General features: G+C 70.6%; 50 protein-coding genes (2 of these 50 only partly in view). 33 read left to right on the forward strand and 17 right to left on the reverse strand.

Features of this window, described 5'->3' with window-relative positions:
• The 5 genes from ACZ7NC_RS07955 to ACZ7NC_RS07975 form a co-directional block, all read left to right on the forward strand.
• Positions 1-511: the final stretch of a sugar ABC transporter ATP-binding protein gene (locus tag ACZ7NC_RS07955; RefSeq protein WP_471485930.1), read on the forward strand. Its footprint begins 1,034 nt before the window's first position; the window shows 511 of its 1,545 coding nt (coding positions 1,035-1,545); its start codon lies beyond the left edge, outside the window; its stop codon occupies positions 509-511.
• Positions 501-2,453 carry an ABC transporter permease/substrate-binding protein gene (locus ACZ7NC_RS07960; RefSeq protein WP_471485931.1) on the forward strand — a complete coding sequence of 651 codons (1,953 nt, stop codon included), beginning with the start codon at positions 501-503 and terminating at the stop codon, positions 2,451-2,453. The genes ACZ7NC_RS07955 and ACZ7NC_RS07960 overlap by 11 nt, the downstream gene beginning before the upstream one ends.
• Before the next feature lie 134 nt (positions 2,454-2,587).
• A complete protein-coding gene (locus ACZ7NC_RS07965; protein ID WP_471485933.1) occupies positions 2,588-3,490 on the forward strand; it encodes a ribokinase in 903 nt (300 codons plus the stop codon).
• Positions 3,487-3,876 carry a D-ribose pyranase gene (gene rbsD, locus ACZ7NC_RS07970; RefSeq protein WP_471485934.1) on the forward strand — a complete coding sequence of 130 codons (390 nt, stop codon included), beginning with the start codon at positions 3,487-3,489 and terminating at the stop codon, positions 3,874-3,876. The genes ACZ7NC_RS07965 and rbsD overlap by 4 nt, the downstream gene beginning before the upstream one ends.
• 302 nt (positions 3,877-4,178) lie before the next feature.
• On the forward strand, positions 4,179-4,565 hold the full coding sequence (locus tag ACZ7NC_RS07975; RefSeq protein WP_471485935.1) for a DUF937 domain-containing protein: 387 nt from the start codon (positions 4,179-4,181) through the stop codon (positions 4,563-4,565).
• A gap of 104 nt (positions 4,566-4,669) precedes the next feature.
• On the opposite strand, the gene ACZ7NC_RS07980 is transcribed toward ACZ7NC_RS07975, so the two are convergent.
• The 3 genes from ACZ7NC_RS07980 to ACZ7NC_RS07990 are packed head-to-tail and all read right to left on the reverse strand — an operon-like array spanning position 4,670 to position 7,808.
• On the reverse strand, positions 4,670-5,506 hold the full coding sequence (locus tag ACZ7NC_RS07980) for a sugar phosphate isomerase/epimerase family protein (protein ID WP_471485937.1): 837 nt from the start codon (positions 5,504-5,506) through the stop codon (positions 4,670-4,672).
• Positions 5,503-6,654: a dihydrodipicolinate synthase family protein gene (locus ACZ7NC_RS07985; protein WP_471485938.1), complete on the reverse strand. Its 1,152-nt coding sequence runs from the start codon at positions 6,652-6,654 to the stop codon at positions 5,503-5,505. The genes ACZ7NC_RS07980 and ACZ7NC_RS07985 overlap by 4 nt, the downstream gene beginning before the upstream one ends.
• Entirely contained in the window at positions 6,651-7,808 is a 1,158-nt protein-coding gene (locus ACZ7NC_RS07990; protein ID WP_471485939.1) for a Gfo/Idh/MocA family protein, read from the reverse strand. The genes ACZ7NC_RS07985 and ACZ7NC_RS07990 overlap by 4 nt, the downstream gene beginning before the upstream one ends.
• A gap of 337 nt (positions 7,809-8,145) precedes the next feature.
• On the opposite strand from ACZ7NC_RS07990, the gene ACZ7NC_RS07995 reads away from it, so the two are divergent.
• The 4 genes from ACZ7NC_RS07995 (at position 8,146) to ACZ7NC_RS08010 (ending at position 12,206) form a co-directional block, all read left to right on the forward strand.
• Positions 8,146-9,192 (forward strand): LacI family DNA-binding transcriptional regulator, encoded by a 1,047-nt coding sequence (locus tag ACZ7NC_RS07995; protein WP_471485941.1) that lies wholly within the window; start codon positions 8,146-8,148, stop codon positions 9,190-9,192.
• Between the two features lie 154 nt (positions 9,193-9,346).
• On the forward strand, positions 9,347-10,468 hold the full coding sequence (locus tag ACZ7NC_RS08000) for a hypothetical protein (RefSeq protein WP_471485942.1): 1,122 nt from the start codon (positions 9,347-9,349) through the stop codon (positions 10,466-10,468).
• A gap of 133 nt (positions 10,469-10,601) precedes the next feature.
• Complete coding sequence (locus ACZ7NC_RS08005; RefSeq protein WP_471485943.1) at positions 10,602-11,198, forward strand: dihydrofolate reductase family protein; 597 nt, start codon at positions 10,602-10,604, stop codon at positions 11,196-11,198.
• 75 nt (positions 11,199-11,273) lie between these two features.
• Positions 11,274-12,206, forward strand: coding sequence for a bifunctional helix-turn-helix transcriptional regulator/GNAT family N-acetyltransferase (locus tag ACZ7NC_RS08010; protein ID WP_471485945.1), 933 nt, complete (start codon positions 11,274-11,276; stop codon positions 12,204-12,206).
• Between the two features lie 9 nt (positions 12,207-12,215).
• On the opposite strand, the gene ACZ7NC_RS08015 is transcribed toward ACZ7NC_RS08010, so the two are convergent.
• Together ACZ7NC_RS08015 and ACZ7NC_RS08020 are read right to left on the reverse strand one after the other, a co-directional pair.
• Positions 12,216-14,321 carry a caspase, EACC1-associated type gene (locus tag ACZ7NC_RS08015; RefSeq protein WP_471485947.1) on the reverse strand — a complete coding sequence of 702 codons (2,106 nt, stop codon included), beginning with the start codon at positions 14,319-14,321 and terminating at the stop codon, positions 12,216-12,218.
• Positions 14,318-14,716, reverse strand: coding sequence for an effector-associated constant component EACC1 (locus ACZ7NC_RS08020; protein ID WP_471485949.1), 399 nt, complete (start codon positions 14,714-14,716; stop codon positions 14,318-14,320). The genes ACZ7NC_RS08015 and ACZ7NC_RS08020 overlap by 4 nt, the downstream gene beginning before the upstream one ends.
• A 193-nt stretch (positions 14,717-14,909) precedes the next feature.
• Between ACZ7NC_RS08020 and ACZ7NC_RS08025 the strand changes: the two genes are divergently transcribed.
• On the forward strand, positions 14,910-15,710 hold the full coding sequence (locus ACZ7NC_RS08025; RefSeq protein ID WP_471485951.1) for a sugar phosphate isomerase/epimerase family protein: 801 nt from the start codon (positions 14,910-14,912) through the stop codon (positions 15,708-15,710).
• A 129-nt stretch (positions 15,711-15,839) separates the two neighbouring features.
• The gene (locus tag ACZ7NC_RS08030) at positions 15,840-17,078 is read left to right on the forward strand and encodes an MFS transporter (protein ID WP_471485952.1); all 1,239 of its coding nucleotides are present in this window, start codon (positions 15,840-15,842) and stop codon (positions 17,076-17,078) included.
• 31 nt (positions 17,079-17,109) lie between these two features.
• On the opposite strand, the gene ACZ7NC_RS08035 is transcribed toward ACZ7NC_RS08030, so the two are convergent.
• Positions 17,110-17,754 (reverse strand): RBBP9/YdeN family alpha/beta hydrolase, encoded by a 645-nt coding sequence (locus tag ACZ7NC_RS08035; protein WP_471485953.1) that lies wholly within the window; start codon positions 17,752-17,754, stop codon positions 17,110-17,112.
• A gap of 28 nt (positions 17,755-17,782) precedes the next feature.
• Positions 17,783-19,018 (reverse strand): 3-phosphoshikimate 1-carboxyvinyltransferase, encoded by a 1,236-nt coding sequence (aroA, locus tag ACZ7NC_RS08040; protein ID WP_471485955.1) that lies wholly within the window; start codon positions 19,016-19,018, stop codon positions 17,783-17,785.
• 436 nt (positions 19,019-19,454) lie between these two features.
• Between aroA and ACZ7NC_RS08045 the strand changes: the two genes are divergently transcribed.
• The 6 genes from ACZ7NC_RS08045 to ACZ7NC_RS08070 all read left to right on the forward strand — a co-directional run bounded on the left by ACZ7NC_RS08045 (position 19,455) and on the right by ACZ7NC_RS08070 (position 28,521).
• Complete coding sequence (locus ACZ7NC_RS08045) at positions 19,455-21,296, forward strand: glycoside hydrolase family 3 protein (RefSeq protein WP_471485957.1); 1,842 nt, start codon at positions 19,455-19,457, stop codon at positions 21,294-21,296.
• A 169-nt stretch (positions 21,297-21,465) separates the two neighbouring features.
• Complete coding sequence (locus ACZ7NC_RS08050) at positions 21,466-22,128, forward strand: hypothetical protein (protein WP_471485958.1); 663 nt, start codon at positions 21,466-21,468, stop codon at positions 22,126-22,128.
• 192 nt (positions 22,129-22,320) lie between these two features.
• Positions 22,321-23,115, forward strand: coding sequence for a serine hydrolase (locus ACZ7NC_RS08055; protein ID WP_471485960.1), 795 nt, complete (start codon positions 22,321-22,323; stop codon positions 23,113-23,115).
• A gap of 61 nt (positions 23,116-23,176) precedes the next feature.
• The gene (locus ACZ7NC_RS08060) at positions 23,177-24,208 is read left to right on the forward strand and encodes an esterase-like activity of phytase family protein (protein ID WP_471485962.1); all 1,032 of its coding nucleotides are present in this window, start codon (positions 23,177-23,179) and stop codon (positions 24,206-24,208) included.
• Between the two features lie 99 nt (positions 24,209-24,307).
• Entirely contained in the window at positions 24,308-28,036 is a 3,729-nt protein-coding gene (locus ACZ7NC_RS08065; protein ID WP_471485963.1) for an ABC transporter ATP-binding protein, read from the forward strand.
• A 92-nt stretch (positions 28,037-28,128) separates the two neighbouring features.
• Positions 28,129-28,521 (forward strand): hypothetical protein, encoded by a 393-nt coding sequence (locus ACZ7NC_RS08070; protein ID WP_471485964.1) that lies wholly within the window; start codon positions 28,129-28,131, stop codon positions 28,519-28,521.
• Between the two features lie 303 nt (positions 28,522-28,824).
• Here ACZ7NC_RS08070 and ACZ7NC_RS08075 read toward each other — a convergent pair whose 3' ends face one another.
• The gene (locus tag ACZ7NC_RS08075) at positions 28,825-28,992 is read right to left on the reverse strand and encodes a hypothetical protein (RefSeq protein ID WP_471485966.1); all 168 of its coding nucleotides are present in this window, start codon (positions 28,990-28,992) and stop codon (positions 28,825-28,827) included.
• Positions 28,993-29,122: 130 nt separating this feature from the next.
• Here ACZ7NC_RS08075 and ACZ7NC_RS08080 point away from each other — a divergent pair, with 130 nt between their 5' ends.
• Both ACZ7NC_RS08080 and ACZ7NC_RS08085 read left to right on the forward strand, forming a co-directional pair.
• Complete coding sequence (locus ACZ7NC_RS08080) at positions 29,123-29,920, forward strand: helix-turn-helix domain-containing protein (RefSeq protein ID WP_471485967.1); 798 nt, start codon at positions 29,123-29,125, stop codon at positions 29,918-29,920.
• The gene (locus ACZ7NC_RS08085) at positions 29,913-30,128 is read left to right on the forward strand and encodes a DUF397 domain-containing protein (RefSeq protein ID WP_471485968.1); all 216 of its coding nucleotides are present in this window, start codon (positions 29,913-29,915) and stop codon (positions 30,126-30,128) included. Before ACZ7NC_RS08080 ends, ACZ7NC_RS08085 begins: the two co-directional genes overlap by 8 nt.
• A gap of 95 nt (positions 30,129-30,223) precedes the next feature.
• Here ACZ7NC_RS08085 and ACZ7NC_RS08090 read toward each other — a convergent pair whose 3' ends face one another.
• On the reverse strand, positions 30,224-31,597 hold the full coding sequence (locus ACZ7NC_RS08090) for a serine hydrolase domain-containing protein (RefSeq protein WP_471485970.1): 1,374 nt from the start codon (positions 31,595-31,597) through the stop codon (positions 30,224-30,226).
• Positions 31,598-31,701: 104 nt separating this feature from the next.
• Between ACZ7NC_RS08090 and ACZ7NC_RS08095 the strand changes: the two genes are divergently transcribed.
• Entirely contained in the window at positions 31,702-32,397 is a 696-nt protein-coding gene (locus tag ACZ7NC_RS08095) for a TetR/AcrR family transcriptional regulator (RefSeq protein ID WP_471485972.1), read from the forward strand.
• 126 nt (positions 32,398-32,523) lie between these two features.
• Here ACZ7NC_RS08095 and ACZ7NC_RS08100 read toward each other — a convergent pair whose 3' ends face one another.
• Both ACZ7NC_RS08100 and ACZ7NC_RS08105 read right to left on the reverse strand, forming a co-directional pair.
• Entirely contained in the window at positions 32,524-33,108 is a 585-nt protein-coding gene (locus ACZ7NC_RS08100; protein WP_471485974.1) for a GNAT family N-acetyltransferase, read from the reverse strand.
• The gene (locus ACZ7NC_RS08105) at positions 33,096-33,365 is read right to left on the reverse strand and encodes a hypothetical protein (protein ID WP_471485975.1); all 270 of its coding nucleotides are present in this window, start codon (positions 33,363-33,365) and stop codon (positions 33,096-33,098) included. The genes ACZ7NC_RS08100 and ACZ7NC_RS08105 overlap by 13 nt, the downstream gene beginning before the upstream one ends.
• 247 nt (positions 33,366-33,612) lie before the next feature.
• Between ACZ7NC_RS08105 and ACZ7NC_RS08110 the strand changes: the two genes are divergently transcribed.
• Both ACZ7NC_RS08110 and ACZ7NC_RS08115 read left to right on the forward strand, forming a co-directional pair.
• Positions 33,613-34,422, forward strand: coding sequence for an endonuclease I family protein (locus ACZ7NC_RS08110; protein ID WP_471485977.1), 810 nt, complete (start codon positions 33,613-33,615; stop codon positions 34,420-34,422).
• Positions 34,423-34,551: 129 nt separating this feature from the next.
• Positions 34,552-34,806 carry a hypothetical protein gene (locus ACZ7NC_RS08115; RefSeq protein WP_471485979.1) on the forward strand — a complete coding sequence of 85 codons (255 nt, stop codon included), beginning with the start codon at positions 34,552-34,554 and terminating at the stop codon, positions 34,804-34,806.
• Here the strand turns inward: ACZ7NC_RS08115 and ACZ7NC_RS08120 are convergent.
• The 3 genes from ACZ7NC_RS08120 to ACZ7NC_RS08130 are packed head-to-tail and all read right to left on the reverse strand — an operon-like array spanning position 34,796 to position 38,967.
• A complete protein-coding gene (locus tag ACZ7NC_RS08120; RefSeq protein WP_471485981.1) occupies positions 34,796-36,484 on the reverse strand; it encodes a thiamine pyrophosphate-binding protein in 1,689 nt (562 codons plus the stop codon). The genes ACZ7NC_RS08115 and ACZ7NC_RS08120 overlap by 11 nt on opposite strands.
• Complete coding sequence (gene speB / locus ACZ7NC_RS08125) at positions 36,481-37,449, reverse strand: agmatinase (protein WP_471485982.1); 969 nt, start codon at positions 37,447-37,449, stop codon at positions 36,481-36,483. Before speB ends, ACZ7NC_RS08120 begins: the two co-directional genes overlap by 4 nt.
• Positions 37,450-37,506: 57 nt before the next feature.
• Positions 37,507-38,967 carry a sodium:solute symporter family protein gene (locus ACZ7NC_RS08130; RefSeq protein ID WP_471485984.1) on the reverse strand — a complete coding sequence of 487 codons (1,461 nt, stop codon included), beginning with the start codon at positions 38,965-38,967 and terminating at the stop codon, positions 37,507-37,509.
• A 190-nt stretch (positions 38,968-39,157) separates the two neighbouring features.
• Here ACZ7NC_RS08130 and ACZ7NC_RS08135 point away from each other — a divergent pair, with 190 nt between their 5' ends.
• From ACZ7NC_RS08135 to ACZ7NC_RS08145, 3 genes are all read left to right on the forward strand, one after another.
• Entirely contained in the window at positions 39,158-41,089 is a 1,932-nt protein-coding gene (locus tag ACZ7NC_RS08135; protein WP_471485986.1) for a PucR family transcriptional regulator ligand-binding domain-containing protein, read from the forward strand.
• Between the two features lie 74 nt (positions 41,090-41,163).
• A complete protein-coding gene (locus ACZ7NC_RS08140) occupies positions 41,164-41,955 on the forward strand; it encodes a phosphatase (protein WP_471485988.1) in 792 nt (263 codons plus the stop codon).
• A gap of 151 nt (positions 41,956-42,106) precedes the next feature.
• Positions 42,107-43,300, forward strand: a complete 1,194-nt coding sequence (locus ACZ7NC_RS08145; protein WP_471485989.1) for an acyltransferase family protein — start codon at positions 42,107-42,109, stop codon at positions 43,298-43,300.
• A 56-nt stretch (positions 43,301-43,356) separates the two neighbouring features.
• On the opposite strand, the gene ACZ7NC_RS08150 is transcribed toward ACZ7NC_RS08145, so the two are convergent.
• Together ACZ7NC_RS08150 and ACZ7NC_RS08155 are read right to left on the reverse strand one after the other, a co-directional pair.
• A complete protein-coding gene (locus tag ACZ7NC_RS08150; RefSeq protein ID WP_471485991.1) occupies positions 43,357-44,223 on the reverse strand; it encodes an acyl-CoA thioesterase in 867 nt (288 codons plus the stop codon).
• 50 nt (positions 44,224-44,273) lie between these two features.
• The gene (locus tag ACZ7NC_RS08155) at positions 44,274-45,431 is read right to left on the reverse strand and encodes an acyl-CoA dehydrogenase family protein (protein WP_471485993.1); all 1,158 of its coding nucleotides are present in this window, start codon (positions 45,429-45,431) and stop codon (positions 44,274-44,276) included.
• 190 nt (positions 45,432-45,621) lie between these two features.
• Here ACZ7NC_RS08155 and ACZ7NC_RS08160 point away from each other — a divergent pair, with 190 nt between their 5' ends.
• Positions 45,622-46,377 (forward strand): thermonuclease family protein, encoded by a 756-nt coding sequence (locus ACZ7NC_RS08160; RefSeq protein ID WP_471485995.1) that lies wholly within the window; start codon positions 45,622-45,624, stop codon positions 46,375-46,377.
• 78 nt (positions 46,378-46,455) lie between these two features.
• Here ACZ7NC_RS08160 and ACZ7NC_RS08165 read toward each other — a convergent pair whose 3' ends face one another.
• Positions 46,456-47,055 carry an SACE_7040 family transcriptional regulator gene (locus ACZ7NC_RS08165; protein ID WP_471485996.1) on the reverse strand — a complete coding sequence of 200 codons (600 nt, stop codon included), beginning with the start codon at positions 47,053-47,055 and terminating at the stop codon, positions 46,456-46,458.
• A gap of 95 nt (positions 47,056-47,150) precedes the next feature.
• Here ACZ7NC_RS08165 and ACZ7NC_RS08170 point away from each other — a divergent pair, with 95 nt between their 5' ends.
• The 7 genes from ACZ7NC_RS08170 to ACZ7NC_RS08200 all read left to right on the forward strand — a co-directional run.
• A complete protein-coding gene (locus ACZ7NC_RS08170; RefSeq protein ID WP_471485998.1) occupies positions 47,151-48,767 on the forward strand; it encodes a carboxyl transferase domain-containing protein in 1,617 nt (538 codons plus the stop codon).
• Positions 48,768-48,793: 26 nt separating this feature from the next.
• Positions 48,794-50,731, forward strand: a complete 1,938-nt coding sequence (locus ACZ7NC_RS08175; protein WP_471486000.1) for an acetyl/propionyl/methylcrotonyl-CoA carboxylase subunit alpha — start codon at positions 48,794-48,796, stop codon at positions 50,729-50,731.
• A complete protein-coding gene (locus ACZ7NC_RS08180) occupies positions 50,731-51,666 on the forward strand; it encodes a hydroxymethylglutaryl-CoA lyase (protein ID WP_471486002.1) in 936 nt (311 codons plus the stop codon). Before ACZ7NC_RS08175 ends, ACZ7NC_RS08180 begins: the two co-directional genes overlap by 1 nt.
• 6 nt (positions 51,667-51,672) lie before the next feature.
• The gene (locus ACZ7NC_RS08185; RefSeq protein ID WP_471486004.1) at positions 51,673-52,833 is read left to right on the forward strand and encodes an acyl-CoA dehydrogenase family protein; all 1,161 of its coding nucleotides are present in this window, start codon (positions 51,673-51,675) and stop codon (positions 52,831-52,833) included.
• 274 nt (positions 52,834-53,107) lie between these two features.
• Positions 53,108-55,099 (forward strand): glycosyltransferase family 2 protein, encoded by a 1,992-nt coding sequence (locus ACZ7NC_RS08190; protein WP_471486006.1) that lies wholly within the window; start codon positions 53,108-53,110, stop codon positions 55,097-55,099.
• Positions 55,100-55,276: 177 nt separating this feature from the next.
• On the forward strand, positions 55,277-56,323 hold the full coding sequence (locus ACZ7NC_RS08195; RefSeq protein ID WP_471486007.1) for an ABC transporter substrate-binding protein: 1,047 nt from the start codon (positions 55,277-55,279) through the stop codon (positions 56,321-56,323).
• Positions 56,324-56,447: 124 nt separating this feature from the next.
• Positions 56,448-56,791: the beginning of a siderophore-interacting protein gene (locus ACZ7NC_RS08200; RefSeq protein ID WP_471486009.1), read on the forward strand. Its footprint extends 469 nt past the window's final position; 344 of the gene's 813 nt are visible here — the first part of the coding sequence; it begins with the start codon at positions 56,448-56,450; the stop codon falls past the right edge of the window.

Genomic DNA, 56,791 nt, shown 5'->3' on the forward strand with positions numbered 1-56,791 from the left:
GGCCGCCTCGGTCGAGGAGAACCTCGGCCTGGTGACGCTGCGTTCGGCCACGCGCGCGGGGCTCGTCGACCTCAGGGGCCAGCGCGCGGCCGCCGCCCGGATCGCCGAGCAGCTGGGCGTGCGGATGGCCGGGCTGGGGCAGCAGGTGCGCACGCTCTCCGGCGGCAACCAGCAGAAGGTCGTCATCGGCAAGTGGCTGCTCGCGAACACCAAGGTGCTGATCCTCGACGAGCCGACGCGCGGCATCGACGTCGGCGCCAAGGTCGAGATCTACCAGCTCATCAATGAACTCACGGCCGCCGGCGCCGCCGTACTGATGATCTCCAGCGATCTGCCCGAGGTGCTCGGCATGAGCGACCGGGTGCTGGTGATGGCGCAGGGCCGGATCGCGGGCGAACTGTCCGCCGCCGAGGCCACCCAGGACTCCGTGATGGCCCTCGCCGTCAGCAATCCCAACACGACCGACGTCAGCAACCCCACGTCCGACAAGGAGGCCGCTCGTGGCCGCTGAAACGCTCAAGAGCACTACGGGCGCCGGTGGCGCCACGAGCGGCGTGCCTCGCCTGCTCCTCGACAACGGCGCGCTCACCGCGCTGATCGTCCTCGTCGTCGCCATGTCGGCGCTGTCGGGCGACTTCCTGACCACCGACAACCTGCTCAACGTCGGCGTCCAGGCGGCCGTGACCGCGATCCTCGCCTTCGGTGTCACCTTCGTGATCGTCTCGGCCGGCATCGACCTTTCGGTCGGCTCGGTGGCGGCCCTGTCGGCCACCGTCCTCGCCTGGAGCGCGACCTCGCACGGGGTGCCGGTCGGCATAGCGGTGCTGCTGGCCGTCGCGACCGGCATCGTGGCCGGTCTGGTCAACGGCTTCCTCATCTCGTACGGCAAACTCCCGCCGTTCATCGCGACGCTCGCGATGCTCTCGGTGGCCCGCGGTCTGTCGCTGGTGATCTCCGAGGGCTCCCCGATCCCCTTCCCCGGCTCCGTCTCGCACCTCGGTGACACGCTCGGCGGCTGGCTGCCGGTGCCGGTGCTCGTGATGGTCGTGATGGGCCTGATCGCCGCGTTCGTGCTCGGCCGGACCTACATCGGCCGCTCGATGTACGCGATCGGCGGCAACGAGGAGGCCGCTCGCCTGTCCGGGCTGCGGGTGAAGAAGCAGAAGCTCGCCATCTACGCCCTGTCCGGCGTGTTCGCCGCCGTCGCGGGCGTCGTGCTGGCCTCGCGGCTGTCCTCCGCGCAGCCCCAGGCCGCCGACGGTTACGAGCTGGACGCGATCGCCGCGGTCGTCATCGGCGGCGCCTCGCTCGCGGGCGGCACCGGCAAGGCGTCCGGCACGCTGATCGGCGCGCTGATCCTGGCGGTGCTGCGCAACGGCCTGAACCTGCTGAACGTGTCCGCCTTCTGGCAGCAGGTCGTCATCGGGGTCGTGATCGCGCTGGCGGTGCTGTTCGACACACTGCGCCGCAAGGCGGGGGCGACTCCCGTGGCAGCCGGCACCTCCCAGGGAGGCAGGGGCAGACAGGCGGGGACGTACGCGCTCGCGGCGGTCGTCACCGTGGCGATCGTGGGCGCGACCTCCTTCCTGCACAACGGCTCCTCCTCGTCGTCCACGCAGAAGATGGGGCTGTCCCTGTCCACCCTCAACAACCCCTTCTTCGTGCAGATCCGGGCGGGCGCCCAGGCCGAGGCGAAGCGGCTGGGCGTGGACCTGACGGTCACCGACGCCCAGAACGACGCCTCCCAGCAGGCCAACCAGCTGCAGAACTTCACCAGTTCGAACGTCGGCGCGATCATCGTCAACCCGGTGGACTCGGACGCGGCCGGCAACTCCGTGAAGGCCGCCGACAAGGCGAAGATCCCGGTCATCGCCGTCGACCGCGGGGTCAACAACGCGAAGACGGATGCCCTGGTCGCCTCCGACAACGTCGCCGGCGGTGAGCTCGCCGCCAAGTCGATCGCCGAGAAGCTGGGCGGCAAGGGCAAGATCGTGATCCTCCAGGGCCAGGCCGGCACCTCCGCCGCGCGCGAGCGCGCCCAGGGCTTCGCGAACGGCCTCAAGGCGTACCCGGGCATCCAGGTCGTCGCCCAGCAGCCCGCCGACTTCGACCGCACCAAGGGCCTCGACGTGATGTCGAACCTGCTCCAGGCCCACCCGGACGTCCAGGGTGTCATCGCCGCCAACGACGAGATGGCGCTCGGCGCGATCAAGGCGCTGGGCTCCAAGGCCGGCAAGTCGGTCTCGGTGGTCGGCTTCGACGGCACGCCGGACGGCCTGAAGGCGGTCGAGGGCGGCACGCTCTACGCGTCCGTCGCACAGCAGCCGACCCAGCTCGGCCGGATCGCCGTGGACAACGCGCTCAGGGCCCTTCAGGGCAAGAAGGTCGAGCAGACCGTGAAGGTGCCGGTGAAGGTGGTCACGAAGGAGAACGTGGCGGGCTTCAGCGGCTGATGTCCGCCGGTCCGCGGATGACATCCGGTTGACATCGGGGAACGGCGAACGGGCGGGCGGTCGTTGCAGGAGCATGGACCTGGTGACGGCCGCCCGCCGCACGTCACCGCGGGGACTATCAGGGGAGCAACCTCATGTACGACTACGACCTCCTGGTCGTAGGGTCGGCCAACGCCGACCTGGTGATCGGCGTCGAGTGTCGGCCGGGGGCCGGCGAGACCGTGCTCGGCTCCGATCTGGCCGTCCACCCGGGCGGCAAGGGCGCCAACCAGGCGGTCGCGGCCGCCCGGCTCGGGGCCCGGACGGCCCTGCTGGCCCGGGTCGGCGACGACGCGCACGGCCGGCTGCTGCTCGACTCGCAGCGGGAGTCCGGCGTGGACACCGTGGGCGTGCTGGTGGGCGACGCTCCGACCGGCGTCGCGCTGATCACGGTCGACCCGTCCGGGGACAACAGCATCGTCGTCTCGCCGGGCGCGAACGGCAGGCTCGCCCCGCAGGACGTACGGGCCGCCGCGAGCCTCTTCCAGGCGTCCCGGGTGGTGTCGGCCCAGCTGGAGATCCCGCTGGAGACGGTCGTGGAGGTGGTCCGCAGCCTGGCGGACGGCAGCCGTTTCGTGCTGAACCCCTCCCCGCCCCGCCCGCTGCCGGCCGAGGTGCTGGCGGCCTGCGACCCGCTGATCGTGAACGAGCACGAGGCGAAGGTGATCCTCGGCGACTCGGCGGTGGGCGAGACGCCTGAGGACTGGGCGCGGATCCTGCTGGCCAAGGGCCCCCGCTCGGTGGTCGTGACCCTGGGCGCGGACGGGGCGCTGGTGGCCTCGGCGGCGGGTGTGACCCGGGTGGCGTCGGTGAAGGTGGACGCGGTGGACACGACGGGCGCGGGCGACGCGTTCACGGCCGCGCTGGCCTGGCGGCTGGGGACGGGCGAGTCACTGACCGAGGCGGCGGCGTACGCGGCGCGGGTCGGGGCGGTGGCCGTGACCCGGGAGGGCGCGCAGGCGTCCTTCCCCACGGCCGCGGAGGTCGAGGAGGCGTGAAGAAGGCCGGCATCCTGAACCGCCACCTCTCCGGCGCCCTCGCCGAGCTGGGCCACGGCGACGGTGTCCTGGTCTGCGACGCGGGCATGCCGATACCCGACGGCCCCCGGGTCGTGGACCTGGCGTTCCGGGCCGGGGTGCCGTCGTTCGCCGAGGTACTGGACGGTCTGCTGGCCGAGCTGGTCGTGGAGGGCGCGACGGCGGCGAAGGAGACACGGGACGCCAATCCGGCGGCGGCCGCGCTGCTGGAGGGGGAGTTTCCGGGGCTGGAGCTGGTCCCGCACCAGCGGCTGAAGGAGCTGTCGGCCGGTGCGCGGCTGGTGGTACGGACCGGGGAGGCGCAACCGTACGCGAATGTTCTGCTGCGCTGCGGAGTCTTCTTCTGACGGCACCGGGCGACGAGTGACAGCGCCGGGGCGACGAGCTGAGGACCCCGGGACCGTGCCGAGCTGAAGGCCCGGGAACATTTCGAGGGGCCCGGTCCGTCGACCGAGCCCCTCGGATTTCCCCTCCCACAGAACCCCCGCGATCCCCCCAGATCCCCCTCCGAGAAGTCCTGATGCCAAGTACGACCCGCAAGGTGGGGGAAGGGTTGTACGGACTCCGAGGATTTCTGAGGATTTTTTCCGGCATATTCCCGACCCTCCTCGGGGTGCCGGTAATACCGGGCAGACGTAGCGTTTCAGACATGCAAGAGCTAGACGAAAACCCCCTCACATCCCTCCAGGACGACGTGCTCGACGAGCTCGGCGATGACCTGATCGGAGATATCGCGGGACTGCTGGGCACGGACGAGTCCGGTGCCCGGCAGATGATCTGTACGACGGTGTCGGCGCTGTCCGACGAGGCGGAGACCGTGGCGACCCCGCACGACGCCCCGCTCACCGGCGTGGCCACCGTGGGCGGCTTCGCGACCGGCGGCCTCATGGCCGGGCTGCTGGCCGAGGAGGCCGAACCGGTCGCAGGCTCGGTGTCCCGGAAGACGGGGCTGCCGGCGGCGGCGGTGTCCCGGACGGTCGAGATGGTGATTCCGGGGATGCTGGCGGTGCTCACGAAACGGGCGGCCGGGAAGTAGACCGCCGCCCCCCGACGCCGACGGCGACGGCGACGGCAACGGCAACGGCAACGGCAACGGCAACGGCACATGAGCCGTTGGCGACCCGCCAGGCGCCGCCTGCCCTAAGCCGTGTGCTCCACGAACCGCGCCGCCGTCTCCGCCAGCACCTCCCGCCCGTCCCGCGCCCACAGCCCGTCGTTGAACAGTTCGACCTCGATGGCGCCGTCGTAGCCCGCCGCCGCCACGTAGCCGAGCCACTCCCGCATGTCGACCGCCCCGTCCCCGAGCTGACCGCGCCCGGTGAGCACGCCTTCCGGCAAGGGGGTCGTCCAGTCGGCGAGTTGGAAGGTGTGGATACGGCCACCCGCGCCCGCCCGGGCGATCTGCGCCGGCGCCGTGTCGTCCCACCAGATGTGGTACGTGTCGACCGTGACGCCGACCTGCCGGGCCGGGAAGCATTCCGCGAGGTCGAGGGCCTGGGACAGGGTCGACACCACGCAGCGGTCGGCGGCGTACATCGGGTGCAGCGGCTCGATCGCCAGCTTCACACCGCGCTCCTCGGCGTAGGGGCCCAGCTCGCCCAGCGCGTCGGCGATCCGCTCCCGGGCGCCGTGCAGGTCCTTGGACCCGGCGGGCAGGCCGCCGGAGACCAGCACCAGGACATCCGTGCCCAGCGTGGCCGCCTCGTCGACGGCCCGGCGGTTGTCGTCCAGGGCCGCCGCGCGCTCGGCCGGGTCGATCGCCGTGAAGAAGCCGCCGCGGCACAGGGTGGTGACCGTCAGGCCCGCTTCGCGGACCAGCTTGGCCGTGGCCTCCAGGCCGTACGACTGGACGGGCTCGCGCCACAGCCCGACGTTGCCGATGCCCAACCGGCCGCATTCCTCGACCAGTTCGGGCATCGACAGCTGCTTGACGGTCATCTGGTTGATGGAGAAGCGGGAGAGATCGGCGGTGCTCACTGGGCCACTCCGTACAGGGAGAGCAGGTTCTTCATCCGTTCCTCCGCCAGCTTCGGGTCCGGGAACAGGCCCAGTCCGTCGGCGAGTTCGTAGGCGCGGGCGAAGTGCGGGAGGGAGCGGGCCGACTGCAGGCCGCCGACCATGGTGAAGTGCGTCTGGTGGCCGGCCAGCCAGGCCAGGAAGACCACGCCCGTCTTGTAGAAGCGGGTCGGGGCCTGGAAGAGGTGCCGGGACAGTTCGACCGTGGGGTCGAGCAGCTCCCGGAATCCGGCCTTGTTCCCCGTGTCCAGGACGCGCACCGCCTGCGCCGCCAGCGGGCCCAGCGGGTCGAAGATGCCGAGCAGGGCGTGGCTGAAGCCCTTCTCGTCGCCCGCGATCAGCTCGGGGTAGTTGAAGTCGTCGCCCGTGTAGCAGCGCACGCCCTGCGGGAGGCGCCGGCGGATGTCGATCTCCCGCCGGGCGTCCAGCAGCGACACCTTGATGCCGTCCACCTTGTCCGGGTGCGCGGCGATGACCGCCAGGAAGGTGTCCGTCGCCGTGTCCAGGTCGGACGAGCCCCAGTAGCCCTCCAGCGCCGGGTCGAACATCGGGCCCAGCCAGTGCAGGATCACCGGCTCGGCGGACTGGCGCAGCAGATGGCCGTAGACCTCCAGATAGTCCTCGGGGCCCTGCGCCACGGCGGCCAGCGCCCGCGAGGCCATCAGGATCGCCTGGGCCCCGCTCTCCTCGACGACGGCGAGCTGCTCCTCGTAGGCCGCGCGGACCTCCATCAGAGATCCGGCGGCGATCTGGTCGGTGCCGACGCCGCAGGCGATACGGCCGCCCACGCCTCGGGCCTCCGCCGCGGACCGCCGGATCAGCTCGGCCGCGCCCGCCCAGTCCAGGCCCATCCCGCGCTGGGCGGTGTCCATGGCCTCGGCGACGCCGAGCCCGTGGGACCACAGATGGCGGCGGAAGGCGAGGGTGGCGTCCCAGTCGACGGCGGCGGGCGAGTCGAGGCTCGTGTCGGCGTACGGGTCGGCGACGACATGCGCCGCCGAGAAGACCGTACGGGAGGTGAAGGGCGAGCCGGGGCTGACGGCGAGGGGCTCCTGGCGGGGCTCGTACGCCCTGAAGCCCCCCTGGAAGTCCGGGAGTCGGATCGTCACAGCTGGATCTCCGGTACGTCGAGACGGCGGCCCTCGGCCGACGACTTCAGGCCCAGCTCGGCGAGCTGGACGCCGCGGGCGCCGGCGAGCAGGTCCCAGTGGTAGGGGGCGTCGGCGTGGACGTGCTTGAGGAACAGCTCCCACTGGGCCTTGAAGCCGTTGTCGAAGTCGTCGTTGTCCGGGATCTCCTGCCACTGGTCGCGGAAGGAGTAGGTGGCCGGGATGTCCGGGTTCCACACCGGCTTCGGCGTCATGCCGCGGTGCTGGACGCGGCAGTTGCGCAGACCGGCGACGGCGGATCCCTCGGTGCCGTCCACCTGGAACTCGACGAGTTCGTCGCGGTTGACGCGCACGGCCCAGGACGAGTTGATCTGGGCGATCGCGCCGCCGTCGAGCTCGAAGATGCCGTAGGCGGCGTCGTCGGCGGTGGCGTCGTAGGGCTTGTCGTTCTCGTCCCAGCGCTGCGGGATATGGGTGGTGGCGATGGCCTGCACGGACTTCACGCGGCCGAAGAGCTCGTGCAGCACGTACTCCCAGTGCGGGAACATGTCGACGACGATGCCGCCGCCGTCCTCGGCGCGGTAGTTCCAGGACGGGCGCTGCGCGGTCTGCCAGTCGCCCTCGAAGACCCAGTAGCCGAACTCACCGCGGACGGACAGGATCCGTCCGAAGAAGCCGCCGTCGATGAGGCGCTTGAGCTTGAGCAGGCCCGGGAGGAACAGCTTGTCCTGGACCACGCCGTGCTTGATGCCGGCGTCGGCGGCGAGCCGCGCGAGCTCCAGGGCACCCTCCAGCCCGGTGGCCGTCGGCTTCTCGGTGTAGATGTGCTTGCCGGCGGCGATCGCCTTCCTGATCGCCTCCTCGCGGGCGGAGGTGACCTGGGCGTCGAAGTAGATCTCGACGGTCGGGTCGGCGAGGACCGCGTCCACGTCGGTCGAGATGTTCCCCGGGTCCAGGCCGTGCCGCTCGGCGAGCGCCTTGAGGGCGTACTCGCGGCGCCCGACCAGGATCGGCTCCGGCCACAGCACGGTGCCGTCGCCGAGGTCGAGGCCGCCCTGCTCACGGATGGCCAGGATGGAGCGCACCAGGTGCTGGCGGTAGCCCATGCGCCCGGTCACACCATTCATGGCGATACGCACCGTCTTGCGTGTCACGTCATTCCCTTCGTAGGTGTCGTACGCAGCGTTCGTGCGCGATTCGTACGCGGTTGTGCGCGCCGAGTACGCCCTACCCTGCTGAGCGTCACAGCAAGCGCTTTCTATCTGATGAGAAGCTAGCCTCTGAGCAGCGGTGGAGACAAGACCGTGACGGGGTTGAGTTGTTCGAGGGGACGAACAACCGGGGTTCTTGGCCTTAAGGTCTGCTCGACATACACGGAACCGTGACTGCGGATGGCCTGTCTACGAGGGGGCAGGTCCTGTCTGCGAACACGTGGTGAGCACACACGTACGACAGGTGGTACGACGAGATGCGCGACCGGAGGACGACGAGATGACGGTGACCCTGGCGGACGTGGCGGCCCGCGCCCAGGTCTCGCCCGCGACGGTGTCGCGCGTGCTGAACGGGAACTACCCCGTCGCCGCCTCCACCCGGGAGCGGGTGCTGCGCGCGGTGGACGAGCTGGACTACGTGCTGAACGGTCCCGCGAGCTCACTGGCCGCCGCTACCTCCGACCTGGTCGGCATCCTGGTCAATGACATCGCCGACCCGTTCTTCGGGATCATGGCGAGCGCGATCCAGTCGGAGATCGGGGGTCCGGGCGGCCGGGCGGGCGGTGAGCGTCTGGCCGTGGTCTGCAACACGGGGGGTTCGCCGGAGCGCGAGCTGACGTATCTGACCCTGCTCCAGCGGCAGCGGGCGGCCGCGGTCGTCCTGACCGGCGGCGCCGTGGAGAACGCGCCGCACGCGGCGGCCGTCGCGGCCAAGCTGCGCAAGCTGGGGGACGCCGGGACACGGGTGGTGCTGTGCGGGCGGCCGCCGGCTTCGGAGACCGGCGCCATCGCCCTGACCTTCGACAACCGCGGCGGCGGACGCGAGCTGACCGAGCACCTGATCGGGCTGGGGCATCGGCGGTTGGGGTACATCGCGGGGCCGGAGGAGCGCACGACGACCCGGCACCGGCTGGAGGGGCATCGGGCGGCGCTTCAGGCGCACGGCATCGAGGAGGACGCCCGCTGGACGGTGTACGGCCGCTATGACCGGCAGTCCGGCTACGAGGCGACGCTGGAACTGCTGCGCCGCGACCCGTCGTTGACGACGGTGGTGGCGGCGAACGACTCCGTCGCCCTGGGGGCGTGCGCGGCGCTGCGGGACTCCGGGTTGCGCATTCCCGAGGACGTGTCGGTCGCCGGGTTCGACGATCTGCCGTTCAGCGTCGACACGGTGCCTTCGCTTACGACGGTGAGGCTGCCGTTGGCGGAGGCGGGGGCGCGGGCCGGGCGGATCGCGATGGGGCGGGAGGAGCCGCCGCCCGGGGGGATCGCGACGATTCGGGGGGAGTTGATGGTTCGGGGGTCTTCCGGGGGGCCTCGGAAGTAGGCGCTGCCCCCTGTGTGTGAGGGCGCCGGACGGTTCGGCACCACGGTATGAACTCCTTTCTGAAGTGGGGGAGTTTCGGTGCCGGCGTCGGTGTCATGCGTCACACCCGGACAGAAAGCGCCCTCGGGTGTTCAGCAGGCGATAGCTTCGCGGCGTGTTCCGGCGCAAGAAGGCCGTTCAGAATCCGACGGTCGAGAAACACATGAAGGCGTTCTTCAGCGAGCTGACGGCGGAGGACCGCAGACACCCCCGGTCTGTCGGTGAGGCCTACGGTGCATACCTCTTCAACAGCCGCAAGCGGGAGCTGGTGGACGAGCACAAGCTCTCCTTGTCGCGTTTCCACATCGGTTTGGGCAGCGCCGACGGAGATCTCGACCGTCTCACCAAACGGGGGGTACTGGTCGCGGATTCCCTCCTGCTGGCGCACGGCCCGAGCTTTCCGCAGCACCTGGTCCGGACGCTGTCCCACGAGAGAGACGTCTTCAATCCGTTCGACAGCCCCACGCGCGACCCTGACTTGATGTACGAGGGGACCACGGTCACCACAAGGTCGGAGCGCCTTTCCATGCACTGCCCCGATCTGGAAGGACTGGGGCGCTGGATCGTCGATGCCGAACCGCTGCTGAAAGCCGGCCTCGCCTGGTATCTGCCGACCTATTCGACCACCAGCTCGGAGTACTCCACCGTGCCTTCGGACCGTGGCAGCTATGAGGAACGGCCCGTTCCGAGCGTGCTCGACTTCCTCGTCCGCAACGGAAGAGTCGTCGAGGAGTACGACACCCAGCCGGTGAAGAGCCAGGTGGTCCGGCCGGTGCTGAGGATCGATCTCCCGTTCGTCGACGGGGTGGGCCTTCAGGACTTCAGCCGGCTGACGGTCCAGGAATTCGCCTCTTACACAGGTTTCCGGAGCTTCATGCGGCAGACGTTCCTGGAACTGGACGACGCACTCGACGCCGTCCAGTCCGAACGGGAGATGACCAGGATCGGGCTGCGGATCGGGGACGAGATCCGCGGTGTGCACGCACAGGTGAGCGCGGCACGCAGGAAGCGCGCCGTGGCGGTGACCGGAGCGGGGGTGGGCACGGTGGGCGCCGTGCTGGTCGCCGTGTACGGTCCGGCCTTCCAGTCGGCGATGGCCATCCTGGGGGCCGCGGGTGCCGGTGGCGTCTGGGGAATCATCCAGGCGGCGGCCGAGAACGGCCGGCACATTCTTCGCCACGACAACTGGTACTACGTATGGGCCCTGGCGAAGGCGAGCGGCCGGTACGGCATCTGAGGCCGTCCTGCCGCGGGGACCGGACCGCGGAGCCGAAAAGAGTGGCACCACCGATGATTTCCGGGCCGCGCCCCGGTCTTCCTGCCGTAGCCATCCGGGCGAACCGCCCCACCGACCAACAGGAGTGACTCCCATGCGCATCACGATCACCGAGTTCATCAGCCTCGACGGCGTCGTCCAGGCCCCCGGCGGCCCCCAGGAGGACACCGACGGCGGCTTCGCGCACGGCGGCTGGTCGCATCCTTACTTCGACGCGGAGGTCCTCGGCGGTGTCTTCGATGCGGCGATGCAGAAGGCCGAGGCGCTGTTGTACGGGCGTCGTACGTATCTGACGATGGCCGCCGCCTGGCCCGAGCGCGCCGGTGACCCGTTCGCCGACCGGCTGAACTCGCTGAAGAAGTACGTCGTGACCGACACGCTTTCCGACGAGGAGCTGACCTGGAACAACACCACGCGCATCCCCGGCGGCGAGGCCGTCGCCCGGATCCGTGAGCTGCGCGACAGCGAGGGCGGCGACCTGGCGATGATGGGCAGCCCCACGCTCGTGCGGACCCTCATCCAGGAGGGCCTGGTCGACGAGTTGCAGCTCGTCGTGATGCCGGTGCTGCTGGGCGGTGGCAAGTCGATCTTCCCGGAGGACGGCGGGAAACGGCCGTTCGAGCTCGTGTCCACGGTCGCCGGGAAGACGGGCGTGCAGGTGTGCGTCTACCGGCCGGCCGCCGAAGGGTAGCCACCCGGGCGCGGGCGTCCTAGGCTCGACTCGACGGTATCTCTGACTCAGTCAAATATCCGGGGGTCGACGATCATGACCGTCCACGACATCCGCGCCTTCAACCGCTTCTACACGAACGTCATCGGCGCTCTCGACTACAGCCGCCACCTCTACGCCCCCTACACCCTCACCGAGTCCCGCGTCCTGTACGAGCTCGCGCACTCCCCGCGTACGGACGCCGCCGACCTGCGGACCGAGCTGTCCCTGGACGCGGGGTATCTGAGCCGGATCCTGAACAAGTTCGAGCAGGACGGGCTCATCGAGCGCGCCCCCTCGCGGCAGGACCCGAGGCGTCGGCGCGTCACGCTCACCGAGCGCGGCCGTGAGACCGGCAAGCTGCTGGAGGAGCGGGCGACCGAATCGGTCGGCTCGCTGCTGTCGACCGTGCCGGCCGCCGACCGGCCACGCCTCGCCGAGGCGATGACGACCGTCCGCACGATCCTGTCCGACGGCCGCCCGCCCCGCCGCGAGGACGTCCTGCTGCGCGAGCCCGGCCCCGGCGACCTCGGCTGGATCGTGCAGCGCAACGCCGCGCTGTACGCCGTCGAGTACGGCTTCAACGCCGACTACGAGGGACTGGTCGCGAGGATCGTCGCCGACTTCGCGGAGGACCACGACCCCCATCTGGAGCGGGTGTGGATCGCCGAGCTGGACGGCCGGCCGGTGGGCTGTGTGATGTGCGTACGTGACGAGGCGCCCGCCACGGCCCGCCTGCGACTGCTGCTGGTCGAGCCCGAGGCCCGCGGCCTCGGCATCGGCGACCGACTCGTGGCGGCGGTCGTCGACTTCGCCCGCGGCGTCGGCTACCGCGACCTAGTCCTGTGGACCAACGACATCCTGGCCGCGGCCCGCCGCGTCTACCAACGCCACGGCTTCGTCCTCACCGCCGAGAAACCCCACCGCTCCTTCGGCAAGGACCTGAACGGCCAGGACTGGCGACTGGATCTGCAAGGTGCGCCGGAGTGACCTGCCGGGTCATGTGCTCGACCAGTCGCCGTCGCGCACCTCGTAGACCTGCATTCGCCGGGTGATGGCGTCGCCGTAGCGATCGAAGCCGACCCGTCCCATCGCTCCGTCGAACTCGACCGCCTGCACGGCCTTGCGCAGGTCCTCGCGGGCCGTCGTCGGCAGCTTGTCACCGGTGATGCGCACACCCTCCTTGAAGGCGCGTATCAGCGCCCAGGTGGCGTCGTAGGCGTATCCCCCGTAGGCGCCGTAGGGAGCCGAATGGTCGGTCTTCGTGTAGTCGGCGATGAACGACTTGGCGGATTCGAGCTTTTCCGGCATGACCACGCCGACGGTGCAGATGTCCCCTGTCCCGCCGCTGCCGACCCGGGAGATGTAGTCGCTGGAGAAGAGGCCGTCACCGCCCGCCATGCGGATGTCGGGGTCCGCTGCGTGCAACTGCTCGCTCAGCGGGGCCCCGGCGCCGTACTCGCCGCCGAAGTACACGACGTCGGCGCCCGAAGCACGGGCCCGCTTCACCTCTTCGGTGAAGTCCCGCTGGTCGTGGTCCACATGGGTCTCGCCCACGACATCCCCGCCCTCCTGACGGAAGGCCGCCTTGAAGGTCTCGGCCAAGGACACGCCGTAGGTCTGTCCGTCGTCGATGACGAAAGCCTTGCGACGTCCGTCCCATTCGTAGAGATGTCTGGCCGCGGCGGGCCCCTGATCCATGTCGTTGGGCACCATGCGGAAGTAGGTGTCGTACGGCCTGGACCGCTTGCCCACCAGCCAGTTCGCGCCCAGCGTGAGCTCGGGGGCGGAGTTCGCGGGCGAGATCTGGGGCAGTCGGGCATCGGACATGCGTTTCTGCGTATCCGCCGCGATGCCGGAGGTGAGCGGCCCCACTACTCCGACGATGCCGGAGTCGGCGACGAACCTGGTGGCGACCTCCCGCCCCGTGGCGGTCAGGCCCTTGTCGTCCCTGGCCTGGATCTTGAAGGTGACGCCCGGGACGAAGTGTTCCTCGTTGGCCTTCTTCGCCGCGAGCTCGGCCGAGTTCTTGATTCCCTCGCCCAGGACGGCGAACTCACCGCTCAGGGGGGCGCTCACGCCGATCCCCACGGTGAGGCTGTTCCCCGCGGCGGCCCCGGATCCCGCGCCGTCCGACGCCCCGTCCTTCGAGCCCTCGCCGAAGACCGAGTCCAGCGTCACGGGAAGCGTTCCCAGTGCCGCGACCAGCGCGGTGGACACCATCATCACGACCGTCCGGCGGCTGACCCGCCCTCCACGCCTTCGTGCCCACGAGGAACGAGCCGTGCCCTCGGCCTGCGCGGCGGGTGCCTCCTCGCCCGGTGGGCCTTGGGGCGGCTCGGGCGGCTCGGGCGGCTCGTCGGGCGGCCGGTGGCGGTTGCGCGCCAGTGCGATCGCGCCCGCCGTGTTGCCGTTGCGCTGCTGGGGCGTCGGCCTGCCCTTGGCCACCAGGGCGCCGTACAGATGCTCGTACAGCGTCATCATCGTGAGCAGCGGCGGTGCCTCCGGGATCCCGTGTTCGAGCGCGCCGATCAGCTCGCCGGTGAACGCGGTGTACGTCTCCCCCGGCGGTGCCAGCGCCGTCCTGGTCTCGGAGGTCGCGGTCAGCACGAACGTGCCGCTGATGTCGGACATCCCGCCGAGTCCCGAGGTGGACATCGCGCCGTGCAGGGCGAGGCCGCTCCAGCAGCAGTCCAGGATCACGACCTTGCGGCGGGCCCGGGTCTGCGGGTCGAGCAGGAGCTCACGGATGTCCTGGTAGCGCAGGGCGCTGAAGAGCTGCCGGGGGTTGGTGCGGGGGAGGGCCAGGTAGAGCTCGTTGGACAGGTCGTGCACGAAGCCGTGGCCCGCGTAGTAGACGAGCAGGGTGTCCTCGGCCTCGGCGGCGAGGCGGGCGACCTCTCCCAGCGCCTGGTCGCGGTCGGGTTCCGCGAGCACACGCACATGGTCGGCCTTCAGACCCCACACGTCGGGGTCGCGCAGGAGCTCCGCCAGGCGCGTGAGGTTGTGGGAGACGGCGGGCAGCGGTTCGAGGCCGGGTTCGGTGAAGGAGTGCGCGCCGATCAGCAGTGCTCTGCTGAGCGCGGGCTCCGAGAGTCCGCTCATGACCGGGGTCGCTCGGGGCCGGACGTCGTCGGGGCCGCCGTGTCGTCGTCCGGCTGGGTGGCCGGGGTGGTCAGCTGCCGCACCAGCCGTTCGATCTGCTCCGCGTCGGCGCCCCGCACGGTCACGGTGACGCCGTCGCGTTCCACCTGGACGCTCGGTCCGTTCGCCCGCGACTGGCGCCAGCTCGCCACGGCCAGGAGCAGTCCGCCGAGGCCCACCGCGTTGCTGAGCACGACGTCGATCAGGTCCAGGCCGGAGCCCATGGCTCCCGGTGTCGCGTTCCTCGCGCGCAGGACGAGGGTCTCGCCCGCGGTGTCGGGGTCTCGTAACAGCCAACGGTGCAGAGCGCGAAGCTGTCCCCCGTCGTCATCGAGCACGGTGATACCGAGCCGCATGCTTCCCCCCTCGCACACTCACGCACGCTCACGCCCCTGCCGATTTCGGCATCATGCGGGTGATTTTCGGCATCATATCGACGCCTCGGCCCCCGGGCGTCAACTGTGGAAAAGCCGCTCCGCGTGGGGCATCCTGACCTGCCGATCGTCCGGCCGGATGGGCGTCCCTCCGTTTCCCTGGCAAGGTGGATGCATGAAACTGGCGTTCTCCACCCTCGGCGTCCCCGGTCTCCCCCTGCCCGACGTGCTGCGGCTCGCGACCGCGTGCGGATATCACGGGGTCGAGTTGCGCACGCATCCGGAGGAGCCCGTGCACCCGGGGCTCGGGCCCGCCGAACGGGCGGACGTGGCGGCCGAGTTCAAGGCCGCCGGGGTCGAGCTGTTGGGGCTCGCCGGGTACGTCAGGGTCGCCGCGCCCGGGGACGACGGACCCGTGATCGAGGAGATCCGTCAGCTCGTCGATCTCGCCCATGACCTCGGTGCGCCCTTCGTCCGGGTCTTCCCGGGTGCCGATCCCGAGCAGAGCTGGCAGTCGGCGGACGCGATCGCCGCGCGGCGCCTGGGTACGGCCGCGGAGTACGCCGCCGACATGGGCGTACGGATTCTGCTGGAGACCCACGACTCGCACCGCACCGCGGCCGACGCGATCCGCGTGCTCGGCCTGGTGGGGCATCGTCACGTCGGCTCGCTGTGGGACGTCATGCACACCTGGCTGGGCGGCGAGCAGCCCAGCGAGAGCTACGCCGCCCTCGCCCCGTACCTCGGCTATGTCCAGGTCAAGGACATCACCTCCGCCGACGACACGACCCCCCTGCCGCTCGGCGCCGGGGTGCTGCCGCTCGCCGAGTGCGTGGAGGTCCTCTCCCGGCACGGCTGGGACGGCTGGCTGTGCTGGGAGTACGAGAAGCGGTGGTACGAGGAGGCCGCGCCTCTCGACGGGTTGCTGAGCAAGGGCCGGGAGCACCTTTCGCGGTTGCTGAACGAATCGGCGTAGACGGCACCGGCGCCGTGGGCGGCACCGGCCGTGGGCGCCGCCGCGCGGTAATTCACTCGCCCGGCGCGACGGCCGCCGTATAGCGTCCCCCCTCGTGCCCGAAACCACCCCCCGCTCCGTCATGCCGTCATGAGCCTCGCGCGTACGTTGATCGACGTACGGCCCTTGCGGACCTCTCCTGTCTTCCGACGGCTGCTGATCGGGCGGACGGTGTCCGTGCTCGGCAGCTTCATGACCATGGTCACCGTCATGTACCAGGTCTGGGATCTGACGCGGAGCACGGTCTGGAGCGGTGCGGTCGGGCTGGCGCAGGCGCTGCCCATGGTGTGTGTGGGGCTGTTCGCCGGGGCGTGGGTGGATCGCGGTGACCGGCGGCGGATCTTTCTCGTCGCGACGGTCGGGCAGGCGGTCTGCGCGCTGCTGCTCGCGGTGCAGGGCTTCACCGGGGGCGTATCGGTGGGCGGGATCCTCGTGCTCGTGGCGGCCGGGGCCTGCTTCGGCGCGGTCGGCGGGCCGGCGGCGGGCGTGTTCGTGCCCCGGCTGCTGCCGAAGGAGCAGGTGGCGGCGGGGCTGGCCCTCAACGCCGTCACCGGTCAGGCGATGATGCTGCTCGGCCCTGCGCTGGGCGGGCTGTTCCTCGGCTGGTTCGGTGTCGGTGTCTGCTATGTGCTGGACGCCCTCAGTTTCGGCCTCGCCTTCCACGGCGCCTTCGGCCTGCCCGCGCTGCAGCCCGAGGGCGAGCCCTCCCGGGCCGGACTGCACGGCGTCATGGACGGACTGCGCTTCCTGGCCGGTCACCGGGTGGTGCGCGGCGCGCTCGTCACCGACCTCGCCGCCACCGTCCTCGCCATGCCGGTCAGTCTCTTCCCGCTGGTCAACGCCGAACGCTTCGGCGGCGACCCGCGCACCCTCGGCCTGTTCCTGTCGGCCGTGGCGGTCGGCGGCGTCACGGCGACGGCCCTGTCGGGCTCGGTGACCCGGCTGGGCCGACCCGGGCTGGTGATGCTGTGCGGGGCGGGGACCTGGGGCGCGGCGCTGGCCCTGTTCGGGCTGATGACCGACCCCTGGGTGGGGCTCGGGCTGCTGGTGGTGGCCGGTGCCGCGGACGCCCTGTCGGTCGTGTCGCGCAGCACGATCGTCCAGACCCGCACCCCGGACGCCCTGCTCGGCCGGGTCACGGCCGCCGAGCAGATCGTCGGCCAGGCGGGCCCACATCTCGGCAACCTGCGCGGCGGCCTGGTCGCCGGCTGGTCCTCCGGCGCGACGGCCCTGGTCACGGGCGGCCTGCTGTGCGTGCTGGCGGTGGCCTACGTGAGTGCCGCTACGCCGGAGCTGCGGGACGGGGTGGGTACGCCGGAGGCACCCTGACCGGCGCCCCCGAAACCGCCGCACCGGCCCATCACACCGGACGCCCCACAAGCGGCACCGTCGGATCGAGACACCACCCCAGCACCGCGGGCCATGACCCGTACCCCGCGTCCAGGTCCAGGTGGGCGGCGCCCGGGAGGATGTCGGTGGGGATGGCGAGCGGGGTGCCGTAGAGGGTGTCGGCGCCTTCCGGGCAGTACGGGTCGTCGTCGCCTGCGACCAGGCGGGTGGGGCAGGGGAGGCTGAGCTCCAGGGACTCCGGGGCCTCCAGGGACTCCGCGGCCCCCACGGCCCCCACGGCCTCCACCGACCCCAGCGCCGGCAGGGCGAACCCGGCGACCTCCGTGTACCGGGCCAGCACGCTGCCGGACGGCGGCGCGACCAGCAGTACCCGGTCCGCGGCGTCGAGCCCCGGCATCCCGCGCGCGGCGGCGTGCAGCCACAGCACGGCGGACAGGCTGTGCGCGACCACCACCCGCTCCGCCCCCGCGTCGAGCCCGGCCAGATGGCGCCCCAACTCCGCCAGCCAGACCTCCAGTTCGGGGTCGTCAGCGTCCGGAAGCGGCGGATAGACGACCTGGTGGCCGAGGTCGGTGAGCCGGTCGGCGAGCCAGTGCTGCCAGTGGTCCTCGGGGCGGTGGTTCTGCCAGCCGTGGAGGATGAGGTATGCGGTCATGGCGCCGATGTTGGCACGCCCACCTGTCTCACAGCCGTGCCCGCAACGCCGCGAACTCCTCATGAAATCCCGGGAAGGTCTTCCGTACGCACCCCGGGTCGTCGAACGAGACACCCGGCACCCGAAGCCCCGTCACCGCGAAGGACATCACGACGCGGTGATCGCCGTACGACTTGATCTCCGCGCCGCTCACGAGAGGGGCACCCGGGCGAATCTCGATCCAGTCCGGGCCCGTCGCCACCTCCGCCCCCAGCCGCCGCAGGTTCTCCGCGCACGCCTCCAGCCGGTCGCACTCCTTCACCCGAGTGTTCGCCACGTCCTCGATCCGCACAGGGCCGGAGGCGAACGGCGCGATGGCGGCCAGCGTCGGCATGGTGTCGGAGATGTCGCGCATGTTGACGGTGATGCCCCGCAGTTCGCCCGTGCCGCGCACCGTCGTCGCATCCGGGCCCACGGACACCCGCGCGCCCATCCGCCGCAGGACGTCGACGAAGCCCAGGTCGCCCTGGAGCGCGCCCTCGCCCAGGCCCGGGACCGTGACCTCGCCGCCCGTGACGGCCGCCGCCGCGAAGAAGTAGCTCGCGGTCGAGGCGTCGGGCTCGACGGCGTAGGTCGTGGCGCGGTAGCCGCCCGGCGGGACCACGAAGACGTCCCCCTCCCTGCGTACCTCCACGCCGAACGCCCGCATCATCGCGATCGTGATCTCGACGTACGGCACCGAGACCAGGTCGGTGACGGTGATCCGCAGGCCCTCGCGGGTCAGCGGGCCGAGCAGCAGCAGCGCCGTCAGGTACTGCGACGACTGACCCGCGTCCAGCGTCACCGCCCCGCCCTCGACGCCGGCCGCCACGACCGTCAGCGGATGGTGGCCCTCCTTCTCCTCGTGCCGCAGGTCCACGCCCAGGTCGCGCAGAGCCGAACTCAAAGGCGCCAACGGACGTCTGCGCATCTGGGGCGAGGCGTCGAAGCGGTAGGTGCCGTGCCCGGCTGCGGCCAGCGTCGGCAGGAAGCGGGCCGTGGTCGCGCCGTCGCGGCAGTAGACGTCGGCCTCCGCGACCGCGGGGCCCTGCGGGCGGCCGTCGATCTGCCAGGTGCCCGGGGTCCGGCCGACCCGGTAGCCGAGCCGGGTCAGTCCCTCGGCGAAGCCCTCCGTGTCGTCCGAGCGCAGCGGCCGTACGAGGGTCGTGACACCGTTGGCCGCGGCCGCCAGGAACAGGGCGCGGGCGGTGATGGACTTGGAACCGGGGATCGCGACTACGGGCATGCGCTCATGATCGCCCGGACCCCGGACCCGGCGCCGGGACGTCCACGGGATGGACCCGCACCGGACCCGCGTCCGTTGCCCACACGTCACGTGGGCCCCGGCGAACCCGCGCTTTACCGACTTTCGCCGATTCAGCCACCCCGGGGAACCCACCCTCACCCCCGCCCGTCCAACCGGCGAGCTGCCGGAGAGTCACCGTGGTGCGGTGTCGGCCCTCGCTGCTGGCTGCGATCGCTGACCACACCCTCTCCGCCGTGCCGCGGCCGGCAGCACGCCGTCATCGGCGCGCCCCCCTCCAACTGCGCCGATGGCGGCCCCTTTCCGGTTACGGTCCCTGTTCCGGTTACGGCCCATTCCCTTGACTGGCAGAAACCTTCCGGTTATTGGTGACTTCTCGGAAGTTTCCTTCAGCGCACCACCTCCGAAAGGAGCGCACGTGCCCGACACCAGCACGGGAAGCACGGGAAACACCGCCACGCCCTCAAGACGTACGGTCCTCGCGGCCACCGCAGGCATCACCACCGCCCTGGCCCTCGGCGGCACCGCCCACGCCGCCGCCCCCGACGACCGGACACTGCGCGCCCTCATCGCCCGGATGACCCTGCCGGAGAAGGTCGGCCAGCTCTTCGTGATGCGGGTCTACGGCCACTCCGCGACCGCCCCCGACCAGGCCGACATCGACGCCAACCTCAAGGAGATCGGCGTCCGCACGGCCGCCGAGCTGGTCGCCAAGTACCGCGTGGGCGGCATCATCTACTTCACCTGGGCGCACAACACCCGCGACCCCCACCAGATCGCCGATCTGTCGAACGGCATCCAGAAGGCGTCCCTCTCCCAGCCCCGCGGCCTGCCCGTCCTCATCTCCACCGACCAGGAGCACGGCATCGTCTGCCGCGTCGGCGAGCCCGCCACCCTCTTCCCGGGCGCCATGGCCATCGGCGCCGGCGGCTCCCGCGCCGACGCCCGCACCCTCGGCCGGATCGCCGGGCAGGAACTCAGGGCGCTCGGCATCCGGCAGAACTACTCCCCCGTGGCCGACGTGAACGTCAACCCGGCCAACCCGGTCATCGGTGTCCGCTCCTTCGGCGCCGAACCGGCAGCGGTGGCCGGCATGGTCGCCGCCGAGGTGGCCGGATACCAGCACGCGCGTCAGGTCGCGGCGACCGCAAAGCACTTCCCCGGCCACGGCGACACCGCCGTCGACAGCCACTACGGCTTCCCGGTCATCACCCACACCCGCGAGCAGTGGAACCAGCTCGACGCGCCGCCCTTCCGGGCCGCCGTCCGCGCCGGCATCGACTCGATCATGACCGCGCACATCATGGTCCCGGCCCTCGACGACTCCGGCGACCCGGCCACCCTCTCCCGCCCGATCCTCACCGGCATCCTGCGCGAGGAGCTGGGCTACGACGGGCTGGTGGTCACCGACTCGCTCGGCATGCAGGGCGTACGCACGAAGTACGGCGACGACCGCGTCCCCGTCCTCGCGCTGAAGGCGGGCGTGGACCAGCTCCTCAACCCGCCGAACCTCGACATCGCGTGGAACGCGGTCCTCAAGGCCGTCCAGGACGGCGAGTTGACCGAGGCACGCCTCGACGAGTCGGTCCTGCGGGTCCTGCGGCTGAAGGCGAAGCTGCGGCTGTTCGAGGAGCCGTACGTCAGCCAAGGCGGCGTCGACCGGAACGTCGGCACCCCGTCCCACCTCAAGGCCGCCGACCGCATCGCCGAGCGCACGACGACCCTGCTGGTCAACGAGGGGCCTGTGCTCCCGCTGTCCCGCCGGACCCACCCCAGGGTGCTGGTCGTCGGCGCCGACCCGGCCTCACCCTCCGGTACGACGGGACCGCCGACCGGTGTGCTCGCCGCCGCCCTCACCGAGCTGGGCTTCACGGCGACCGCCCTGTCCACCGGCACGGCGCCCTCCGCCGCAACCATCGCCCAGGCCGTCGCGGCGGCGGGGGAGGCGGACGCGGTCGTGGTGGGGACGTACAACGTCACGGCGGGCAGCTCGCAGCGGACGCTGGTCGCGCAGCTCCTCGCGACGGGCAGGCCTGTGGTGGCGGTGGCGATCCGCAACCCGTACGACGTGGCGCATCTGCCCGACGTCCGCGCCTACCTGGCCTCCTACTCCTGGACCGACGTCGAACTGCGAGCGGCGGCACGGGTGATCGCCGGTCGGGCGGCGCCGCGCGGGCGGCTGCCGGTGCCGGTGCAGCGGGCGGACGATCCGACGCGGGTGCTGTATCCGGTCGGCCATGGCCTGTCGTACCGGGGCTGACAGCGCCGTATGGCTCATTGGACGTAGCACCCGCATGACTCCGCGGACGTAGCTCTCGTACGCCACACAACGGGCGCACTCACCCCCAACCGACGCAAAGGACCCCGCACGTCTGGCGTGCCCCCGCCGCGACGGGCCACGCTGGACGGGGGTACCCGGGGGGAGTGCGATGCGCGAGAGAAGTGCGGTGGGGGTGGCCTGGGCGTTGCCGGTGCTGCTCGTCGCGCTGCTGACGGGGTGTCAGGGCGCGTCGGGGGCGACGGAGAAGGGGGACGGGCGGCCCGGGATGAGCACGAGCGCGAGCGAGAGTGGGCGGCAGGTCATCCCTCCGACCCTGCCCGCCGGCTACGGCGCCGTCTTCCTCGGCGTCGACGAGTGCAGTTCCTTCGGTACGACGAGCTTCACCGAGGTGCCCTGTGCCGGCGAGCGGGCCGCGGCGCGGGTCGTGGCCCGGCACGACGGCCGGGTGGGTGACGGCCCGCTGTGCCCCGGGACCACGGACTTCGTGCTGCACATCAGCGAACAGAGCCGGACGTCCGACGAGGACGGCGACGGCGCGATCCCCCAGGGCTACGCCTGCATGCGCAACCTCTCCCCGCCCCATCCGGGTGACCCCGGCGGCGGAGGCGGCCCCCGCACGATCGTCGGCGACTGCGTCTACAACTCCGGCGACGGCCAGGTGCGCGAGACCTCGTGCGACGGCAAGGGCGAGCAGAAACCGGAGTACAAGGTGACGAAGTCCGTCGACGAGCGCGTCGACTGCCCGCTGTCGACGGCCCTGTACGTCCAACTGGGCGGCGAGAAGCCGGTGGGATGCGCACGGCCGGTGTGACCGGCCCGGTCCGCCCGCGCACCTCAGAGACCTCACGGGGTCCGCCACGGCCGCACCACCTCGGGCCCGGGTTCACGGTGGTCGCGGGTCCGCTCACCTAGCATGTCGTCGATGCCCAAGTCACCCCGGTCAACAGGCGGTTCCAGACGTGCGAGAGCGGTCGTCGCGACAAGTGTGGGCGCCGGTGTCGTCATGGCGTCCCTCGCCGCCGTCCTCCCCGCCGCGGCGGCCGCTGCCGACGTCCGCTGCACCTCCGCCAAGGCGGGCCTCGCGGGCAAGCTGGAGAGGGACATCACCGCCGCTCTGACCAACCGCGAGGGCACAGTCGCGGTCGGCCTCCACGACCGTGCCACGGACACCACCTGCTCCCTGCGCGCCTCCCGTGCCTACGACTCGGCCAGCATCACCAAGGTCACCGTGCTCGCCGCGCTGCTGTGGGACGCCAAGAACGACGACCGCTATCTCACCGACCGCGAGGTGTCCCTGAGCAGGGCGATGATCGTCCTGTCGGACAACGCCGCGACCAGGACGCTCTGGAAGCAGCTCGGCATGACGAAGATCAAGGCCTTCCTCGCCGCCGCCGGCATGACCCGGACCAGGCCCGGCGCGGACGGCTACTGGGGCCTGACCCAGATCACCGTCACCGACGAGCAGAAGCTGCTGGAGCTCATCACGGTCGGCAACGAGGTGCTCAGCGACAACTCCCGCGCCTACATCCTGAAGCTGATGAGCGAGGTCGTCCCCGGGCAGCGCTGGGGCACACCGTACGGAGTGCCGTCCGGCGTCTCCGTGGCCGTCAAGAACGGCTGGCTGCAGCGGGCCACCAACGGCTGGCGGGTGCACAGCGTCGGCGCCTTCAAGGGCCGCGGCCACGACTACACGATGACGGTGCTCACTCACGGCAACAGCACCATGAACTACGGCATCACGACCATCCAGGGCGTCGCCAGGGCCATCCACAGGGACCTGGCGACGAGCCGACCCTGAAGCGGGCCACGCTTCATGAGCCGGTCTCCCCCGCGTCACCGACCCGCCCTACGGTGACCCCATGCGCCTGAGATCCGTACTCTCGACCGCCACCGCGGCCCTGGCGGCGGCCACCTGCCTGACCGCCGCCGGCCCGGCGAACGCCCACGCCAACGCGCAGGGCAGCCACGCCTGTTCCCCCTCCGTCTCCATCGACCGCTTCTCCGACGCGCTCGACAAGACGACGTACGAGGGCACCTTCGTCGGCAACTTCTCCGCGCTCGCCCTGGACCGCGACGGCTCCCTCGCGGCCCTCTCCGACCGCTCCTCCCTCTTCGGCCTCGACGCGAAGACGCTCGCGCCGAAGGCCGTCGTCCCGCTCGCCGACGAGAGCGGCGCCGCCCTCGACTCGGAGGGCCTCGTGATCGACCGCGACGGCACCCGGCTGATCTCCTCCGAGACCGAGCCGTCCGTACGCCGCTACTCCCGCGACGGCAGGATCCTCGACCGCCTCCCCGTGCCGGACGCGCTGAAGGTCGCCCCCGCGGGCCGCGCCGTCCCCAACGGCACCTTCGAGGGCCTGACCCTGCTCCCCGGCGGGCGCACCCTGCTCGCGTCGATGGAGTACGCGCTCTCCGGTGACAGCGCGGGCGTCGTCCGCTTCCAGACCTGGCGGCGGACCGGGGACGGCCACTTCGAGCTCGGCCGCCAGTACGCCTACCGCGCCGACTCCGGTCTCGGCGTCCCCGAGGTCCAGGCGACTCCCGACGGCCGCCTCCTGGTCCTGGAGCGCGGCTTCACCGCCGGCGTCGGCAACACCGTCCGCCTGTATCTGGCCGACCCGCGCCGCGCCACGGACACCGGCGGCGTCGAGAACCTCACGGGCCAGGACGGCGTACACCTGATCAAGAAGACGCTGCTCACCGACATCGTGAGCTGCCCGTCACTGGGAGCGACCGCCAAGCAGCCCCAGCCGAACCCGCTGCTCGACAACATCGAGGGCATGGCGATCACGGGGTACTCGAAGGGCCGCCTGAAGGTGCTGCTGGTCAGCGACGACAACCAGAACGCGGCGCAGACCACACGCTTCTACCACCTGCGTCTCCGTATCTGATCGGTATCTGATCGGTCGCCGACCGCGACGGAGGGATGAAATCCCCCGCCATCAGCGTTGGTGCCTTCCGGTAGATCAGGACGAACGGAGGGCACCGGCGTGGTGACGCAGCAGGGGTGGGCAAAACGACTGTGGGGCTATGCCTGGCGCTACCCCAAGGACGTCGTCCTTGCCCTGGGCTCCTCCCTCGCCGGCATGGCCGTGATGGCGATCGTCCCGCTGATCACGAAGGTGATCATCGATGACGTCATCGGCGGCCACACCCGCTCCATGGCCGTCTGGGCGGGCCTGCTGGTGGCCGCCGCGCTCGCGGTCTACGTCCTCACCTACGTCCGCCGCTACTACGGCGGCCGTCTCGCGCTCGACGTCCAGCACGATCTGCGGACCGACATGTTCGGGACGATCACCCGGCTCGACGGGCGACGGCAGGACGAGCTGTCCACCGGGCAGGTCGTCGGACGCGCCACCAGCGACCTCCAGCTGATCCAGGGCCTGCTCTTCATGCTCCCGATGACCATCGGGAACTTCGCGCTGTTCCTGATCTCCCTGGTCGTCATGGCATGGCTGTCGCTGCCGCTGACGCTGGTCGCCCTCGCGGTCGCCCCGGCCCTGTGGTGGATCGCCAAGCGCAGCCGGACCAAGCTGCACCCCTCCACCTGGTACGCCCAGGCCCAGGCCGCCGCCGTCGCGGGCGTGGTCGACGGCGCCGTCAGCGGCGTACGCGTGGTGAAGGGGTTCGGGCAGGAGGAGCAGGAGACCGGGAAGCTCAGGGAGGTCAGCCGGCGGCTCTTCGCGGGGCGGCTGCGCACCATCCGGTTCAACTCCAGGTACACCCCGGCGCTCCAGGCCGTCCCGGCCCTCGGCCAGGTCGCGATGCTCGCGCTCGGCGGCTGGCTGGCGGTGCGCGGGCACATCACGCTGGGCACGTTCGTCGCCTTCTCCACCTACCTCGCCCAGCTGGTCGGCCCGGTCCGGATGCTCGCCATGGTCCTCACGGTCGGGCAGCAGGCCCGCGCGGGCACCGAGCGGGTGCTGGAGCTGATCGACACCGAGCCGTCGATCAAGGACGGCAGCAAGACCCTGCCCGCCGACGCGCCCGCGACGGTCGAGTTCGACGACGTCTCCTTCGGTTACGCCGACGAGCGCCCGGTCCTCGACGGGCTCAGCTTCGAGATCCGCCCCGGCGAGACCCTCGCCGTCGTCGGCTCCTCCGGCTCCGGAAAGTCGACGGTCTCCCTGCTCCTGCCGCGCTTCTACGACGTCACGCACGGCGCCGTCCTCGTCGGCGGCCACGACGTCCGCGAGCTGACTTCCGAATCGCTGCGGGCCGCGATCGGACTGGTCCCCGAGGACTCGTTCCTCTTCTCGGACACGGTCCGCAACAACATCGCGTACGGCCGCCCCGACGCCACCGAGGAGGAGATCCGCGAAGCCGCCCGCACCGCCCAGGCGGACCGTTTCATCGCCGAGCTGCCCGACGGCTACGACACCAAGGTCGGCGAGCACGGCCTCACCCTCTCCGGCGGCCAGCGTCAGCGCGTCGCGCTCGCCCGCGCGATCCTCACCGACCCCCGGCTCCTCGTCCTGGACGACGCGACCTCGGCGGTGGACGCCCGGGTCGAGCACGAGATCCACGAGGCGCTGAAGCACGTCATGGAGGGCCGGACCACTCTGTTGATCGCCCACCGGCGCTCCACGCTCGGCCTGGCCGACCGTATCGCGGTCCTCGACGCGGGCCGCCTCGCCGACATCGGCACCCACGACGAACTCCAGGAGCGCTCCGCCCTCTACCGCCGCCTCCTCACCGACCCCGACGAGCTCGGCGGCGTCTCCCCCGGTCACGCCCAGCCCTCCTGTCCCCAGGAGGACACCTCCGTACGCGCCGAACTGGACGCGGAGTTCGACGCCGAGCGCGGCGTGACCCCGCGGCTGTGGACCGGCGACCGTGAGCCCAAGGACCTGGCGCTCACGGAGTCCCCGGCCACGCCCGAGCTGCTCGCCCAGGTCGAGGCGCTGCCCCCGGCGACGGACATCCCCGAAATCGACGAGGCGCGTGCGGTGCGCGCGGAGGAGTCGTACGGCCTCAAGCGGCTGCTACGAGGGTTCGGGCGGCCCCTGCTGATCAGTCTCGGCCTGGTCGCCGTGGACGCCGGCATGGGGCTGCTGCTGCCCGTCCTGATCCGGCACGGCATCGACGACGGTGTCACGGCGGCGGCCGTCGGCGCGGTCTGGGCGGCGTCCCTGCTGGGCCTGCTCACGGTGATCGTGCAGTGGGCGGCGCAGGTGGGCGAGACGCGCATGACCGGCCGTACGGGCGAGCGTGTCCTGTACTCCCTCCGCCTGAAGATCTTCGCCCAGCTCCAGCGGCTCGGACTCGACTACTACGAGCGGGAGTTGACCGGCCGGATCATGACGCGGATGACGACGGACGTGGACGCGCTGTCGACCTTCCTCCAGACGGGCCTGGTCACGGCGTTCGTCTCCGTCGTCACCTTCTTCGGCATCATGGGCGCCCTGCTGGTGATCGACCTCCAGCTCGCGCTCGTCGTCTTCGCGACGCTGCCCCCGCTGATCGTCGCCACGTACTACTTCCGCCGGGCCAGTGTGAAGGCGTACGAACTCGCCCGGGAGCGGGTGTCGCTGGTGAACGCCGACCTCCAGGAGTCGGTGTCCGGACTGCGGATCGTGCAGGCCTTCCGGCGCGAGCGGGACGGCGGCGCGCGGTTCGCCGAGCGCAGCGACAGCTACCGCCAGGCCCGTATCCGGGGCCAGTGGCTGATCTCGATCTACTTCCCCTTCGTGCAGTTCCTGTCGTCGGCGGCCGTGGCGGCGGTGCTGATCGTGGGCGGCGGCCGGATCGACGACGCGACGCTGACGACCGGCGCGCTGGTGGCGTACCTGCTCTACATCGACCTGTTCTTCGCCCCGGTCCAGCAGCTCTCCCAGGTCTTCGACGGCTATCAGCAGGCCACGGTCTCGCTCGGCCGCATCCAGGAGCTGCTGCGGGAGCCCACGTCGACGAAAGCGGCCGAGGAGCCGCTGGAGGTGCTGTCGCTGCGGGGTGACGTCGCCTTCGAGGACGTGCACTTCAAGTACGGGGGTGCCGACGGGGAGGACGCGGCGCTGAGCGGCATCGACCTGCGTATCCCCGCCGGGCAGACGGTGGCCTTCGTCGGCGAGACGGGCGCCGGCAAGTCAACGCTCGTGAAGCTGGTGGCGCGCTTCTACGACCCGACCGGCGGCCGGGTCACGGTGGACGGCACGGATCTGCGCTCCCTGGACCTCACGTCCTACCGCCACCGTCTCGGGGTCGTCCCGCAGGAGGCGTACCTCTTCCAGGGCACGATCCGTGACGCCATCGCCTACGGCCGCCCCGACGCGACGGACGCCCAGGTCGAGGCCGCGGCCCGCGCGGTCGGCGCGCACGAGATGATCGCCACCCTCGACGGCGGCTACCTCCACGAGGTGGCCGAGCGCGGCCGCAACCTCTCCGCCGGCCAGCGCCAGCTGATCGCGCTGGCCCGCGCCGAGCTGGTCGACCCCGACGTCCTGCTCCTCGACGAGGCGACGGCCGCGCTGGACCTGGCCACGGAGGCGCAGGTCAACCAGGCGACGGACCGGCTGGCGGGCCGCCGCACCACCCTGGTGGTCGCCCACCGTCTGACGACGGCCGCCCGTGCGGACCGGGTCGTGATGATGGACCACGGCCGGGTCGCCGAGGACGGCACCCACGAGGAGCTGCTGGCCCGGGGCGGGCGGTACGCCGAGCTGTGGCGGACCTTCCTCGGCCAGGCCGAGCCGGAGGAGCCGGTCGGGGCGACCCGGTGATCGTGCCGGCCTGACGGTCGTGCAACCATCCGGCATACGTCGTGCGTCCGTACACCAGTACGCTCGTTGCCGGTGTACGGGGAGGACAAACAGTGGACAGAGGTGCGATACGCCGACGGGTGGCGGTCGGCCTGGCGTTGCTGACCGCGTCCGGAGTACTCGCGGTCGCGGCCCCGGTACAGGCACACGCCGCCGCCCCCACGCACTGCGAGGGACGCAAGGTCAGGACGTACCTCTTCTCGACAGGCACCCTGTACGTCTACAAGCGGGGCGGCTATGTCTGCGCCATCACCCTGCCCAAGGACCCCGGCCGCAGACAGTGGATGAAGGTCAGCGTCCAGGCGTACCGGGCCAGGCCGGTCGTGGACGAGGGCCTGCGCACCCGCCGGGCCGGCCCGGTCACGGTCCACGCCGGCCAGCGCTGTGTGTGGGTGAAGGGCCGGGTGGGGCGGGGGTCGGTGAGCAAGGGCTGGATCCTTTGCTGACCGGTCGGCCGACCGCCTGAGACCGCGCACCCCGGCTCTCCGCGATGCGACGGACATCGGTCAACGCCTCTCCCATCCGGGCCAGCAGGAACCGTAGTTGCGCGGGCGTCACCCGACGGTCGGCGAGCATGTCGGCCGCGTGGGCGAGGAGCTCGTCGACCATGTCGAGCTGCACGCCCTCGACGATGTCAGCCAGACGGGAGACGGGCCCGGTACCGTCGCTCACCAGGTAGCACGGCTTACCCCCTGCCCCTGCCCAAGGCAGCAGTCGCACGCCGCCGCCCCCGCCGTAGTTGTCTCCCGTCACCTGGCGCCCCGCACGATCACCGAGGGCACGCCGATCGATCCGACACCGACCCCGGGTACGTACGGGGGTTGGTCGGACCCGGAGTTGAGGCACTGGGCGGGTCGGCCGGGGCGGCGCAGACGCCGTAGCAACGGCTGGAAGAGGCGGGCGATGAGATGACCCATGTGGTGAACTCCGTTCCCATTCAGTCGACGTATCGCGTTGTGTAGCGATCCGCTCACAGACTGAGATGCCTCGGTCTAGGCTCGCCAGGGGGTTGCGTGTGACCAGGCATTCGTCGCAAGGGAGTTGGCCATGAGCAACACGTACGGTGACTGGCTCAGGCAGCAGCGCGAGACGGCGGGACTGACGCAGCAGCAGCTGGCCGACCGGGCGATCATGACGCGTTCGCACATCGCTCATATCGAGGCGGGGCGGCGGGTGCCGTCCAAGGAGGACGCGCTACGGCTGGACAGGGCGCTGGGCACGGGGAATGTGCTGAGCAGTTTTCTGCCGCAAGACGACGAGGTGTCGATCGCCGACTACTTCGAGGCGGTGCGTGTACTCGAACAACAGGCGGTGATGATCCGGGAGTTCGGCCTGACGTACTTCCCAGGCATCCTCCAGACCAAAAGGTACGCACGTGCGCTTCTGGGGTCGGTGTTCCCTCCAGTGAGCGAAGAGGAGTGTGACAGGCGCGTCGTCACACGCCTTGAGCGCGCGAAGATCCTCGAAGATCCCCTGACTCCCGCAGTGTGGGCGCTGCTGGACGAGACGCTGCTGCGACGCCCAGTGGCCAGCGGGGACATCATGGCGGAGCAGATCATGCACGTGGTTCGGCTCGCCGAGACTGGACGTATCCGCGTGCATCTGATGCCGTTTCACGTGGGCTTTCATCCGCTCATGGGCAGCATGCTCACGCTGATGTGGTTCGAGGACCAGCCACCGCTGGCATACGGTGAAGGCGGGCATGCGGGGAGGTTGCACGATTCCCCGTCTGTGGTCCGGAAGTGGCAGCATCGCTACGACCTAGCGCTGAGCGACGCGCTGCCGCAGAAAGAGTCACTGGCCCTGCTCAGGGCCACTGCTGAGGAGTACGGACACCATGGCTGACCGAACCATCCCGAACGCGGCCGTGCTGAGCGGCTGGCGCAAGTCGTCCCACAGCGATGACAACGCCGGCAGCTGCCTCGAAGTCCTCGACAACCACCCCTGGGGCATACCCGTCCGCGACTCCAAGGACGCGCACGGCCCGGCACTGCTCTTCTCCCCCACCAACTGGTCGGCCTTCATCACGGCCATCAAGGAGTCACGGCACTAACAGGACCTCTCCTCTGGTGACTGCACTCATTGGCGCTGTCGTCGGTTCGGGGTGCAGGCAGGGGCGGCCGCTCGGACCCCCCTTCCTGCGTTGGATCAGGCTACGTCCGTGACCCGGGTGAAGAGCCGGCTGGCGAGGTCGACGCCTGTGACTGAGCCGTTGACGTCACGGGAGAAGTAGCCGCGCTGCCCCTTGAGGCCGCCCTCAGTGACGATGTACTCGTCGCCGTCTCCGGGAAGGAAGCCGATGGCCGCGGCCGGGTAGTCCGGGGGCATTTCCTCGTCCGATGCCTCGCGGATCTCCGGTTTGATCCCGACCGCCAGGGTGAGGCGGGTGCCGTCGGTGGCGATGTCGAGGTTCATGGCGTCGATCTCGTAGTGGCCGACGACCTGTTGGGCCTTTGCCCCGTCGTACGGGATCGGCTCCGCCGTCTTCTCGACGACGCCGAGGTAGTGCTCGAGCGCCCACCGCACGACGGACTGGTTGAAGGGATAGCCGTCCGGGCCGGCGTTGGCCAGGGAGACCACCGCGAAGTTGCGCTCGGGCACGATGAGCAGCTCGGCGAACTGGCCGTTGCCCGAGCCGCCGTGGCCGATCCCGTGGAGGCCGTCCAGGTCGTGCAGGAACCAGCAGATGCCGAAGCCGTCACCGAGGGTGCTGGCGCGCAGCTCGACCGTCTGCTCCCGCATGCGGTGCAGTGCCTGGGAAGGCAAGACGCCATCGCCGTCGCCGAGTTGGAACCGGGCCCAGCGCAGTAGATCGCTCACCGAGGAGGCGAGGCCGCCACCGGGGTTGTCGCCGCGCGCGCCTTCCTTGAACGCTCCCCAGGGCCGGGCGGGGTGCAGTTCGCCGTCGTCGCCGCGGTTGTACCCCACGGCGAACTTGCGGACCATCACCTCGGACAGGCCGTACACGGTGTCCGCAAGGCCCACCGGCTCCAGGACGAGCGAGGCCACGGCCTGCTCGAAGGGCAGGCCTGTGGCCTTCTCGATGATCCGTCCGGCCAGGTTGTATCCGGCCTGGCTGTACGAGGCGCGGGCCCCGGGCGATGCGATCAGCGGTAGCTGAGGCAGCTTCGCCACGAGCCCGGCCAGGGAGCGGTCGCCCTCGCCGTCGTCGATCAGGTTCCAGTCCAGGCCCGCGGTGTGGTTGAGCAGGTTCAGGACGGTGATCTGCGCCGCAGCCTGCTCGTCGGCGAGCTTCAACTCGGGGACATAGCGCCGCACCGGCGCGTCCAGGTCCACCTTCCCCTCGGCGACCAGGCGCATCAGCGCGGTCGCCGTGAAGGTCTTGGACACCGACGCCAGAGGAAACAGCGTCTTCGCGTCGACCGGCAGCGGGTTGCTGAGGCTCGTCACGCCGTGCGAGGCGTAGATCTCCAGGCCGTCCAGGAGCACCCCGACGGCGACACCAGGAACTCCGAGCTCCGTGGCCTGCGCCTTGACGAACTCCGACAGCTTGTGCAGCATTGCTCCCCCTTCGGGCACTTGAACTAAGTGCGAGAGCAGCGTAGACCGCCACTCGAACAAAGTGCAAGACTCGGCATGAACTAAGTTCAAGTAGTGTGGTGGCTATGCCTCGAGACACACTGACCGCAGACCGGATCGTCCGTGCGGCCATCGAACTGCTCGACGACGAGGGGCTGAACGGCCTCAACATGCGCAGCCTGGCGAAACGGCTTGACTCGGCCGCCACGGCCGTCTACTGGCACATCAAGACCAAGGACGACCTGGTCCGACTCGCCGGCGACGCGATCTGGCACGAGGTCGAGTTGCCCGATCTCGACGCCGCAGACTGGCGCACGGCCGCCACCGCCCATGCCTCCAGCATGCACGCGATGCTCACCCGGCACCCCTGGCTCGTCCAGGCATTCGGCAGCCACCTGCTGCACGGACCCGGCCAGGCCCGGAACAACGACCTCAGCCTCGCCATCTACGAAAAGGCAGGCTTCGCCGCCGCCGACGCGGACCGGGCGGCCGCTACCGTGTTCACCTTCGTGCTCGGCAGCGCACTCGGCCCCGCCGCGCAGGTCTCGCTGAACCGCCGGCTGAGCAAGAACGGCGCAGACGTCGAGCAACTGATGGCCGACGCCATGACACGCGCCACCGAGACCGCCATGCAATTCCCGCGCCTGCGCGAGCGCCTCGACACCACGGCCGCCACGGAGTACGCCGCAGCGCCGGACAACACCTTCGCGTTCGGTCTTCAGTCCCTCCTCGACGGCTTCGAGGCCCACCTCACCGCCGACCGCGCCAGCCGGCGCGAGTGACCGCCCCGGACAACGCCCGCCCGACCAGCCCACAGCCCCTATCCGGCTTCACGCCGACGCACGAGCAGGCCAGGTGAGACAGAACGGGGACACGGCCACCCGGGACCAACTACCGGTAGCGGTCCGCTACGAGGCGACCGTCCTTGTCGCGGCCCTCAATGAATGGCTGTGACCAGCGTCATCGAGAGTGATCCAGTAACGGCGCTTGACCCCCGTTTCGGTGCTGCGCACATCTTCGAGGACGCCGCCGTTGCTTTCGATGGTGCGCGCCGAGCCGACGTTGCCGTCGTCACAGGTGAGGAGGACCCGGTCCAGACCGAGCGCCGGCGCCTCGAGCAGAACCGCTCCCAGCGCCCACGTGGCCAGTCCGCGTCTCCTGGCGGAAGGCCGAACGCTGTAGCCGATGTGTCCGCCGCCTTCCAACAGAAAGGCGTTCAGATAGTGCCGAAGGTCGATGGCCCCGAGGTACGTCTCGCCGTCGACGATCCACCAGTGGGTGGCGTGGACGCGTCCTTCCCCGACAGGCAGCGACCGGTCCGATTGCTGCCGTAGTCGCTCGACCCATGAGGCGAACCCTTCCGGGCTGTCGAGGTCATCGTCACCAACCAGACGCAGGCCGGTCCCGTCCTGGTGAGCGCCAGGCTGCCACTCGTCACGCGCCGTGAGCCACGAGGAATGCAGCCGTCCCGTGGGAGCGATCAGTTCAGCCATGCGGGGGACGGTAACAACAGGGCGGCCGGAACGGCCAGGCTCCCGGCGGCATCGGCGAGACGGCCTCCGGCGGCCAGCCCAGTGGTATGCGCGGTGGCCGTATGGGCGGCGGCGCCGGTACCGAGCTGATCGCCTATCTCAAGGAGCACCAGGACAGCGCCAAGTGGCTGCTCGAAGAACGGCACGGCGGTGAAGGAGAGCGAGTACAGCAAGAGCTCGACCTCCAACTCCGAGTCGGACAACAGCAGTACGTCCACGGAGTCGTCGATCTACCGCCTGGACCCCTCCGACGTCAGCTGACCCGACCAACTCCGCACCCAACGGCCCCCGGCACCCGCCGGGGGCCGTCTCGGCGCATCAACTCGCGTAGACAAACCCCGATTTGCCGTTTCCCGTCACCCAATGGACACGTGCAAGCCCTCGACTTCACTGCATGTCCATGCCACGCTCCCGTTTGCCGCCTCATTCAACCCGCGTAGATCCCCGCGTAGATGGGAACCCCACATGCTGGCGACACACATACGCCGCAGCCGCTGGAAGTCAGTGGCGCTGACGACGGCCGCCGTTCTGGTCGGCCTCACCACCCCCGCGCTCACCGCCTCCCCGGCCGCGGCGACGACGACGGAGTACGACGACACGTACTACGCCGACGCGATCGGCAAGTCCGGCACGGCCCTGAAGGACTCGCTGCACACGATCATCAGCGACCAGACGACGATCTCGTACTCGGCCGTCTGGAACGCGCTGAAGGTCACCGACCAGGACCCGAACAACAGCAGCAACGTGAAGCTGCTGTACAGCGGCATCTCCCGCAGCAAGTCCCTGAACGGCGGCAGCACCGGCAACTGGAACCGCGAGCACGTGTGGGCCCAGTCCCACGGCGACTTCGGCACCTCCGCCGGCCCGGGCACCGACCTGCACCATCTGCGCCCCGAGGACGTGCAGGTCAACAGCATCCGCGGCAACAAGGACTTCGACAACGGCGGCAGCAGCTTCACCAACTCCGGCGGCAGCCTGACCGACTCCAACTCCTTCGAGCCGCGCGACGCCGTCAAGGGCGACGTGGCCCGCATGGTCCTCTACATGGCCGTCCGCTACGAGGGCGACGACAGCTGGCCCGACCTGGAGCCCAACGACGCCGTCACCAACGGCAGCGTCCCGTACCACGGCCGCCTCTCGGTCCTGAAGGCCTGGAACGACGAGGACCCGCCGGACGCCTTCGAGGAGCGCCGCAACGAGGTCATCTACGACTCCTACCAGGGCAACCGCAACCCGTTCATCGACCACCCGGAGTGGGTCGAGGCGATCTGGTAGGCCACCTCTGTTTCAGCCGCCTGTTTCAGTCGCCCGTAGACGCGCCAGGGTCCTCGTCGGCCCTGGCGCGTTCGGTCACCACCTGTGTAGCGGAGTGACCTGCGCCGATCTGATGCCGTTGACCCGGCCATGAAAAAGATCAGCGCGCTCGCCGCGCTCACCATGGCAGCCCTCGTACTCACCGCCCCGGCCCACGCCGACGACGGTGACCGGGGTCGTATCAACATCGCCGGCTACTCCAGCGCCGGCCTCTGCAAGGAGGCACTCGCGCTCGTCCCATGGGCCCTGCCGTTGACCGGCCCCGCCGTGGACGACGCCTGCCACAACCGCGACCACGTCGACGACACCCGCGACCGGACCGCTGAGCCGGCCGTCACGTCGTAAGGTGCGTCGGCGCGAACATCCGCAGCACCGCCGGGAGTACGACCACCGACGGCCCCGGCTCGGACAGCGCCTTCGCCAGGTCGGCCTCCAGTGTCTCCGGGGTCGTACGGACCCCGGGGACGCCGAAGGACTCGGCGAGCGCCACATAGTCCGGACGCGTCAGTTCGGTCGCCGTGGCCTCGCCGAAGGTGTCCGTCATGTACTCGCGCAGGATGCCGTAGCCGCCGTCGTCGACGATGAGCCAGGTGACGTCCAGGTCGTACTGGCGGACGGTCGCGAGCTCGGCGATCGAGTACAGGGCGCCGCCGTCGCCGGACACCGCGAGCACCGGGCGGGTCGGATCCGCGACCGCCGCGCCGAGCGCCGCCGGGAAGCCGTAGCCGAGGCCGCCGGCGCCCTGGGCGGAGTGCAGGCGGTTGGGGCCCTTGGCGTCGAAGGCCGACCAGGCCCAGTAGGCCAGGATCGTCATGTCCCAGAAGGACGGGGAGTCGGCGGGCAGGGCATGGCGTACCGCCGCCAGCACCTGCTGCTCCAGGGTGAGTTCCTGCGCGGCGATGCGCTCGGCGACCTTCGCGAGGACCTCACGGACGCGCTCCGGCGCGGACGGATCCGTACGCTCCTGCACTGTCTCCAGCAACGCCTGCAACGCAAGGCGCGCGTCCGCGTGGATGCCGAGGGCCGGGTGGTTGGACTCCAGCTTGCCGAGGTCCGCCTCGATCTGGATGACCCGGCCCCGCGGCTTGAACGTGTGGTAGTTGGAGGACAGTTCACCCAGTCCGGAGCCCACCACCAGCAGTACGTCGGCGTCCTCCAGGAAGTCGGTGGTGTACCGGTCCTCGATCCACGACTGGAGCGACAGCGGGTGCTTCCAGGGGAACGCCCCCTTGCCTCCGGGGGTGGTGACCACCGGGGCCTGGATCAGCTCCGCGAGCTGCCGCAGCTTGCCGCTCGCGTCCGCCCGTACCACTCCCCCGCCCGCGATGATCGCCGGACGGGCCGCCTTCGACAGCAGATCGGCCGCCACCGCCGTCAGTTCGGGGCGCGGCGGCAGCTCCTCGGGGAAGGCGTCGCCGCCCGTCACGACCGGGATCGACGTCTGGGCGAGCAGCACGTCCTGCGGGATCTCCACCCACACCGGGCCGTGCGGGGCCGTGAGCGCCGACTTCCAGGCCGCCTCGATCGCGGAGGGGATCTGGGACTGGGTGCGCACGGTGTGGACCGACTTCACCACGCCCCTGAACGACGCCGCCTGGTCCGGGAGTTCGTGCAGATAGCCATGGCGGCCGCCGCCGAGTCCCGCCGTCGGGATCTGGCTGCTGATCGCCAGCACGGGGGCACTCGCCGCGGCCGCCTCCTGGAGCGCCGCCAGTGAGGTCAGCGCGCCCGGCCCGGTCGACAGCAGCAGCGGGGCCGCCTCGCCCGTCATCCGGCCGTACGCGTCCGCCGCGAACCCGGCGTTGTTCTCCACCCGCAGGCCGATGTAGCGCAGATCGCTGCGGCGCAGGGCGTCGAACATGCCCAGCGCGTGCTGGCCGGGGAGGCCGAAGGCGGTCGTCGCGCCGAGCGCCGCCAGCGTCTCCACGACCAGGTCCCCGCCGTTGCGGCCGGGGGGAGGGTTCAGCGCGCCCTCCGTCTGGGCGGCGGTGGGGCGGAGTACCAGGTCGTGGTCGTGAGTCACTTCGCGCGTGCCTCTGCAATCTGGCGGGACATGATCGTGGTCAGTTCGTACGCCGTGTGGGACGCGGCCACCGACGTGATCTCGGCGTGATCGTACGCGGGCGCCACCTCGACGACGTCTGCCGAGACCAGGTTGCAGGACGCGAGGCCCCGCAGGATCTCCAGCAGCTCGCGCGAGGTCATGCCGCCGGCCTCGGGGGTGCCGGTGCCGGGCGCGTGGGCCGGGTCGAGGCAGTCGATGTCGATGGAGATGTAGAGCGGGCGGTCGCCGATGCGCTGGCGCAGCTGGTCGGCGACCTCGTCGGCGCCGCGGCGGTAGACGTCGGCGGAGGTGACGATGCCGAAGCCCATCTTCTCGTCGTCGGTCAGGTCCTGCTTGCCGTACAGCGGGCCGCGGATGCCGACGTGGGAGAGGGCGGAGGTGTCGAGGATGCCCTCCTCCACCGCGCGCCGGAAGGGCGTGCCGTGGGTGTACTCGGCGCCGAAGTAGGTGTCCCAGGTGTCGAGGTGGGCGTCGAAGTGGAGCAGGGCGACCGGGCCGTGCTTCTTGGCGACCGAGCGCAGCAGCGGCAGCGCGATGGTGTGGTCGCCGCCCAGGGTCATCAGTCGGGCGCCGGTGCCGAGCAGCTCGTCGGCGGCGGCCTCGACGGTCTCGACGGCCTCGTTGATGTTGAAGGGGTTCACCGCGATGTCGCCGCCGTCGGCGACCTGCGCCAGGGCGAAGGGCGAGGCGTCCTGCGCCGGGTTGTACGGGCGCAGCAGCCGGGACGCCTCGCGGATCGCGTTGCCGCCGAAGCGGGCGCCCGGCCGGTACGAGACGCCCGAGTCGAACGGCACGCCGACCACGGCGACGTCGGCGCGGCCGACCTCGTCGAGGCGCGGGAGCCGGGCGAAGGTCGCGGGGCCCGCGTACCGCGGGATGCGGGAGGAGTCGACGGGGCCGCGGGGCGTCTCGTTGCTGCTCATAGGGAAATGCCTTCTTTCCTACGCTTCATCGCGTATGCGGGATATCTGCCTATGACTCTACTGGTGAGCCGGCACCGGTTCGGACACGAGTTCGGGGTCCCGCCCGGCGAGACGCTCACGCCAGGCGGCGAGTACGGCCGCGTCGGTGGGCTTCGTCATCAAGGAGACGGCGATGTACGCGGCGAGGGAAGACAGCAGGCCGTAGTAGACCGGTTCGTTGGCCAGGATGCCGTGGGTCGCCATCAGGGTGATCACCGCGACGCCGCCGACCACGACCGAGGCGAGTGCGCCGTGCGCGGTGCCGCGGCGCCACAGCAGTCCGCCGAGGATCGGCACGAGCAGTCCGCCGACCAGGAGGTTGTAGGCGACGGTCAGTGCCTCGACGACGTTGTTCAGCGCAATGGCCGTAACGATCACGGCGAGGCCCATGATGAGGATGAAGGCACGGTTGCCCTTCACCTCGTCGTGCGCGTCCTCGGCCGGGCGGACCGCTCCGCGCAGACGTGACCAGATGTCGTTGTTGGCGACGGTCGCGCAGGCGATGAGCGCGCCGGAGGAGGTGGACATCACGGCGGCGAGGGCGGCGGCCAGCACCAAGCCCCTCACACCGACGGGGAGTTCGTCCTTGACGATGGTCGCGAAGGCGTCGTCCGGGCTGGCGAGCTTGGGGTAGAGCACCTTGGCCGCGGTGCCGATGACGGCGCCGGCGAGGGCGTAGGCGAGACAGTACGTGCCGGCGACGGTGCCGCCCCACTTGGCGGTCCTGTCGCTGCGGGCGGTGAAGACGCGCTGCCAGATGTCCTGCCCGATGAGCATGCCGAACGTGTAGATCAGGACGTAGGTGAAGATCGTCTCGCCGCCGATGCCCAGCGGGTCGAAGTACTCGGTCGGCAGCTTGGCCTTCATCTCGCTGAACCCGCCGGCCTTGACGACGGCGATGGGCAGGAGCAGAAGCAGCACGCCGACGGTCTTCACCACGAACTGCACCATGTCGGTGAGGGTGATCGACCACATGCCGCCGAGGGTCGAGTAGGCGACGACGATGGAGCCGCCGAGGACGATCGCGACGGTGCGGTTCATGTCGAAGAGGACGTCGAAGATCGTGGCGTACGCGATGGTCGACGTGACCGCGAGCATGAGGGTGTACGCCCACATGACGACACCGGAGATGACGCCGGCCCGGCCGCCGTAGCGAAGGTCGAGCATCTCGGAGACGGTGTAGACCTTCAGACGGGCGATGCGGGCGGAGAAGAAGACGGAGAGGGCGAGGAGCCCGAGGCCGATGGTGAACACCATCCAGGCGCCGGAGAGCCCGTACTGGTAGCCGAGCCCGACACCGCCGATGGTGGACGCGCCGCCGAGGACGATCGCGGCCATGGTGCCGGAGTACATGGTCGGGCCGAGCCGGCGGCCCGCGACCAGGAACTCGCTCTTGGACTTGGCGCGGCGCATGCCCCACCAGCCCATGGCCAGCATGCCGGCCAGATAGACGACGATGACTGTGTAGTCGACGGCCATGTGGGGCCTCCTTTGCGCACATCCCGGTGGCGTGTCGTGCAAATGGGGGGTGGGGACGCTCGGCAGCGGTTCGCGGGGACATCCGCCCGTACCCGCGGCTGCCGGTCTGGAACGACAGTAGGTGGCCGGAAAGTGACTGCGAAGTGTACGTTTCATCCATCTGAAATTGCGCAAGTGTAGGAATCATCCAATGCCGGATCCCGCCGTTCCGCCCACTCCACCGGTACCGCTCTCGGCGCTGCTGGCCCGCGAGGACCTGGGCCTGCGCCAGATCGCCGGGCCGCCGGACCGGGACACGGCCATCCACTGGGCGCACACCTCGGAGATGGCCGATCCGTATCCGTATCTGCTGGGCGGCGAGCTGCTGCTGACGGCCGGCGTCCACATCCCCGAGGCGGCGGGTTCGGGTACCTACTTCGACGACTACGTCTCGCGCATCGTCGAGGCGGGCGGCGCCGCCCTCGGCTTCGGTCTCGCTCCCGTGCACGACACGGTCCCGCGCGCCCTGGTCGAGGCGTGCGACACCTACCAACTCCCGCTCCTGGAGGTCCCGCCCCGGACCACGTTCTCCGGCGTGGCCCGCGCGGTCTGGCAACTGATGGCCCAGGCCCGCCACGCCGAACTACGCCGAGTGACAGAGGCCCAGCAGAGCCTTGCGGCGGCGGCCTCCCGCCCGGACCCGGTACGCGCGGTGCTGCGGCAACTGGCCCAGCGGGTGGAGGGCTGGGCGGTCCTGTACGGCCCGGAGGGGACGGAGGTCGCCTCGGCGGGACGGAGGCCACGGACTGGACCGACGCGGCCCGGCCCGCAGGCCACGGCGAGCGGATCGCCGAGCCCGCGGCACACGGCGAGCGGATCGCCCGGTCAGAGGCCGACGGACGGGGCGACAGGCCAGGACCCGCAGCACACGGCGAGCCGATCGCCCGGCCAGAGATCGACGGACGGGGCGACAGGCCAGGACCCGCAGCACACGGCCAGCCGATCGCCCGGCCAGAGGCCGACGGACAGGGCGACAGGCCAGGACCCGCAGCACACGGCCAGCCGATCGCCCGGCCAGAGGCCGACGGACAGGGCGACAGGCCAGGACCCGCAGCTGACGGCGAGCGAGTCGACAGGCACGCAGCACACGGCAAGCGGCAACACAGCCCAGCCACCGCACGACGGAGCAGACCCCCGGCTCCCACAGCACACGGCAAGCGACCCGACACACCAGCCACCCCAGAACGGCACGGCCGGCCACCAGCCGCAGGATTCCGTCGCCGCAGCCCTGGCCGCGCTCGCCGAAGTCGTGCGGCCCTCGGGGCCGGGGACCCCCACCTCCGCCGCCGACACCGCCGCCGGCACTCACCTCGCCGCCTACGCCCTCGGTGCCGGGCAGGGGTTCGTGCTCGGGGTCGCCGCGCCGCGCCGGGACACCGGCGATCACACCATCGCCTCCGTCGCCGCGGTGCTGCTCTCGCTCCTCACCGGCGAGCACCAGAGCGGTTCGGGTGCGGCGCGCTCGTCGGCGCTGGTGCGGCTGCTGCTGGGGGCCGGGCCGGAGGCGGTGGCCCCGTTGCTCGGCGGTGACCGCCGGTTCGTGGTGCACGGCCGGCCCGACGCACAGCCCTGTGACGCCGTGGCCGCCTCCGCGCTGGGCGCCGCGCTCGGCTCCCCGCTGGTCGACCTGGCGCGGGACGTCGTACGCGTCCTCGTCCCGGCGGACCGCGAACCGTCCCCGCAGCCCGGCTGGACGCTGGGCGTCAGCGCCCCCGCGGCCGCCCGGGACTGGCCCTCGGCCGACGCCCAGGCGGCCCGCGCCCTGTCCCGGGCGCGAGCGACCCGCATCCCGCTGTACCGGCACGGCACTCACCGGCCCGCCCTCTCCGACCTGCTCTCCCCCGACGAGGCCGAGACCCACGCCCGCACCCTTCTCGCGCCCCTCGCCCCGCCCCTGACGGAGACCCTGCGCACCTGGCTCTCCCTGCACGGCAGCTGGGACCGCACCGCGGTGGCCCTCTCCGTCCACCGCAACACCGTCCGCCAGCGCATCGCCCGCTGCGCGGCGCTGCTCGGCACGGACCTGGACGACCCGGACGTACGGATGGAGCTGTGGTTCGCCCTGCGCCGCATCGAGCCATGATCCGTACAGTGACCCGCGTCGCACGCACCCCGGACTCGGGCGTTCCGACAGTTGTCTGCCTCACAATGGGGACCATGCCGATACCCGGGACACCCAGCCGCGCCGAGCTTGTCGACCACCTAGTCAGAACCCGTATCGCGGGCGACGTCGCCACTCCCCGCGAGAACAACCTCTCCCACTACCGCAAGCTGGCGAACGGCGACCGCCACTACTGGCTCGGCCTGGAGCTCGGCGACCGCTGGACCGACGAGCAGGACGTCCTCGCGGTGATGGCGGAACGCGTCGGTGTGAACGACGACGCGGAGCACCGCCACGGCCAGGACACCATCGACCCCGAGCTGACGGTGGCCGCGCTGGAGCGCATGGCGGCCCGGTTGCGCAAGGCGGCGGACGGCGGCCAGCGGGTCCTGTTCGCGACCGGCCACCCGGGCGGTCTGCTGGACGTCCACCGCGCGACGGCGGACGCGCTGCGCGCCGCGGGCTGCGAGATCGTCGTGATCCCGGACGGCCTCCAGACCGACGAGGGTTACGTCATGCAGTTCGCGGACGTCGCGGTCCTCGAACACGGCGCCACCCTCTGGCACACCCACTCCGGGGAGCCGATGAAGGCCATCCTCAAGGGACTTGAGCGCGAGGGACGTCCGCTGCCGGACCTGGTCGTGGCCGACCACGGCTGGGCCGGATACGCAGGGCAGCACGGAATCGACTCCGTCGGTTACGCCGACTCCAACGACCCGGCGCTGTTCCTCGCGGAGGCGGAGGGGACCGTGCAGGTGGTGGTGCCGCTGGACGACCACGTGGTCAGCCCGCGCTACTACGACCCGATGACGGCGTATCTGCTGGGCGAAGCGGGCCTGGTCGAGTAGGAGTTGTACTCGACCTCGTTGAAATCTCGGCGAACCCTGTGGGATTTCTTGATGGAGGTCACAGCCCTGCACACATCCCCCTGAGACACGTCTCTGTCTGTTCAACCGGAAACGGAAGTGACAGAGCGTTTCAGGGGAACGGATGGTGCTGATGCACGCTTTGAACAGTGGATACGCAGGGCTTCCCGCACAGCCGCTCCCCCCTCTCGCCGAGGCGGCGGGCGAACTCCCGCCGCGCCCGGCCCGGATACGGAAGCACTCGGCGCCTCCCCCGCGGGAGGGACGCCGGCTGTACGTCATCGACGGCGTCCGCCTGCTCGCCGCCGTACTGGTGGCCGTGCACCACTACGCCGGCACCGACCGTCTCGACCAGCCCGGCAACCCGGTCTGGGGCCGACCGGTGTCCGAGATCATGCCCACGGTCTTCCGCTTCTCGACCTACGGCTGGATCGGCGTCGAGATCTTCTTCGTCATCAGCGGCTTCGTGATCTGCATGTCGTGCTGGGGCCGCACTCCGCGGCAGTTCTTCGTCTCCCGGGTGATCCGGCTCTACCCGGCGTACTGGTTCGCCATCGCCTTCACCACGGCCGTCATCGTGGCCCTGCCGGGGGTGTGGGAGCGGCTGCGGCTGCGGGACATCCTGCTCAACCTCACGATGCTCCAGTCCGGTTCGGCCTCGCCGCATGTCGACGGCGTCTACTGGACCCTGTGGACGGAGCTGCGGTTCTACCTCCTCTTCCTGGTGGTCGTCGCGATGGGGCTCACGTACCGAAGAGTCGTGGTCTTCTGCTGCGTCTGGGGCACCGCCGCGATGCTCGCGCCGATCTCCGAGCTCCGTCTGATGATCCTGCTCGTCAACCCGGTCGCGGCCTGGTTCTTCATCGCCGGGCTGGTGCTGTACCTGATGTACCGGTTCGGTCAGGACCTGCTGCTGTGGGGCATGCTGACCCTGTCGTGGCTGATGGCGCAGGTCGAGATCGGGCGCCGGATCGAGTCCGTCGAGCATGTCTCCGGCTGGCGCGGCAGCGCGCTGATATACACGGTGTTCCTGCTGTTCATGGTCGCCGTCGCGCTGGGCTTCACGGACCGCGTCCGCTGGAAGTGGCTGGTCACCGCGGGCGCGCTGACGTATCCGCTCTATCTGACGCACTACCTCGCCGGTACGGCGCTGATCAACCGGCTGCGGGACACCATGGACCCCCGGCTGCTGATCGCCGTGGTGATCGCCGGGTTCCTGGTGCTGAGCCGGCTGGTCCACCGGTGCGTGGAGCGTCCGGCGGCGGAGCTGCTGAAGCGGGGGCTGGACACGTCCTTCGCCCGGCTGCGGAACGCGACCCGCGCCTGATCCGCCGGATTCGCCGGATTCGCCGGATTCGCCGGATTCGCCGGATCACCGGTCCGTCAGCGCGGAACGCGGACCACGCCCTCCTGGATCACCGACACCGCCAGCCGCCCGTCCTGCGTGTGGATACGGGCCTGCCCGAGCCCGCGTCCGCCGTACGCCGACGGCGACTCCTGGTCGTACAGCAGCCACTCGTCCGCCCGGAACGGGCGGTGGAACCACATCGCGTGGTCCAGCGAGGCCCCGACCACATCGCCGACGGCCCAGCCGCCCCGGCCGTGCGCGAGCAGCACCGAGTCGAGCAGGGTCATGTCAGAGACATAGGTGGCGAGTACGACATGCAGGAGCGGGTCGTCGGCGAGCTTGCCGTTGGTGCGGAACCAGACCTGGGAGTGCGGTTCGCGGGGCTCACCGAACTTTCCGTACGGCGGCTCGTCGACATAGCGCAGGTCGACCGCCTGGCGTGCCTCCAGGAACCGTTCGACGACCGCCGGGTCGAGGTGGTCGTAGTCGTGCAGCCGCTCCTCGGAGGTGGGGAGCGTCTCCGGGTCGGGCGCGGGCGGCATCGGGGCCTGGTGGTCCAGGCCCTCTTCGTACGTCTGGAAGGACGCCGACAGCGCGAAGATCGGCTTGCCGTGCTGGACGGCGACCACCCGGCGGGTGGTGAAGGAGCGGCCGTCGCGCATGCGGTCGACGTTGTAGACGATGGGCGCGCCCGGGTCCCCCATGCGCAGGAAGTACGCGTGGAGGGAGTGGGCGGGCCGGTCCGCGGGGACCGTGCGGCCGGCGGCGACGAGCGCCTGGGCCGCGACCTGGCCGCCGAAGACGCGCGGGACGACGGCGGAGCGGGACTGGCCGCGGAAGATGTTCTCCTCGATCTGCTCCAGGTCGAGCAGATCGAGGAGACCCTGTAGTGCCTCGTTCATGGCACCTTTTCTACTGGCAGGTAATTACAGGGGCCTTACCGGCCCATGTCCTACAGTCCCATGTCCTTCGCGATGATCGACTTCATGATCTCGCTGGTACCGCCGTAGATGCGGTTGACGCGGTTGTCCGCGTACAGGCGGGCGATCGGGTACTCGTTCATGAAGCCGTAGCCGCCGTGCAGCTGGAGGCAGCGGTCGATCACGCGGTGCGCGACCTCGGTGCAGAAGAGCTTCGCGGAGGCGGCCTCGGCGGGCGTCAGCTCGCCGGCGTCCAGGGCCTCCAGCGCGCGGTCCGCGACGGCCTCGGCCGCGTCGACCTCGGCCTGGCAGGCGGCCAGCTCGAACTTGGTGTTCTGGAAGGCGGCGACCGGCTTGCCGAAGACGGTGCGCTCCTGGACGTACTCCTTGGCGAACCGGACGGCAGCCTTGGCCTGCGCGTAGGCGCCGAAGGCGATGCCCCAGCGCTCGGAGGCCAGGTTGTGGCCGAGGTAGTAGAAGCCCTTGTTCTCCTCGCCGAGCAGGTCCTCGACCGGGACCTTCACGTCGACGAACGCCAGCTCGGCGGTGTCGGAGGTCTTCAGACCGAGCTTGTCGAGCTTGCGGCCGACGGAGTAGCCCTCGGCCTTGGTGTCCACCGCGAACAGGGAGATGCCGTGGCGGCGGTCCTCGGCGCTGGGCGCGTCGGTGCGGGCGCAGACGATCACGCGGTCGGCGTGGACACCGCCGGTGATGAAGGTCTTGGCGCCGTTGAGGACGTAGTGCGTGCCGTCCTCGGAGAGCTTGGCGGTGGTCTTCATGCCCGCGAGGTCGGAGCCGGTGCCGGGCTCGGTCATCGCGAGCGCCCACATCTCCTCACCGGAGACGAACTTCGGCAGGAACCGCTTCTTCTGCTCGTCGCTGGCGAGCATCTTGATGTACGGCAGACCGAGCAGCACGTGCACGCCGGAGCCGCCGAACTGCACACCCGCGCGGGAGGTCTCCTCGTACATCACCGCCTCGAACTTGTACGAGTCGATGCCGGCGCCGCCGTACTCCTCGTCGACGCGGATGCCGAAGACGCCGAGCTCGGCGAGCTTGTAGTAGAAGTCGCGGGGCGCCTGGCCCGCCGCGAACCACTCGTCGTAGACCGGGACGACCTCGGCCTCGATGAAGGCCCGGATGGTCTCCCGGAACGCCTCGTGATCCTCGTTGAACACCGTACGGCGCACGCCGTCCACCTCCACCGGTACATGTCTAAGCGCTTGCTCACTCACCGTACCGGCGAGTATCAACAACCGTCCAGAGGTCCCTCCCCGTAACGCTCGTCACGCTCGTGCCCGACAGCGTCATCGCGTCGCGGTTCGGCCGGGGCGGTGCTCTACTGGAACAGCCGGAACCGCTCGGCCTCCGGGGGTCGCCATGCGCCACCTCAGCCGCTCCTGGACCGTCCCTCTCGTGATCGTCTTCGGCCTTCCCAGCCTGGGCGGTCTCGGAGCGCTCGAATCGCCCGCCCTGGCAGGCGGTGAGGTCATGGCCACCACCGGCGGCCAGACGGGCGACGATCCCCCCGACCCGCCAAAGGCGTCCTCACCGACGGTGGTGATACGCCGCGTCATCGACGGCGACACCGTCGAAGTGCGCGGCGACGACCGCATCGTGCCGAAGAAGACCGTGGTCCGTGTGCGCCTTCTGGAGATCGACACGCCGGAGCGCGGCACCTGCTACGCGAAGCCCGCCACCGCCCGCACCCGTGCGCTGTTGCCCAAGGGCAGCACCGCGCACGCCGTACGCGACGACCAGCTCAAGGACCGCTACGGCCGCTACCTGCTGTACCTGTGGAACGAGAAGAACGTCTTCGTCAACAAGTCCCTCGTCCGCTCCGGTCACGCCGAGGCCGTTCTCTACCCGCCCAACGACAAGTACTGGTCCACGATCTCCCGGGCCCAGAAAGCCGCCCGCCGAGCCGGCGCCGGACTGTGGAGCGCATGCGCCGGGACACCGAAGCCCTCAGACACCCCGCCCCCGCCCGCGGACACCCCGCCCCCACCTCCGAGCAGCCCGGCAAACCCCGGCCTGCCGCCCGGTCCCCCCCGCGGGCGTCCCCGATGTGGACTGCGCGGACCTGCCAGGCCCCGTCTGGGTCGGCTCGGACGACCCGCACCGGCTCGACCGTGACGGGGACGGCATCGGCTGCGAGGCCGACTGAGTGAGACCGCCTGGGCCATCCGCCGCCATCCGCGTGCCGACGTTGGCTCAGCCGACCGCGCCCGCCGCCCCGAACGCCCCCCGAGCCATCCGGTGCAGCAGCACCGCGGTGACCCCGCGTCCCGGCAGCGCCCCCGGCCGTCCCAGATGGGGCGTCGAGTTGAGCAGTCCGAACACCGAGTGCACCGCCGAGCGGGCCGTTGGCTCCGTCAGCTCCGGGTACACCTCGCGCACCACCTCCACCCACAGCTCGACGTACTGCCGCTGCAGCTGTCGTACGAGCTTGCGGTCGCTGTCGCGCAGGCGGTCCAGCTCGCGGTCGTGCAGGGTGATGAGGGGACGGTCGTCGAGGGCGAAGTCGATGTGGCCCTCGATGAGGGAGTCGAGGACCGCCTCGGCCGGCACCCCGTCGGCCTCCGCGAGGCGCCGCTTCGCCCCCGTAAGCAACTGTCCACTGATGCCGACAAGCAGCTCGGCGAGCATCGCGTCCTTGCCCGCGAAGTGCCGGTAGAGACCGGGGCCGCTGATACCCACGGCGGCGCCTATCTCGTCGACACCGACGCCGTGGAAGCCACGCTCGGCGAAGAGCCGCGCGGCCTCCTTGAGGATCTGTTCGCGGCGGGTGGGGGCGTCGGTTCTGGTTGCCATGAAAGCAATTCTAGACAGGGAGGTTAGCGGTCGTTAACCTGAAGGAAATGGTTAACGCTCATTAACAGTCGATCACTGGGTGAGGGGACCGCAGGATGCACGAGGCACCGGAGCTCCACAGCGCGGCAGATCCCGCGTCGGAGGCCTGGCGAGCCAACGAGGAGGCCCATCGGGCGCTCGGCGAGGAGCTGCGCGCCAAGCTTGCGGCCGCGCGGCTCGGTGGCGGTGAGAAGGCGCGCGCCCGGCACACCGCGCGCGGCAAGCTGCTGCCCAGGGACAGGGTCGACACCCTCCTCGATCCCGGCTCGCCCTTCCTGGAGCTCGCTCCCCTCGCCGCCGACGGCATGTACGACGGCCAGGCCCCGGCGGCCGGCGTCATCGCCGGGATCGGCCGGGTCAGCGGACGCGAGTGCGTGATCGTCGCCAATGACGCCACGGTCAAGGGCGGGACGTACTACCCGATGACCGTGAAGAAGCACCTGCGCGCGCAGGAGGTGGCCCTGGACAACCGCCTGCCCTGCGTCTACCTCGTCGACTCCGGCGGCGCCTTCCTGCCCATGCAGGACGAGGTCTTCCCCGACCGCGAGCACTTCGGGCGGATCTTCTACAACCAGGCCCGGATGTCGGGCGCCGGGATCCCGCAGATCGCCGCCGTGCTCGGATCGTGCACCGCCGGCGGCGCCTACGTCCCCGCCATGAGCGACGAGGCCGTCATCGTCCGCAACCAGGGCACGATCTTCCTCGGCGGTCCCCCGCTGGTGAAGGCAGCCACCGGCGAGGTCGTCACCGCGGAGGAGCTCGGCGGCGGCGAGGTCCACTCGCGGGTGTCGGGCGTGACCGACCATCTCGCCGAGGACGACGCCCACGCGCTGCGGATCGTCCGGAACATCGTCGCCACCCTCCCCGCGCGCGGTCCGCTCCCGTGGGAGGTCACCACCGCCGCCGAGCCGAAGGTCGACCCCTACGGCCTCTACGGCGCCGTCCCGGTCGACTCCCGCACCCCCTACGACGTACGCGAGATCATCGCGCGCGTGGTCGACGGCTCCCGTTTCGCCGAGTTCAAGTCCGAGTTCGGGCAGACCCTCGTCACCGGCTTCGCCCGGATCCACGGCCACCCGGTCGGCATCGTCGCCAACAACGGCATCCTGTTCTCCGAGTCCGCCCAGAAGGGCGCCCACTTCATCGAGCTGTGCGATCAGCGCGGGATCCCGCTGGTGTTCCTGCAGAACATCTCCGGGTTCATGGTCGGCAAGGACTACGAGGCCGGCGGCATCGCCAAGCACGGCGCCAAGATGGTGACGGCGGTGGCCTGCACACGCGTGCCGAAGCTGACGGTCGTGGTCGGCGGGTCGTACGGCGCCGGGAACTACTCCATGTGCGGGCGGGCGTACTCGCCCCGCTTCCTGTGGATGTGGCCGGGCGCCAAGATCTCCGTCATGGGCGGCGAACAGGCCGCCTCGGTCCTCGCGACCGTCAAGCGGGACCAGTTGGAGGCGCGGGGCGAGGACTGGCCCGCGCAGGAGGAAGAGTCCTTCAAGGACCCGATCCGTGCGCAGTACGAGCGCCAGGGGAACGCCTACTACGCGACGGCCCGCCTCTGGGACGACGGCGTGATCGACCCGCTGGAGACCCGTCAGGTGCTGGGCCTCGCCCTGACCGCCTGTGCCAACGCGCCGCTGGGTGACCCCCAGTTCGGCGTCTTCCGGATGTGAGGGGGACTTCGACGATGACTCCGACCATGTTTGACACAGTCCTCGTGGCCAACCGGGGCGAGATCGCCGTCCGCGTGATCCGTACGCTCCGCTCGCTGGGCGTGCGCTCGGTGGCTGTCTTCTCCGACGCGGACGCCGACGCCCGGCATGTCCGTGAGGCCGACACGGCGGTGAGGATCGGTCCGGCGGCGGCCGCCGAGAGCTATCTGTCCGTGGAGCGGCTGCTGGAGGCGGCGGCCCGCACCGGCGCCCAGGCGGTCCACCCCGGCTACGGCTTCCTCGCGGAGAACGCCGCCTTCGCGCGCGCGTGCGCCGACGCCGGGCTGGTCTTCATCGGCCCGCCCGCGGACGCCATCGCGCTGATGGGCGACAAGATCCGCGCCAAGGAGACGGTGAAGGCGGCCGGGGTGCCGGTCGTGCCCGGGTCCAGCGGCAGCGGGCTGACGGACTCCGAACTGGCCGACGCCGCCCGCGAGATCGGCACGCCGGTGCTGCTCAAGCCGTCGGCCGGCGGTGGCGGCAAGGGCATGCGGCTGGTGCGGGACTCGGCGAAGCTGGCGGACGAGATCGCCGCCGCCCGCCGCGAGGCCCGCGCCTCCTTCGGCGACGACACCCTCCTGGTCGAGCGATGGATCGACCGCCCCCGGCACATCGAGATCCAGGTCCTGGCCGACGGCCACGGCAATGTGCTGCACCTGGGCGAGCGCGAGTGCTCGTTGCAGCGGCGGCACCAGAAGATCATCGAGGAGGCGCCGAGTGTGCTGCTCGATGAGGAGACCCGGGCGGCGATGGGCGAGGCGGCCGTGCAGGCGGCGCGCTCGTGCGGGTACCGGGGGGCGGGCACGGTGGAGTTCATCGTGCCGGGCGGCGATCCGTCGTCGTACTACTTCATGGAGATGAACACCCGCCTCCAGGTGGAGCACCCGGTCACCGAACTGGTCACCGGCCTCGATCTGGTGGAATGGCAGCTGCGGGTGGCGGCGGGTGAGCGGCTGCCGTTCGCGCAGGACGAGATCCGGCTGACCGGGCACGCCGTCGAGGCCCGCGTCTGCGCCGAGGACCCCGCCCGCGGCTTCCTCCCCTCCGGCGGCACCGTCCTCAGGCTCCGCGAGCCGCAGGGCGACGGCATCCGTACCGACTCCGGGCTGAGCGAGGGCACGGAGGTCGGCAGCCTGTACGACCCGATGCTGTCCAAGGTGATCGCGTACGGCCCCGACCGCGCCACGGCGCTGCGCAAGCTTCGCGCGGCTCTCGCGGAGACGGTCACGCTGGGCGTGCAGACGAACGCCGGGTTCCTGCGGCGGCTGCTCGCGCATCCTGCGGTCGTGGCCGGCGAGTTGGACACGGGGCTGGTCGAGCGGGTGGTGGACGACCTGGTCTCCACCGACGTATCGGAAGAGGTCTACGAGGCGGCGGCGGCCGTACGGCTTGAATCGCTGCGGCCGAAGGGCGACGGCTGGACGGACCCGTTCTCGGTGCCGAGCGGCTGGCGGCTGGGCGGGACGATGAAGCCCGTCGGCTTCCCTCTGCGCGTCCAGGACCCGGTGGAGCACGCCCCGCGCGGCTCCGCCACCGTCGCGGACGACCGCGTTTCGGTGACCCTGGACGGCGTCCGCCACACCTTCCACCTCGCCGCCCTGCCGGACGGCACCTGGCTGGGCCGCGACGGCGACGCCTGGCACGTACGTGACCACGACCCGGTGGCCGCCTCGCTCACCGGGGCCGCCCACGCGGGCGCCGACTCGCTCACCGCGCCCATGCCGGGGACGGTGACGGTGGTGAAGGTCGCCGTGGGGGACGAAGTGATCGCCGGACAGAGCCTGTTGGTGGTGGAGGCGATGAAGATGGAGCACGTCATCTCCGCCCCGCACGCGGGCACGGTCGCCGAACTGGATGTCACACCCGGCACGACGGTCGCCATGGACCAGGTCCTGGCGGTCATCACCCCGGTGGAGGAGGACTGATGACGCTGCCCATGACGGTGCCGACCCCGAATCTGCCCGCCCGCGTCCGCATCCACGAGGTCGGCGCGCGCGACGGCCTGCAGAACGAGAAGTCGACCGTGCCGACAGAGATCAAGGCGGAGTTCGTGCGCCGGCTCGCCGACGCGGGACTGACCACGATCGAGGCCACGAGCTTCGTGCACCCCAAGTGGGTGCCCCAACTCGCCGACGCCGAGCAGCTGTTCCCGCTCGTCGCCGATCTGCCGGACGTGCACCTGCCCGTCCTGGTCCCCAACAATCGCGGCCTGGACCGCGCTCTGACCCTCGGCGCCCGCCGGGTCGCCGTCTTCGCGAGCGCCACGGAGTCCTTCGCCAAGGCCAACCTCAACCGGACGCTGGACGAGTCGCTGGGCGTCTTCGACCCGGTGGTGCGCCGCGCCAAGGAGGAGGGCCTGCACGTCCGCGGTTACGTGTCGATGTGCTTCGGCGACCCCTGGGAGGGCGAGGTCCCCCTCCACCAGGTCGCCCGGGTCTGCAAGGCGCTCGTCGCGATGGGCTGCGACGAGCTGAGCCTCGGCGACACCATCGGCGTGGCGACCCCGGGCCACGTACTCGAACTCCTCTCCCTCCTCAACGAGGAGGGCGTGCCGACGAACGTCATCGGTGTGCACTTCCACGACACCTACGGCCAGGCACTGACCAACACCTACGCCGCCCTGGAGCACGGCGTCACCACGATCGACGCCTCCGCCGGCGGCCTGGGCGGCTGCCCGTACGCCAAGTCCGCCACCGGAAACCTCGCCACGGAAGACCTCGTGTGGATGCTGCGGGGCCTCGGCATCGACACCGGAGTCGACCTCGACCGCCTCGTCGCCACAAGCGCGTGGATGGCCGACCAACTGGGCCGACCCAGCCCGTCCCGCACCGTACGAGCCCTCTCCCACAAGGAGCAGTGAACAGCCATGGACCACCGTCTCTCCCCCGAACTGGAGGATCTCCGCCGCACGGTGGAGGAGTTCGCCCACGACGTCGTGGCGCCCAAGATCGGCGACTTCTACGAGCGTCATGAGTTCCCGTACGAGATCGTCCGGGAGATGGGCCGCATGGGCCTGTTCGGTCTGCCGTTCCCCGAGGAGTACGGCGGCATGGGCGGCGACTATCTGGCGCTCGGCATCGCGCTGGAGGAGCTGGCCCGGGTGGACTCCTCGGTCGCCATCACCCTCGAAGCGGGCGTCTCGCTCGGCGCGATGCCGATCCATCTCTTCGGCACGGACGCCCAGAAGCGGGAGTGGCTCCCCCGCCTCTGCTCAGGCGAGATCCTCGGCGCCTTCGGCCTCACCGAGCCGGACGGCGGCTCGGACGCGGGCGCGACGCGCACGACGGCCCGCCTCGACGAGTCGACGAACGAGTGGGTGATCAACGGCACCAAGTGCTTCATCACCAACTCCGGTACGGACATCACGAGCCTGGTCACGGTCACGGCGGTGACCGGCCGCAAGCCGGACGGCAAGCCGCTGATCTCGTCGATCATCGTCCCGTCCGGCACCCCCGGCTTCACGGTCGCGGCCCCGTACTCGAAGGTCGGCTGGAACGCCTCCGACACCCGTGAGCTGTCCTTCCAGGACGTCCGCGTCCCGGCGGCCAACCTCCTGGGCGAGCAGGGCCGTGGCTACGCCCAGTTCCTGCGCATCCTGGACGAGGGCCGGATCGCCATCGCGGCACTCGCCACGGGCCTGGCGCAGGGCTGTGTGGACGAGTCGGTCAAGTACGCCAAGGAACGCCAGGCCTTCGGCCGTCCCATCGGCGCCAACCAGGCCATCCAGTTCAAGATCGCCGACATGGAGATGAAGGCCCACACGGCCCGCCTCGCCTGGCGCGACGCGGCATCGCGGCTGGTGGCCGGGGAGCCCTTCAAGAAGGAGGCGGCGCTGGCGAAGCTGTACTCGTCGACGATCGCGGTGGACAACGCCCGCGACGCCACGCAGATCCACGGCGGCTACGGCTTCATGAACGAGTACCCGGTCGCCCGCATGTGGCGCGACTCCAAGATCCTGGAGATCGGCGAGGGCACCAGCGAGGTGCAGCGGATGCTGATCGCGCGGGAGCTGGGGTTGGTGGGCTGAGCCTCAGCATCGGCCCGCGCCTACCCGGGCGCGGGCCGACCCGGGGGAAGACTGCGTCTGAGCCGTGGTGAACCACCCGCGCACCCGGGCACCCAGGCGCTTTGAGCCCGCCCTTCACTAGGTGGTCATGCCACAGGCACGGCCTGGTCATGGTATCTTCACATTCCTTTGTGGCATCTTCCCCCGCAAATGGCGCTCAACGGCATCCGACCAGCCAATAGAAAAGCCATCCAGAAAAACGGGGCGTGCCCCGTATTTCTTGGAGAGCGTGACGATGGCTGCCCCGGCCGTTTCCGTAATTGTGGCCGCGTACAATGCGATGCCTTATCTGACGCGTTGCATTACGTCTGTCGCCGAGCAGAGCATCGGCCAGGACGAGCTGGAAATCATCGTCGTCGACGACGGCTCAACCGACGGAACGGCCAAGGAACTTCACCGCCTGGCCGATGTGTACCCCGGGTTGATCAGGATTTTCGAGCAGGAGAATTCCGGCGGCCCCTCGGTGCCTCGTAACGCAGGACTCGACCACGCCCGCGGACGGTTTGTGTTCTTCCTGGACGCCGATGACTACCTGGGCCCGGAAGCACTCGAACGCATGGTGGCCATGGCCGAGGAGAACGGCACGGATGTCGTGCTCGGCAAGATGGTGGGCGTCGGCGGACGCGGGGCCCCTTCCTCGATGTTCCGGCGCGACCAGCCGAAGACCGATGTCTTCTCGTCCCGCGTCTACTGGACGCTCAACCCCATGAAGCTCTTCCGCCGGGAACTGCTGGAGCGTCACGCCCTGCGCTTCCCCGCGGACCTGTCCATCGGCGAGGACCAGCTCTTCGTGGGGCCCGCCTACCTCCACGCGACGGGCATCTCCGTACTGGCTTCCTACGACTGCCTGTACTGGGTGCAGCGCGAGGACGAGGGCAACATCACCCTGCGCACGGGCGGTACCGAGCCCCGGCTGACCTTCCTGCCGCGCGTGATCGACATGATCCTGGAGGACGTGCCGCCGGGCCCCGGCCGCGACCACCTGGCGCACCGGCACCTCACCGTCGAGGTGCGGCAGCTCCTGGACCATCTGGCGCACGAGCACCGCCCCCAGCAGGAAAAGGCCCTCGCCCGGCTCGCCGAGACCATCGCCCCGCTGTGGCACGAGGGCCTGAACGACCGGCTCTCGGCGATGGCCCGGCTGCGGCTGCACCTCGTACGGCAGCAGATGCTGGACGAACTCCTCGCGCTCGTACGGTTCGAGAGGGAACTCGCCCGGAGCACCGTGGCCACCCCGGTCCTCGTCGACGGCGGCCGCGCCCTCGCCCGCTACCCCTTCCTCCGCGATCCCGACCGCGCCATCCCCGACAGCTGCTACGACGTCACCGACCAACTCGGCGTACGCCACCGGGTCACCCGCGCCGAGCTGCGCGGCACCACACTGCGTCTCGCCGGGCACGGCTACCTCCACCGCGTCGCCACCGAAGACGTCAGCACGGAGCTCGTCCTGCGCGAGCGTGACAGCAAGGTGGAGTTCCGGCTGCCGGTCACGCACACCGCGACGCCCGGACTCGGCGCCGACCAGGACGAGGGGCAGTACACCTACGAGAGGGCCGGCTTCGAGGCCGCCGTCGACATCGCCACGGCCGCCGACGGCGGTCCGCTCCGAGACGGGCTGTGGGACATCTCCCTCGCCATCGGCGCCCAGGGCATCACCCGGGAGGTCCGCATCGGCAGCAAGCGGGCCGCCGACGTGTCCGCCAAGGCCGCCACACACGTCGTGGCCACCGCCGAGGGCCCTCGCGCCGCCACCCTCTACACCACCCACCCGCACGGCAACTTCACCCTCGACCTCGGCGAGCAAAAGCACGCCGTACTGCCCCGTCTCGGCCTGGACGACACCGTCCGCTGGGCCTCCGACGCTCCCACGGAGCTGGAGTTCACCGGCCGCTGCACCCTCGCCGGCCACCCCGAGGGCATGCTCGTCGTGGCCCTCCGCAACGACCGGGGAGACAGCGCCGCCTTCCCCGCCTCGACGACCGGCGGCACCTTCGCCGTACGTGTCCCCGTCACCGAACTCCCCGCCGGCCTCTGGCACGGCGAACTGCGGCTCGGTGACTGGGCGTTGCCCCTCCCGGCGCTCCCCGGCACCCTCACCGCGGCGAAGTGGCGCCGCCGCGCCCTGCCCTGGTACGCCAAGCCCGCCGCGGACGGGGAGCAGGGCTTCGCCCTTCAGGTCGCCAGGACCGACCTCGTCAGGGCGGTGACTCGGCGCATCAAAGCTTGACGGGAGCCGGTTCGGACTCCGACCGGGGTGAGGGGGCGGCGGGACGTCGACAAGCCCACAGCCGCCCCTCAGCTTTCGATCACAAGGACCCCACCCTCTGGACATCAGCTCAGGTTAGGCTAACCTACCTTCGAATTGTCCGGCCGGTGATCAGCCCTGTTCGAAAGCAGCGTAGCCATGTCCAACGCAAGAGCCACCCACCTCACCCGCCGCGGCATCCTCGCCGCCGGCGGCGCCCTCGGCCTCGGGGCCGTGCTCACGGCCTGCGGGGACGACGACGCGAAAAGCGATGGTTCCGGCGAGGGCACGACCGCCGCCAAGTCCGGCCCCTGGACGTTCAAGGACGACCGCGGCACCACCGTGAAGCTCGACAAGGTTCCGACGAAGATCGTCGCCTTCGTCGGTCTCGCGGCCGCCCTGTACGACTACGGCATCGAGGTCAAGGGCGTCTTCGGCCCGACCAAGACGCAGGACGGCAAGGCCGACGTCCAGGCCGGCGACATGGACGTCAGCAAGCTGACCGTCTTCGGCAACGTCTGGGACCAGTTCAACGTCGAGCAGTACGCGGCGTTCGCCCCCGAGGTCCTCATCTCCACGACCTTCGACAGCGCCGGCACCCTCTGGTACGTCCCCGAGGCATCCAAGGACAAGATCGCCAAGCTCGCCCCGAGCGCGGCCATCTCCGTCTACGACCGTCAGCTGACCCAGCCACTGGAGCGGGTGTGGGAGCTGGCCGAGTCCCTCGGCGCGGACCTGAAGGCCGCCAAGGTGGCCCAGTCCAAGAAGGACTTCGAGGCCGCCGCCGAGCGCCTGCGCAAGGCAGCCAAGTCCCGCCCCGAGATCAAGGTGATGGCCGGTTCCGCCAGCCAGGACATCTTCTACGTCTCCGGCACCAACCTCTCCATCGACCTTGAGTACTTCAAGGCCCTCGGCGTGAACTTCGTCGAGCCGCCGGAGAGCGCCAAGAAGGAGGGCGGCGGCTGGTTCGAGAGCCTCAGCTGGGAGAATGTCGACAAGTACCCGGCCGACATCATCATGATGGACGACCGGTCGTCGACGATTCAGCCGGCCGACATCACCGAGGCGACCTGGAAGAAGTTGCCGGCGGTCAAGGCCGGGCAGGTCATCGCGCGTTCGCCCGAGCCGATTCTGTCGTACGACAAGTGCACACCGCTGCTGACCAGCCTTGCCGAGGCCATCGAGAAGGCCAAGAAGGTCGCGTAGGCGCTCCGCTGGGAGAGCCGGTTCAGCGCCGTAGGCCCACCGCACCGTGGTGAACTGCGCGTCCACCGTGGCTGGTCGCGCAGTTCCCCGCGCCCCTTTGGGGCGCGTCACCTCAGGAGCACATATGACCACCGCCGTCGCCGCCCCGTTCCGATTCTTTTCCCTCCAGGTCGTACGGACGCGGCGGCTCGGGCCGTCCATGGTCCGGGTCACCTTCGCAGGGGAGGATCTGCGGTACTTCTTCTCCGACGGGTGTGACCAGAGCCTGTCGTTGTTCCTGCCGCACCCCGGCCAGACCGAACCCCGGGTTCCCCTCGAACTCGGCGACGGCTGGTGGCACGGGTGGCGTGAACTCCCCGACGACGTCCGCGCCGTGATGCGGTCGTACACGCTCCGCGCGCTCCGCCGGGACCCCGACGAGATCGACATCGACTTCGTCCTGCACACCCCGGCCGGGCCCGCCTCCCA

This window comes from Streptomyces sp. NPDC111802 (assembly GCF_055634335.1).

Coding starts and splice junctions, on each gene's coding strand:
- ACZ7NC_RS07965 (WP_471485933.1), top strand. CDS start 2,588: ATGTACGACTACGACCTCCTGGTCGTAGGGTCGGCCAACGCCGACCTG.
- ACZ7NC_RS07975 (WP_471485935.1), top strand. CDS start 4,179: ATGCAAGAGCTAGACGAAAACCCCCTCACATCCCTCCAGGACGACGTG.
- ACZ7NC_RS07995 (WP_471485941.1), top strand. CDS start 8,146: ATGACGGTGACCCTGGCGGACGTGGCGGCCCGCGCCCAGGTCTCGCCC.
- ACZ7NC_RS08005 (WP_471485943.1), top strand. CDS start 10,602: ATGCGCATCACGATCACCGAGTTCATCAGCCTCGACGGCGTCGTCCAG.
- ACZ7NC_RS08010 (WP_471485945.1), top strand. CDS start 11,274: ATGACCGTCCACGACATCCGCGCCTTCAACCGCTTCTACACGAACGTC.
- ACZ7NC_RS08015 (WP_471485947.1), bottom strand. CDS start 14,321: ATGAGCGGACTCTCGGAGCCCGCGCTCAGCAGAGCACTGCTGATCGGC.
- ACZ7NC_RS08020 (WP_471485949.1), bottom strand. CDS start 14,716: ATGCGGCTCGGTATCACCGTGCTCGATGACGACGGGGGACAGCTTCGC.
- ACZ7NC_RS08025 (WP_471485951.1), top strand. CDS start 14,910: ATGAAACTGGCGTTCTCCACCCTCGGCGTCCCCGGTCTCCCCCTGCCC.
- ACZ7NC_RS08030 (WP_471485952.1), top strand. CDS start 15,840: ATGAGCCTCGCGCGTACGTTGATCGACGTACGGCCCTTGCGGACCTCT.
- ACZ7NC_RS08035 (WP_471485953.1), bottom strand. CDS start 17,754: ATGACCGCATACCTCATCCTCCACGGCTGGCAGAACCACCGCCCCGAG.
- aroA (WP_471485955.1), bottom strand. CDS start 19,018: ATGCCCGTAGTCGCGATCCCCGGTTCCAAGTCCATCACCGCCCGCGCC.
- ACZ7NC_RS08050 (WP_471485958.1), top strand. CDS start 21,466: ATGCGCGAGAGAAGTGCGGTGGGGGTGGCCTGGGCGTTGCCGGTGCTG.
- ACZ7NC_RS08055 (WP_471485960.1), top strand. CDS start 22,321: ATGGCGTCCCTCGCCGCCGTCCTCCCCGCCGCGGCGGCCGCTGCCGAC.
- ACZ7NC_RS08060 (WP_471485962.1), top strand. CDS start 23,177: ATGCGCCTGAGATCCGTACTCTCGACCGCCACCGCGGCCCTGGCGGCG.
- ACZ7NC_RS08075 (WP_471485966.1), bottom strand. CDS start 28,992: ATGGGTCATCTCATCGCCCGCCTCTTCCAGCCGTTGCTACGGCGTCTG.
- ACZ7NC_RS08080 (WP_471485967.1), top strand. CDS start 29,123: ATGAGCAACACGTACGGTGACTGGCTCAGGCAGCAGCGCGAGACGGCG.
- ACZ7NC_RS08085 (WP_471485968.1), top strand. CDS start 29,913: ATGGCTGACCGAACCATCCCGAACGCGGCCGTGCTGAGCGGCTGGCGC.
- ACZ7NC_RS08090 (WP_471485970.1), bottom strand. CDS start 31,597: ATGCTGCACAAGCTGTCGGAGTTCGTCAAGGCGCAGGCCACGGAGCTC.
- ACZ7NC_RS08095 (WP_471485972.1), top strand. CDS start 31,702: ATGCCTCGAGACACACTGACCGCAGACCGGATCGTCCGTGCGGCCATC.
- ACZ7NC_RS08100 (WP_471485974.1), bottom strand. CDS start 33,108: ATGGCTGAACTGATCGCTCCCACGGGACGGCTGCATTCCTCGTGGCTC.
- ACZ7NC_RS08110 (WP_471485977.1), top strand. CDS start 33,613: ATGCTGGCGACACACATACGCCGCAGCCGCTGGAAGTCAGTGGCGCTG.
- ACZ7NC_RS08115 (WP_471485979.1), top strand. CDS start 34,552: ATGAAAAAGATCAGCGCGCTCGCCGCGCTCACCATGGCAGCCCTCGTA.
- speB (WP_471485982.1), bottom strand. CDS start 37,449: ATGAGCAGCAACGAGACGCCCCGCGGCCCCGTCGACTCCTCCCGCATC.
- ACZ7NC_RS08130 (WP_471485984.1), bottom strand. CDS start 38,967: ATGGCCGTCGACTACACAGTCATCGTCGTCTATCTGGCCGGCATGCTG.
- ACZ7NC_RS08135 (WP_471485986.1), top strand. CDS start 39,158: ATGCCGGATCCCGCCGTTCCGCCCACTCCACCGGTACCGCTCTCGGCG.
- ACZ7NC_RS08140 (WP_471485988.1), top strand. CDS start 41,164: ATGCCGATACCCGGGACACCCAGCCGCGCCGAGCTTGTCGACCACCTA.
- ACZ7NC_RS08145 (WP_471485989.1), top strand. CDS start 42,107: ATGCACGCTTTGAACAGTGGATACGCAGGGCTTCCCGCACAGCCGCTC.
- ACZ7NC_RS08150 (WP_471485991.1), bottom strand. CDS start 44,223: ATGAACGAGGCACTACAGGGTCTCCTCGATCTGCTCGACCTGGAGCAG.
- ACZ7NC_RS08160 (WP_471485995.1), top strand. CDS start 45,622: ATGCGCCACCTCAGCCGCTCCTGGACCGTCCCTCTCGTGATCGTCTTC.
- ACZ7NC_RS08165 (WP_471485996.1), bottom strand. CDS start 47,055: ATGGCAACCAGAACCGACGCCCCCACCCGCCGCGAACAGATCCTCAAG.
- ACZ7NC_RS08170 (WP_471485998.1), top strand. CDS start 47,151: ATGCACGAGGCACCGGAGCTCCACAGCGCGGCAGATCCCGCGTCGGAG.
- ACZ7NC_RS08175 (WP_471486000.1), top strand. CDS start 48,794: ATGTTTGACACAGTCCTCGTGGCCAACCGGGGCGAGATCGCCGTCCGC.
- ACZ7NC_RS08180 (WP_471486002.1), top strand. CDS start 50,731: ATGACGCTGCCCATGACGGTGCCGACCCCGAATCTGCCCGCCCGCGTC.
- ACZ7NC_RS08185 (WP_471486004.1), top strand. CDS start 51,673: ATGGACCACCGTCTCTCCCCCGAACTGGAGGATCTCCGCCGCACGGTG.
- ACZ7NC_RS08190 (WP_471486006.1), top strand. CDS start 53,108: ATGGCTGCCCCGGCCGTTTCCGTAATTGTGGCCGCGTACAATGCGATG.
- ACZ7NC_RS08195 (WP_471486007.1), top strand. CDS start 55,277: ATGTCCAACGCAAGAGCCACCCACCTCACCCGCCGCGGCATCCTCGCC.